At 72.9% G+C, this 45,891-nt stretch carries 39 protein-coding genes; 16 read left to right on the forward strand and 23 right to left on the reverse strand.

Features of this window, described 5'->3' with window-relative positions; genetic code table 11:
- The first annotated feature begins 162 nt into the window (after positions 1–162).
- A complete protein-coding gene (locus tag ABZ444_RS45890) occupies positions 163–1,032 on the forward strand; it encodes a GNAT family N-acetyltransferase (protein WP_358010568.1) in 870 nt (289 codons plus the stop codon).
- Positions 1,033–1,049: 17 nt separating this feature from the next.
- On the opposite strand, the gene ABZ444_RS45895 is transcribed toward ABZ444_RS45890, so the two are convergent.
- Entirely contained in the window at positions 1,050–2,162 is a 1,113-nt protein-coding gene (locus ABZ444_RS45895) for an ABC transporter substrate-binding protein (protein ID WP_358010569.1), read from the reverse strand.
- A 212-nt stretch (positions 2,163–2,374) separates the two neighbouring features.
- Between ABZ444_RS45895 and ABZ444_RS45900 the strand changes: the two genes are divergently transcribed.
- Positions 2,375–3,820, forward strand: a complete 1,446-nt coding sequence (locus tag ABZ444_RS45900; protein WP_358010570.1) for a multicopper oxidase family protein — start codon at positions 2,375–2,377, stop codon at positions 3,818–3,820.
- Here ABZ444_RS45900 and ABZ444_RS45905 read toward each other — a convergent pair.
- Positions 3,807–4,568, reverse strand: coding sequence for a hypothetical protein (locus ABZ444_RS45905; protein WP_358010572.1), 762 nt, complete (start codon positions 4,566–4,568; stop codon positions 3,807–3,809). The two genes, ABZ444_RS45900 and ABZ444_RS45905, sit on opposite strands and share 14 nt — an antisense overlap.
- A gap of 93 nt (positions 4,569–4,661) precedes the next feature.
- Positions 4,662–4,883, reverse strand: a complete 222-nt coding sequence (locus tag ABZ444_RS45910) for a DUF3072 domain-containing protein (protein WP_357977893.1) — start codon at positions 4,881–4,883, stop codon at positions 4,662–4,664.
- Positions 4,884–5,052: 169 nt separating this feature from the next.
- Between ABZ444_RS45910 and ABZ444_RS45915 the strand changes: the two genes are divergently transcribed.
- On the forward strand, positions 5,053–6,009 hold the full coding sequence (locus ABZ444_RS45915) for a helix-turn-helix domain-containing protein (protein WP_358010573.1): 957 nt from the start codon (positions 5,053–5,055) through the stop codon (positions 6,007–6,009).
- Positions 6,010–6,038: 29 nt separating this feature from the next.
- Here ABZ444_RS45915 and ABZ444_RS45920 read toward each other — a convergent pair whose 3' ends face one another.
- Positions 6,039–6,728 (reverse strand): NUDIX domain-containing protein, encoded by a 690-nt coding sequence (locus tag ABZ444_RS45920; protein ID WP_358010574.1) that lies wholly within the window; start codon positions 6,726–6,728, stop codon positions 6,039–6,041.
- A gap of 669 nt (positions 6,729–7,397) precedes the next feature.
- Here ABZ444_RS45920 and ABZ444_RS45925 point away from each other — a divergent pair.
- Both ABZ444_RS45925 and ABZ444_RS45930 read left to right on the forward strand, forming a co-directional pair.
- The gene (locus ABZ444_RS45925) at positions 7,398–7,529 is read left to right on the forward strand and encodes a hypothetical protein (protein ID WP_358010575.1); all 132 of its coding nucleotides are present in this window, start codon (positions 7,398–7,400) and stop codon (positions 7,527–7,529) included.
- A 76-nt stretch (positions 7,530–7,605) separates the two neighbouring features.
- Positions 7,606–8,577, forward strand: coding sequence for a helix-turn-helix domain-containing protein (locus ABZ444_RS45930; RefSeq protein WP_358010577.1), 972 nt, complete (start codon positions 7,606–7,608; stop codon positions 8,575–8,577).
- Between the two features lie 4 nt (positions 8,578–8,581).
- Here the strand turns inward: ABZ444_RS45930 and ABZ444_RS45935 are convergent, their stop codons facing one another.
- On the reverse strand, positions 8,582–12,067 hold the full coding sequence (locus ABZ444_RS45935; protein WP_358010578.1) for a S8 family serine peptidase: 3,486 nt from the start codon (positions 12,065–12,067) through the stop codon (positions 8,582–8,584).
- Between the two features lie 203 nt (positions 12,068–12,270).
- Positions 12,271–14,076, reverse strand: coding sequence for a hypothetical protein (locus ABZ444_RS45940; protein WP_358010579.1), 1,806 nt, complete (start codon positions 14,074–14,076; stop codon positions 12,271–12,273).
- Between the two features lie 108 nt (positions 14,077–14,184).
- Between ABZ444_RS45940 and ABZ444_RS45945 the strand changes: the two genes are divergently transcribed.
- Positions 14,185–15,195, forward strand: a complete 1,011-nt coding sequence (locus tag ABZ444_RS45945; RefSeq protein ID WP_358010581.1) for a hypothetical protein — start codon at positions 14,185–14,187, stop codon at positions 15,193–15,195.
- Positions 15,196–15,234: 39 nt separating this feature from the next.
- Here ABZ444_RS45945 and ABZ444_RS45950 read toward each other — a convergent pair whose 3' ends face one another.
- Complete coding sequence (locus tag ABZ444_RS45950; protein ID WP_358010582.1) at positions 15,235–15,837, reverse strand: TetR/AcrR family transcriptional regulator C-terminal ligand-binding domain-containing protein; 603 nt, start codon at positions 15,835–15,837, stop codon at positions 15,235–15,237.
- A 143-nt stretch (positions 15,838–15,980) separates the two neighbouring features.
- On the opposite strand from ABZ444_RS45950, the gene ABZ444_RS45955 reads away from it, so the two are divergent.
- From ABZ444_RS45955 to ABZ444_RS45965, 3 genes are read left to right on the forward strand one after another with little or no spacing between them, the layout of a single operon-like run.
- Positions 15,981–17,420 carry an MFS transporter gene (locus ABZ444_RS45955; RefSeq protein WP_358010584.1) on the forward strand — a complete coding sequence of 480 codons (1,440 nt, stop codon included), beginning with the start codon at positions 15,981–15,983 and terminating at the stop codon, positions 17,418–17,420.
- A gap of 33 nt (positions 17,421–17,453) precedes the next feature.
- Complete coding sequence (locus ABZ444_RS45960; RefSeq protein ID WP_358010586.1) at positions 17,454–18,299, forward strand: alpha/beta hydrolase; 846 nt, start codon at positions 17,454–17,456, stop codon at positions 18,297–18,299.
- Positions 18,296–18,784, forward strand: coding sequence for a hypothetical protein (locus tag ABZ444_RS45965; protein ID WP_358010587.1), 489 nt, complete (start codon positions 18,296–18,298; stop codon positions 18,782–18,784). The genes ABZ444_RS45960 and ABZ444_RS45965 overlap by 4 nt, the downstream gene beginning before the upstream one ends.
- Before the next feature lie 52 nt (positions 18,785–18,836).
- On the opposite strand, the gene ABZ444_RS45970 is transcribed toward ABZ444_RS45965, so the two are convergent.
- From ABZ444_RS45970 to ABZ444_RS46000, 7 genes are read right to left on the reverse strand one after another with little or no spacing between them, the layout of a single operon-like run.
- A complete protein-coding gene (locus ABZ444_RS45970) occupies positions 18,837–20,243 on the reverse strand; it encodes a glycoside hydrolase family 20 protein (RefSeq protein WP_358010589.1) in 1,407 nt (468 codons plus the stop codon).
- Positions 20,236–21,936, reverse strand: a complete 1,701-nt coding sequence (locus ABZ444_RS45975) for a beta-galactosidase family protein (RefSeq protein WP_358010591.1) — start codon at positions 21,934–21,936, stop codon at positions 20,236–20,238. Before ABZ444_RS45975 ends, ABZ444_RS45970 begins: the two co-directional genes overlap by 8 nt.
- Positions 21,937–21,957: 21 nt before the next feature.
- Complete coding sequence (locus tag ABZ444_RS45980; RefSeq protein WP_358010592.1) at positions 21,958–24,303, reverse strand: discoidin domain-containing protein; 2,346 nt, start codon at positions 24,301–24,303, stop codon at positions 21,958–21,960.
- A gap of 20 nt (positions 24,304–24,323) precedes the next feature.
- Positions 24,324–25,217, reverse strand: a complete 894-nt coding sequence (locus ABZ444_RS45985) for a carbohydrate ABC transporter permease (protein WP_358010593.1) — start codon at positions 25,215–25,217, stop codon at positions 24,324–24,326.
- Complete coding sequence (locus ABZ444_RS45990) at positions 25,214–26,164, reverse strand: sugar ABC transporter permease (protein ID WP_352360126.1); 951 nt, start codon at positions 26,162–26,164, stop codon at positions 25,214–25,216. The genes ABZ444_RS45985 and ABZ444_RS45990 overlap by 4 nt, the downstream gene beginning before the upstream one ends.
- Before the next feature lies 1 nt (position 26,165).
- The gene (locus ABZ444_RS45995; RefSeq protein ID WP_358010595.1) at positions 26,166–27,461 is read right to left on the reverse strand and encodes an extracellular solute-binding protein; all 1,296 of its coding nucleotides are present in this window, start codon (positions 27,459–27,461) and stop codon (positions 26,166–26,168) included.
- 5 nt (positions 27,462–27,466) lie between these two features.
- Positions 27,467–28,744: a Gfo/Idh/MocA family oxidoreductase gene (locus ABZ444_RS46000; protein WP_358010596.1), complete on the reverse strand. Its 1,278-nt coding sequence runs from the start codon at positions 28,742–28,744 to the stop codon at positions 27,467–27,469.
- 132 nt (positions 28,745–28,876) lie between these two features.
- Here ABZ444_RS46000 and ABZ444_RS46005 point away from each other — a divergent pair, with 132 nt between their 5' ends.
- The 3 genes from ABZ444_RS46005 (at position 28,877) to ABZ444_RS46015 (ending at position 32,817) form a co-directional block, all read left to right on the forward strand.
- A complete protein-coding gene (locus tag ABZ444_RS46005) occupies positions 28,877–30,007 on the forward strand; it encodes an ROK family transcriptional regulator (RefSeq protein WP_358010598.1) in 1,131 nt (376 codons plus the stop codon).
- A 47-nt stretch (positions 30,008–30,054) separates the two neighbouring features.
- The gene (locus ABZ444_RS46010; RefSeq protein ID WP_358010599.1) at positions 30,055–32,055 is read left to right on the forward strand and encodes a right-handed parallel beta-helix repeat-containing protein; all 2,001 of its coding nucleotides are present in this window, start codon (positions 30,055–30,057) and stop codon (positions 32,053–32,055) included.
- 138 nt (positions 32,056–32,193) lie between these two features.
- A complete protein-coding gene (locus tag ABZ444_RS46015) occupies positions 32,194–32,817 on the forward strand; it encodes a DsbA family oxidoreductase (protein WP_358010601.1) in 624 nt (207 codons plus the stop codon).
- Positions 32,818–32,831: 14 nt separating this feature from the next.
- Here ABZ444_RS46015 and lgt read toward each other — a convergent pair whose 3' ends face one another.
- Entirely contained in the window at positions 32,832–33,668 is an 837-nt protein-coding gene (gene lgt, locus ABZ444_RS46020) for a prolipoprotein diacylglyceryl transferase (RefSeq protein WP_358010603.1), read from the reverse strand.
- Between the two features lie 218 nt (positions 33,669–33,886).
- On the opposite strand from lgt, the gene ABZ444_RS46025 reads away from it, so the two are divergent.
- Positions 33,887–35,203, forward strand: a complete 1,317-nt coding sequence (locus tag ABZ444_RS46025; protein WP_358010605.1) for a hypothetical protein — start codon at positions 33,887–33,889, stop codon at positions 35,201–35,203.
- Between the two features lie 44 nt (positions 35,204–35,247).
- On the opposite strand, the gene ABZ444_RS46030 is transcribed toward ABZ444_RS46025, so the two are convergent.
- The 3 genes from ABZ444_RS46030 to ABZ444_RS46040 all read right to left on the reverse strand — a co-directional run bounded on the left by ABZ444_RS46030 (position 35,248) and on the right by ABZ444_RS46040 (position 37,700).
- Entirely contained in the window at positions 35,248–36,402 is a 1,155-nt protein-coding gene (locus ABZ444_RS46030) for a serine hydrolase domain-containing protein (RefSeq protein ID WP_358010606.1), read from the reverse strand.
- A gap of 129 nt (positions 36,403–36,531) precedes the next feature.
- A complete protein-coding gene (locus ABZ444_RS46035) occupies positions 36,532–37,131 on the reverse strand; it encodes a cytochrome P450 (protein ID WP_358010607.1) in 600 nt (199 codons plus the stop codon).
- The gene (locus ABZ444_RS46040; protein WP_358010608.1) at positions 37,095–37,700 is read right to left on the reverse strand and encodes a hypothetical protein; all 606 of its coding nucleotides are present in this window, start codon (positions 37,698–37,700) and stop codon (positions 37,095–37,097) included. The genes ABZ444_RS46035 and ABZ444_RS46040 overlap by 37 nt, the downstream gene beginning before the upstream one ends.
- Positions 37,701–37,796: 96 nt before the next feature.
- On the opposite strand from ABZ444_RS46040, the gene ABZ444_RS46045 reads away from it, so the two are divergent.
- Complete coding sequence (locus ABZ444_RS46045; protein WP_358010609.1) at positions 37,797–38,414, forward strand: TetR/AcrR family transcriptional regulator; 618 nt, start codon at positions 37,797–37,799, stop codon at positions 38,412–38,414.
- A 69-nt stretch (positions 38,415–38,483) separates the two neighbouring features.
- Here the strand turns inward: ABZ444_RS46045 and ABZ444_RS46050 are convergent, their stop codons facing one another.
- The 3 genes from ABZ444_RS46050 to ABZ444_RS46060 form a co-directional block, all read right to left on the reverse strand.
- Entirely contained in the window at positions 38,484–40,013 is a 1,530-nt protein-coding gene (locus ABZ444_RS46050; RefSeq protein ID WP_358010610.1) for an FAD-dependent monooxygenase, read from the reverse strand.
- A 36-nt stretch (positions 40,014–40,049) separates the two neighbouring features.
- Complete coding sequence (locus tag ABZ444_RS46055) at positions 40,050–41,312, reverse strand: erythromycin esterase family protein (RefSeq protein ID WP_358010611.1); 1,263 nt, start codon at positions 41,310–41,312, stop codon at positions 40,050–40,052.
- Between the two features lie 96 nt (positions 41,313–41,408).
- Positions 41,409–42,053 (reverse strand): CatB-related O-acetyltransferase, encoded by a 645-nt coding sequence (locus ABZ444_RS46060; protein WP_358010612.1) that lies wholly within the window; start codon positions 42,051–42,053, stop codon positions 41,409–41,411.
- 229 nt (positions 42,054–42,282) lie between these two features.
- On the opposite strand from ABZ444_RS46060, the gene ABZ444_RS46065 reads away from it, so the two are divergent.
- Positions 42,283–43,218: a GNAT family N-acetyltransferase gene (locus tag ABZ444_RS46065; RefSeq protein WP_358010613.1), complete on the forward strand. Its 936-nt coding sequence runs from the start codon at positions 42,283–42,285 to the stop codon at positions 43,216–43,218.
- Positions 43,219–43,332: 114 nt separating this feature from the next.
- On the forward strand, positions 43,333–43,920 hold the full coding sequence (locus tag ABZ444_RS46070; protein ID WP_358010614.1) for a TetR/AcrR family transcriptional regulator: 588 nt from the start codon (positions 43,333–43,335) through the stop codon (positions 43,918–43,920).
- Here the strand turns inward: ABZ444_RS46070 and ABZ444_RS46075 are convergent.
- A complete protein-coding gene (locus ABZ444_RS46075; protein WP_358010615.1) occupies positions 43,904–44,353 on the reverse strand; it encodes a sigma factor-like helix-turn-helix DNA-binding protein in 450 nt (149 codons plus the stop codon). The genes ABZ444_RS46070 and ABZ444_RS46075 overlap by 17 nt on opposite strands.
- A 549-nt stretch (positions 44,354–44,902) precedes the next feature.
- Positions 44,903–45,891 (reverse strand): amidase (locus ABZ444_RS46080; protein WP_358010616.1); only part of this gene is annotated, 989 nt, incomplete at its 5' end.

Raw genomic sequence — 45,891 nt, forward strand, 5'->3', positions numbered from 1 at the left:
GCGGGCGCTGCCCCCGGCCAACCCCCCCCCCCCACCCGCGCTGGGCGGCCCCCGCGCCGCCTGGCCGCCCCCCGCGTCGCACTCCTGCGGATCCCCTGGCCGCCCTCCTCGCCCGTGGAAATCCGGGTGCGGGCGGCGGGCAGGATGGTGTGTGATCGGGCGATGACGATCGAGATGGGCAGGCCGGGGATCGACGGGCTCGGCGACGTGGTGCGGCTGCTGGGGGAGTGGCAGCACGACGGAGAGCCCGTGCAACTGCATCCGGGTGACGTGGGATGGTTCTGGCGGTTCGGCCCGCGGCGCACGGCGGAGGCCACCCTGACCTGGAGCCGGGCCGGGCAGATCGTCGCGGCCGGGCTGCTGGACGGCGCCGACCTGCTGCGGCTGGCGTTCGCGCCGGGGGCGTCGCAGGACGAGGAACTGGCCCGCCGGGTGGCCGGCGACGTGTCGGTCCCCGGACGCGGCGTGCTGCCCGAGGGGCGGGTGTACGTCGAGTCGCCGCCGGGCGCGCTGGTCCGGGACGTGTTGCTGAAGGACGGCTGGGCGGCCGACGACCCGTGGACGGTGCTCGGGCGCGACCTCGGCGCACCCGTCCCGGACCCCGGCGTGCACGTCGAGCCGGTCGGGCCGGGGCAGGCGCACGAGTGGGCCGCGGTCCTGCGGGCGTCGTTCGACGGCTCGACCTTCACCGAGGAGCGCTGGCACGCGATGGCGGCGGGCGTCCCGTACACCGGCGCGCGGTGCCTGCTCGCCCGCGACGACCAGGGCGAGGCCGTGGCGGCCGTGGCGGTGTGGTCGGCCGGTGAGGGCAGGCCGGGGCTGATCGAGCCGATGGGGGTGCACCCGGCCCACCGGGGGCGCGGGCACGGCCGGGCGATCACGGTCGCCGCGGCGCGCGCGCTGCGCGAGGCGGGCTCGTCCAGTGTGCTCGTGTGCTGCCCGAGCTCCAACGCCGGTGCCGTCGCCACCTACCGGTCGGCCGGCCTCGAGCGGCTGGCGGAGCGACTCGACGTGTCCCGCCACCCTTCCTGAGGCGCGCCGGGTGGCGGTCAGGCGGTGTGCAGGGTGCGGAAGCGTTCCGGGTCCGCCGGGTCGCGGTCGGCGACCTGGATCGGGGGCCAGGCCCACTGCCAGACGCTGATGCCCGGCGTACGGGAGAACCGGATCGGCCCCCGGGTGCCCTCGACCGCGACGTGCGGCCAGGATCCGGCGACGGCCGCCCGGTCCGCCCCGTGCGAACGCAGCGCCTCGGCCAGTACGGTGATCGTGTCGTAGCCCTCGAAGGCGACGAACGACGGCGTTCCGGCCAGCCGCTCGCGAAGGGCCGTCCCGGCCCGTACGCCGAGGGGGCTCAGGCTTTCGGGCAGGTAGCGCAGGAACGGGATCGCGGCGCCGTCGTCGCCCAGCGACTCGGCCCACCCCGGGAACTCCGGCTGCCCGGCCGGCGCGCCGATCAGGGTCCCGGCCAGCCGCGGGTCGCGGCGCACGGCCCTGACGATCGGCACCGCCGGCTCCGGGTGGCCGACCAGGAGCAGGAGGGCCGTCGCGCCGTCGCGGGCGAGTTCGTCGCACACGGCCGCGGGGGTGCGGGCGGTCATGTCGAGTTCGGTGACCGTGCCGCCGCGGGCGGCGAGGTGGTCGCGCAGGATGCCGAGCCCCGACGCCCAGTAGACGCTCGGCTGCGTCGCCACCGCGACACGGTCGTGGCCCGCGCCGAGGAGGAAGTCCGCGTAGATCCGCCAGCCGCGCGACTGCGCCGGGGCCAGGCGCGCGACCCACTTCGCGGGCTCTTCGGTGAGCGCGTCGAGGACCGCCGAGGAGCAGAGGAACGGCAGGCCGACGGCGTCGGCGCGGGCGGCGGCGGCGCGGGCGACCACGCTGTGGTACTCGCCGGCCAGCGCGGCCACCCCGAGCCGGGCCAGCTCGTCCACGGCCGCCTCCGCCTTCCGCGGGTCGGCCGCGGTGTCCCGGACCACCAGCTCCAGCGGCCGTCCGCCGATGCCGCCGGCGTCGTTGACGTCCCGCACCGCCAGCTCCAGGCCGGCCAGCAGGTGGCGGCCCGCCTCGACCCAGCCGGGCGGGGTGAGCGGGACGAGCGCGCCGATCCGGACGGACGGCCCGCCGGCCCGCTCGGCGCCCGGCTGGGATGACGGCGTGCTCATGCGCATGATCTCCCTCAGGTGATGATCTGTCGGCCCAGTATGCCGGGATCGCGGCGTCGCGTCGGCGCCGGGTCCGGGCGCGGATCGTCCCCGGGCCGGAGTACGGCGATCTTGAACCGCCCGACGCGCGTGGCGTCGTCGTTCCGCGGTGACTCTCCGTTATTTTGCGAGTTGGATGAGGGGGATCCGTAGTGACTGATTCGCGTGGGACCGTGTCCCGCAGGTTGTTCGTCAGCGGTATGTTCGCCGCCCTGGGCACCGTTCCGGCGGCCGCCGCCGGAGCGTCCGCCGGGCCGTCCGCCCGGCCGCCGGAGGGAGGGGCCGTCCGGGCGTCGGGCAGGAGGGTGTTGCGGGCCGCGCCCGCCACCGTGTCCCTCGGCGGCCGGACCGTGTCCACCTGGGCCTACGACGGCCTGCTGCCCGGCCCGACCATCCGGGCCACGGCCGGCGGCACCGTACGGACCAGGCTCGTCAACGACCTGCCCGCGCCGACCACCGTGCACTGGCACGGCATCAGGATCGCCGCCGACATGGACGGCGCGCCCGGCCTCTCGCAGCGGCCGACCCAGCCCGGCGGGACGTTCGACTACGTGTTCACCGTCCCCGACCCCGGCACCTACTTCTACCACTCCCACGTGGGCATGCAGAGCGACCGCGGCCTGTACGGCCCGCTGATCGTGGAGGACCCGGCGGAGCCGCTCGGGTACGACCAGGAGTTCACGGTCGTCCTCGACGACTGGCAGGACGGCGTCAACGGCACGGCCGACGACACGCTGCGCGCGCTGAACACCACCCCGCACGACGACACCCTGAGCAGCCACGTCCTCGGCGGCACGTCCGGCCACGTGCGCTACCCGTACTACCTGGTCAACGGCCGCACCGCCGACGAGCCCGCCACCTTCACGAGCCGTCCCCGCGTGCGCGCCAGGTTCCGGGTGATCAACGCGGCCGCCGACACCGCCTTCCGGGTGGCGCTCGGCGGCCACCGCCTGACCATCACCCACACCGACGGTTTCCCGGTCAAGCCGGTCACCGTGGACACGGTCGTGGTCGGCATGGGGGAGCGCTACGACTTCGTCGTCACGCTCGACGCGGGGGCGTTCCCGCTGATGGCGATGGCGGAGGGCAAGGCCGGGCGGGCGTTCGCGGTGGTGCGCACCACGCCGGGTGCCCGCACGCCGTCACCGGACGGCGCCGTGCCGGAGCTCCAGCGGCGGCAGCTCGTCTACGACGACCTCCAGGCGCGCCGCCGCGACCAGCTGCGCCCGCCGTCCAGGACCGTCACCGTCACGCTGGGCTGGCGCCAGGGCACCGCCGGCAGCGAGTGGCCGCTCAACGGCCACCTCGCCGACGACCCGCTGCGCCTGCGGGTCGAGCGGGGCGAGACGATCCGGATCGTCATGCACAACGACACGCACATGTGGCACCCGATGCACCTGCACGGCCACACCTTCCAGGTCCGGACGACCGAGCGCGGCGGGCCGCGGAAGGACACCGTGAACGTCATGCCGTACAAGCGGATCAGCATCGACGTGCACGCCGACAACCCCGGCGAGTGGATGTTCCACTGCCACAACCTCTACCACCAGGAGCAGGGCATGATGGGGCTGCTCGGCTACGGCAAGCCCCCGAAGCGGCGGCACGTCATGAGCCACTGACCGGCGCCCGCGCGGTCGTGTGCAGGTAACCGGCGACGGCGGCGAGCAGCGACGTCCCCCAGAGCAGGAAGACGGGGTAGGTCCCGGCGAAGCCCCAGCTCCCGTCGAGGACCTCGGTACCGCCGCCGGGCGCGCACGTGCGGGTGACGCCGAACGCGAGGCAGCTCGTCATCATCGCGCCGTACTGGCCGACCAGCATGCCGACCACGGCCGCCGGGACCACCGCGAGCGCGCGCGGCACCCGCCGTCCCCCTGCCAGGGGCACCCAGCGCGGGACGACCTGTCCCCATCGGGCGGTCAGTCCCAGGGTGAGCAGGCCCCCGGCCACCGGGCCGGCGACGAGCAGCACCCAGAACACCGCCGAGCCGCCCAGCTCGGCCAGGCCCGCGCGGGAGCCCTCCGCCACGCCCAGCGGCAGGCCCAGCCCCCACAGCAAGTGCGGCACCGAGAAGCCCAGCACCGGCAGGACGGCCGCCGTCCAGGTCGCCGTCCTTGCCCAGAGGGCGGGCCGGACCGTCCCGTCGGCCCGCCGCCGGTGCGGCCGCGCGGCGGTACGCGTCCCGAAGCGGACGGCCGTCAGCGCCAGCAGCAGCCCCAGCGCGGCGAGCAGCGACTGCCGGGCCAGCGCGGGGTCGTCGAGCTTGCCGAACGCCAGCCGCATGACCAGGTTCCCGGGCGCCACCAGCACGAGGGCGGCCGCCGCCGCCCAGCCTGCGGCCAGCAGCGCGGGTCGTGTGAGTGATCTCATGGCCGCCCACGGTAGGCCGCGCGGCCCGCCCGTGATCTCCCTCCCGAGGGGGAGACGCCTCCCCTGCGCGGGGCAGCGCCGGGGTGCGCCGGATCAGCCGGTGCCCTCCGGCGGAGTGCCGGACGCGCGCAGGCGCTCGCTGTTCTCCTGCAGCTCGTCGATCAACCGGGACGCCTCGGCCTTGCTCAGCCCGCCGGGCACCTCCCTGCCCACCTCCCTGGCCAGGGTGTGCAGGTAGGACTCCTGCGGGCCGGTCATGGGCTCGTCGCCGGTCGTCCAGTCGTCGGGATCCTTCTCCACCGGTCCGTGACTCATGCTGACTCTCCTCGAACGCACGTTCTCCTGGGTCAGCACGCCATGCCCGCAGGAGCGCGCCGCAAACGCGAGGACACCGGTGGTCCGGCGGGCCAATCGCCGGTGCGGGCCATCGACTGGCCGCGGCGGAAACGCCCTGGTACGGGAAGTTCCTGCCATACTGGCGGGCGTGATACGCAGGGTCGCGGCCGTGGTCGGAGACATGGTCGCCGCGTTCGAGCTCGGGATCGTCTGCCAGGTGTTCGGGCTGGACCGCACCGACGACGGGCTGCCCGTCCACGACTTCGCGGTCTGCGCGGCGGAGCCCGGCGCCATCCCCACGACCTCGGGGTTCGCCGTCCACGTCGAGCACGGGCTCGACCGGCTCGCCGACGCGGACCTGGTGGCCGTACCGGCCTGGCCGCGGCTCGACGCGCCCGTCCCCGCCCCGCTGCTGGCGGCGCTGCGGGACGCGGTCGGCCGCGGCGCCAGGGTGCTGACCGTCTGCACGGGCGCGTTCCTGCCGGCCGCCGCCGGGCTGCTCGACGGCAGGCGCGCCACCACCCACTGGCAGTTCGCCGACCTGCTCGCCCGCCGTCATCCCGAGATCACCGTCGAGCCCGGCATCCTGTACGTCGAGGACGGCCCCGTGCTCAGCAGCGCCGGAGCCGCGGCCGGGATCGACGCCTGCCTGCACCTCATCCGGCTGGAGTACGGCGCCGCCACGGCCAACGCCCTGGCCCGGCGCCTGGTCGTACCGGCCCATCGAGCCGGCGGGCAGGCCCAGTACGTCGAGGCGCCCATGCCGCCGCAGCGCACCCCGTACGAGCTGGCGGAGCTGCTCGACTGGATCCTCGCGCACCTCGACCGGCCGCTGACGGTGGAGGCGCTCGCGGCGCGCGCGGCCATGTCGCCGCGCACGTTCGCCCGGCGCTTCAAGACCCTGACGGGCACCACCCCGCACCGCTGGCTGCTCGAACGAAGGCTTCAGCTCGCCGAGGAGCTGCTGGAGACCACCGATCTGAGCGTGGACGCCGTGGCCGTCCGGGCCGGGTTCGGCGGCGCCGACACCCTGCGCCACCACTTCGCCGCCCGCCGCGGCGTCGCCCCCGCCGCCTACCGCCGCGCCTTCCGCCGCCTTCCGTGACGTCGGGCCGCGCAGCTCGGCGACGGCCCCTACGGCCGCGTCACGGGCCGGTCCGGCGTACGGGCGGGGGAGAAGGGGCCGCTCAGCGCCGCCCACTGCAGCAGCATGATCGTTTTGGCGTCGGCGATCTCCCCGCGCCCGATCAGATCGAGGGCATGGTCGAAGCCGAGCTCCACGACCTCGATGTCCTCGCCTTCCGCCGCGACGCCGCCGCCCGCGGAGGTGCGGGTCGCGGCGCTGTACGGTGCGGCGAAGAAGTGCAGGCGTTCGGTCACCGACCCCGGGCTCATGTAGACGGAGAAGACCCGCTCGACCTCGCCGACGGTGTGGCCGGTCTCCTCGGTGGCCTCGCGCCGGATCGCCTCCTCCGGCGCCTCGTCGTCCAGCAGCCCGGCCGCGGTCTCCAGGAGCATCCCGTCGGGGTGCCCGTTGACGTAGGCCGGGTAGCGGAACTGCCGGGTCAGCAGGACGGTGCGGCGGTCGGGGTCGTACAGCAGCACGGTGGCGCCGTTGCCGCGGTCGTAGGTCTCCCGCTGCTGGGTGCTCCAGCGGCCGTCGGCGTGCCGGTAGTCGAAGGTGGTGGTGCGCAGCACGTACCAGTTGCAGGCCAGGAGCCGCACGTCGCGCACCCGCACCCGGGGGTTGCCGGTCAGGTCACGCCCCGCCTGGTCCAGGCCGGTACGGCCGCGCCCGTCGGGAACGTCGACGCCCGCGGTCACGACGACCGTCCACGCCCGGCGGACGGGCCCGCCTGGGGGATGTGGCAGCCGGGAGGGACTGGCCTCTCCGCCGCTCTGCCCGCGCGGACGGGAGCGGGCTGTCGTGCCGGTCGTGGCGTCATGTCGCCCTTTCGTGATGGATGCCGGATCCCGGTCACCGAGTATGGCAGGAATTTCCCGTATATGAGCAGTGCTGCCACTGCCGCACGATCCCGCTCCCGCGCAGACTCGGGACCATGACCGCAAGCACGTACCCCCGTCCTCCGCTCGTGCCGTCCTTCCCGCTGCCCGGCCCCGGGAAGGAGCGCCACGCCGTCGCCGTTCCGGCGCCCGGCCGCGGGCCGCAGCACTGGGCCGGCGCGCCGAGCGCCACGCTCGACGCCGACGGCACGTACGTCCTGGCCTACCGCGTACGCGACGGCGGCGAGGACCACAACGCGGTGGCCCGCTCCACGGACGGCGAGCTTTTCACCACGGTCGCGGTGCTGCCGCGCGGCCGGCCGTCCCGGCTCGTGGGACGCCCGCGGCGCCCGGCTGACCAGCGTCCTGCCCGACGGCCGGGCCTGCTACGACGGGCGGGCCTCGGCGGCGGAGAACTGGCGCGAACGCACCGGCCTGGCCGCACCGGCCGGCGCAACCGGGGCCGGCGGTGCGCCGCTGCTGGCGCCGGTGGACGGGCCGCCGGTGGCCGACGTCCGCTACCTCGACGTGCTCCCGCTGCCCGACGGCAGCCACCGGCTCTTCTACGAGGCCCGGCTCCCCGACGGCAGCCACGAACTGCGCACCGAACGGGTGACGTGACAGGCGCCGTCACCGGGCGGCCCGTCGGGCCGGCGGCCGCTCTCTACAATGGCGGGGTGAATCTGGATCGGGCCGTGTGCGGCACGTGCTGAGCGCGGCGGGGCTGGGCGCGGAGGAGGAGGCCGCCTACCGGCTGCTGGTCAGGACCACCGAGGTGGAGTCCGACGCCCTGGCCGAGGAGCTGGGCGTGGCGGCCGAGGTGGCGCGGCAGACGCTCGGCTCGCTGCTGGCCAAGGGCCTGGCGCGCGCCGTGCCGGGCGAGCCAGGCCGGTTCACGGCGGTCGCCCCCGACGTCGCGCTCGCGGCCCGGCTGCACCGGCGGCAGGCCGAGGTCGACCGCGCGCGGCATGTCATGGAGCAGCTCACGGGGGAGTACCTGGCGCACGCCCGGCGGCGCGAGGCCGCGCAGCTCATCGAGGTGATCACCAGCCGGGCGGCGCTGCGCGAGCAGCTCCGGCTGCTGCAGGACGGCGCCCGCCACGAGGTGCTCAGTCTCTGCCGGGCCGGGCACGTGGCGATGAGCTCGCAGGAGAACAGCGAGGAGCTCGCGGCGCTGCGGCGCGGCGTCGGCTACCGCGTCATCTACGAAGGGGCGTTGCTGGAGGAACCCGGCATGCTGGTCAACCTCGCCGACGGCATCACGCTGGGGGAGCAGGCCCGCGCGCTGCCCGTCCTGCCGGTACGGATGATCATCGCGGACGGCGAGCTCGGGGTGCTCCCGCTCATCCAGCACACCGACGGCCTGACCCAGCTCACCGCCGCGCTGATCCGGCCCAGCAGCCTGCTCGACGCCCTCAAGGCCCTGTTCGAGAGCCTGTGGGAACGGGCCACCCCGGTCAGCCTGACGAACCCGGGCAGCCCGCTCGACGCCGACCATCTCTACCTGCTGTCGCTGCTGGTCGCCGGCGTTCCGGACAAGTCGATCGCCACCCAGCTCAAGATCTCCCAGCGGACGGTGCAGCGCAGGATCGCCTACCTGATGGAGCGGGCGGGTGCGCAGACCCGGATGCAACTGGCCTGGCACGCCGCCCGCGAGAACTGGCTCTGACCGGTCAGTAGGCCCTGATCACCGTCTGCCGGACCGTGTTGCCGGCCGAGTCGGTGGCGGTGACCCGCAGCGACGGGTGCGGGCGCAGGACGATCGCGTCGTAGCGGCCGCCGCCGAGCGCGATCACCGGCTGCCGGCGCCACGTCGCGCCGTCGTCGTAGGACAGCTCCAGCTTCAGGTCCTTCGCGCGCGTCCCGGTCACGCCCTCCTGATGCCGTACGGCGAAGCCCACCAGACCGGGGCGCTCCGGGCGTACGTCGTAGTCGACCTGCAGCAGCGGCAGCACCCGGTCGCCCGGCTTGGAGCGGAACGTCCAGGCCGTCTCGGTCGCGGTGGCCGTGGTCCACTCCTCCGAGGTGCGCTTGGTGGACAGCTCCAGCCGGTAGGCGGCCTCCTGCGGCGCCGCGGGGAACGCGCCCCAGGCGGCGTCGCGCTCGGCCACCAGTGTGCCGTCGCGGAAGAACCGGGCCGAGGCGGTGTCGTTGTCGACGCCCGCGCGCGAGACGTGCCCGGAGGAGTCCACGAACTCGGGGACGCGGATCTCCATCGTGTCGCCCTCCCGGGTGGACGGCTTGAGCCAGCCGGGGATCGCCGGGCGGACCACCGGGGCGTGCCAGCTCTCGCTGATCCGCGTGCCGGGCCGGTAGGTGCGCGGCTGCTCGGTCATGCCGTCGAGCAGCCGGCCCATCTCGTCCCAGACGTACTGGTGGTTGACGAGGTGCTGCCAGTAGGAGCCGTTGGCGCTGACGTACTCGGTGCGGCGCAGCGGGGTCCTGACGATCCGCTGGGTCTCCATCTGCTGGCCCAGCGAGTACGACTGCCAGGGACGCCAGCCGAAGCGCTGCTCCTTGGCCCAGCCGAAGCCGCCGTTGTCGGCATAGGTCGTGGCGACCCGGGCGGTGTTGCCGTCGTTCACCTCATGCACGATCTTGTCCGGCACCCGGCCGTCGGAGACCTGCATGACGTCATAGAGGTAGGGCGAGTCCATCTGCCCCGTGACCTCCAGCTTGGCGTTGCCCTTCTTCATCCGCTCCAGCATCCGCTGCCCGTCGTCATTGGCGACCACCAGCGCCGGGATCGGCAGGTCCGCGCCGACCGGCTTCCAGCCGTGGCCGAACGCGTCGTCGGGGGACAGCACCAGGATCACGGCGACCGCGCCCGCCTTGATCGCGGCCCCGGACGGGTCGGACCAGTCGATGTCCTCGCTGCGGATGACCGCGGCCTTGCCCTTGGAGCCGGCCGCCCCGTCGGCGAGCCGCCACATGTGCCGCCCGTCCACGCCCGGCGACCGGCCCAGGAACCCCATCGGGTACGGCTCGCCCGAACCGGGCACGCGGGCGGTGAGCGTCGGCGCGACGAGCTGCCAGCGCGAGGCGAACTCGAACGAGCCGTCCCGCACGGGCTGGGTCGGTGAGACGTTGAGCCCCTCGATGACGTCGAAGTTCATGACGCCCTGGGAGATCTTGCGCGAGCCGAACGCACGATAGGTGAAGTAGGTGTAGATGCCCACCTGCTCGGCGGGTTCCCTGGTCCTGATGGTCACCGGGGTGGTCCTGCGGAAGTCGAGCACCACGTCCAGGTCGCGGTCGACCTTGAGCTCGGGGATGACGACCATGCCGTCACGCGGGTGCGTCCGGCCCCAGCCGCTGCCCAGGTTGAGCGACTGCGTCATGTAGGTGCCCTCGGACACCTCCACGGTCAGCCCTTCCTGGGGCAGCCAGGTGAACAGGTCGTCCTGCTGCGACGCGCCGAACATCGACAGCGTGTCGGCGCCGGTCTGCTCACCCGCGGCGTCGATGGCGGTGAAGCGGACCTTGTGCTGCGGCCCCTTCCAGGTCAGCGCCAGCGTGGTGTGCACCTGCTCCGCGCCCGCCGTGGCGGTGACCAGCCCGCCGTACCGGCCGAAGGTGAGCTCGGCCAGGTCCACCGTGACCTTGACGTCGGCGGTGCCGCCCGCCGGGACCGTCACGGTCCTGGCGCTGAGCTCGGCCTTGTCGAGGGTGGCGGCCAGCTCCAGCGTGACGGGGGCGGCCGTGCCGTTGGCGTAGGTGATGGTGCCCCCGGCCGTGGCCGGGCCCTGGTCCTGCTGGTGCTTGCCGAGGTCGACCACGCCGGTCGCGGTCACGCCCTGGCGCACCGCGCGGGCCACGTCCAGGCGGCCGGCGCCGGCGTCGTCGATCTGCTGGCCGGCGATGGGCTTGGCGGAGCCGACCAGCGCGTCCTTGATCTGCCCGGCCGTCCAGCCGGGGTGGCGCTGCTTGACGATCGCGGCGGCCCCCGCCACGTGCGGCGTGGCCATCGAGGTGCCGGACGCGGCCGTGTAACGCTCGTCCACCGGCTCGCCCATGCTGGTGCCCGCCGCGCGGGCCGCGACGATGGCCACGCCGGGGGCGGTGAGGTCGGGCTTGGGTGCGTCGTCCAGGCGCGGGCCGCGGCTGGAGAACTCGGCCAGCACGTCCTTGCCGTCGACCGCGCCGACGGTCAGCGCCGAGGTCGCCGCGCCGGGCGTGCCGATCGAGTAGGCCGCGCCGTCGTTGCCCGCCGCGACCACGAACAGGGCGCCGGTGCGCTCGGTGAGGGTGTTCACGGCCTCGCTGAGCGGGTCGGTGCCGTCGGTCGCGCTGCCGCCGAGGCTCATGTTGATCACCGACGCGCCTTCGGCGGCGGCCCACTCCATGCCCTCGATGACGCCGGACAGGGTGCCCGAGCCGTCGTCGCCGAGCACCTTGCCGACCATCAGCTCGGCGCCGGGGGCGACGCCCTTCCTGCCGTCGCCGCCGGCGATGGTGGCGGCGACGTGGGTGCCGTGCCCGTTGCCGTCCTGGACGCTCGGCTCGCCGGTGAACACCTTGCTCTGCTTGACGCGTCCGGCCAGGTCGGGGTGGGTGGCGTCGACACCGGTGTCCAGCACGGCGACCTTGACGCCCTTGCCGTCGAACCCGGCCTGCCACGCCTCCGGCGCGCCCACCTGCGGCACGCTGTGGTCGAGGGTGGCCTTGACCTTGGCGTCCAGCCAGATCTTCGACACGCCCTGCGACAGCGTGGCCCGCTGCCCGTCGAGCGACTTCCACAACCCGCCGATCGTGCGTTTGTCGGCGGCGACCACCCGGCCGTTGACGCTCTCCAGCTCGGGCGCGGACGCGCTCTTCGGCGCGGCGCCGTCGTAGAGGAACAGCAGCGGCAGCTTGTCCGTCTTCGCGTCGTCGTACCCCTGGGCGATCAGCCGGCTGACCGAGAACAGGGCCGGGTCCAGCCGCTTGGCCGCCAGGAAGGGCACGACGTCCTTGGGCAGGACCCGCAGCTCGCCGTTCTCCTCGGTGGTGGTGAACGCCATCCGCTCACGGCCCGGCCCCGGCTTCACCTCCACCGCGTGCCTGCCCGGCTCGGCCTGCCTGACGGTCACCACGTCCCCGGTGATCAGCGTGACGCGGTGGACGCTCCCGCCGGCCGGCTCGGCCGCGGCCGAGGCCGCCGATAACGGGGAGCTCAACAGGGCGGCGGTGGTGACTCCTGCCACCGTCACATGGGCGGACCAGTGCATGGGGGTGAAACCTCTCGTAGCAACAACCAGTGCACACGAGAGTGGGTGATCGGACGCGCGGCGCGCCAGGTGTCACCCGTGCCGTTTGTCTGCCATGTCGTGATTGCGACACGGCGCCGACGGCCACCCGGGACGCCCGCCCCCCCGCGAGGTCAGCCGCGCGGGCGGTGGACGACCTTCTCCGTCGAGCGGCCGGGATAGACCACGATCAGGTGCTCCTCCAGCGGCGCGTCGGGGTCGTCCTCGTCCCAGGGCACCGTGCGGGCGTGGACGCGCAGGCGGTAGCGGCCCGGACCGGCGACGGCCATGCCGGGCAGCGGCCCGGCCGCCCCGCTGTCGCCGCCCCTGGGGTAGGCCGGCACCACCAGGCGGCCGCTGCGGCTGATGATGCCCACCTCGACCACCCGGTCCCAGCCGGCGAGCCGGAGCGGCGGGGCGCGGTCGAACGCCTTGACCGTCAGGCACATCGGCGCGTTCTCCTCGGCGGTCACGATGGCGGCGCCGCTGCCCGCGGCGTCGATGAACCCGTCCTCGACGGCGTCGAAGATGTCGGCGGCCTCGTCACCGGCGTCAAAGATGTCGCCGGGGTCGCCCGCGCTGTCGTCGCGGTCGTCGAAGACGGCGTAGCCGCCCCCCTCGAACAACATGTACGCGGCCGTGCCCTGCCGTCTGGCCCGCACCCCCGGCCACGGATCGGCGCACCTGGCGTTCGCCTCGGCCTTCCACCTGGCCTCCTGAAGATCGCGCTCGGCCTGGCGGCGGTGGGCGTCGGCGGTCTGCCGGGCGACGATGCCGGGGCACAGGTACTCCAGGGCCGCGCCCAGCTCGATGGAGTCCCCCATGCCGCCGGCCCGCCTGTGCAGCGCGAGCCGTTCCTCGTCGCCGGGCAGCGCGCACAACTGCCCGCCGTAGGCCAGGACGCGCTGGTCGGCCAGCCGTCCCGGGAACATCGTGCCCGCGGCGAAGGTGTCGCTCCTGGCCAGGCAGAGGAACGACCGCCGCCGCTCCTGCGGGCCGAGGCCGGTCGCGGGCCGGAGCCGCTCGCTGCAGCCCTCGTCCGCGGCCGTGTAGGTGAGCCGGGCGTCCCGCTCCGCGCCGACGACCGCCATCGGCAGCACCAGCAGGATCGCGGCGGCGGCGAGCAGCCGCGGCGTCCGCCCGGTTCCGGCCGCCGCGCCGTCCGGGCGGGGCACGGCGAGCTCGTGCGCGGTGCGCGCCGCCCACACGACGAGCAGCCCGTCGAGCGCCTGCACGACGAGCGGCAGGCCGTCGAACGTCAGCCGTCCGATGTGGAGCAGCCAGGAGGCCTCCGGGACCAGCAGGGCGGTCAGGCCGACGGCGACCGTGACGGCGCCGAACCGGCTGTCGCGTCCCTGCCCTGCGATGATCATCACCTTGCCCATGACGGTGGCCGGCACCAGCGGGAACGACAGCGCCAGCAGGGGGATCTCGGCGAACGGCCGCGACGCCGCGCCCAGGATCCCGGCCAGGCCGAGCCCGAGTGTGATCATCCGGAACCGGGCCGTGACCCCGGTGAGCGTCCGTACCAGCAGCAGCATGGTGGCGGCCCACACCGCCCAGCGCACGACGTACTCCGCGAGGCTGGAGAGGTCGTCGAGGAGGTCCCAGAGCAGCAGGTCGCCGGCCACGTCCGCGTAGAGCAGGCGCCGCAGCCACACCACGTCCCGCGGCAACGCCCCGGTGCCCGCCCGGACGGGCCCGCGCAGGATCTGCCACAACGCCCACGCGTTGAGCACGCAGATCGCCGCGGGCAGCAGCCGCGCCTCGCCGGCCCCCGGCCGGACGTCGGCCGTCGCGACGGCGACGAACCACCGCCCGCCGTCGTACCAGGCGGCGACGGCGGCGGCGGTCAGGTAGAGCGCGACGGCGACGACGGCCGGACGCCCGAAGCGGTGGCGGGCGACGGCCCGGAGTAAGGCGGCGATGCGAATGATCATATTGGGCCGTCGTGCCGTCCTGGTGCCCCGCGCCGCGCCGCCGCTGCGGTTAGCATGGAACGGGATCGGGGATCGTGGCGACACTCGGCGACGAAGCGAGATCTCTGCATGCGTACGACCCCCCGCAAGCTTCGCAACACCCTGAGCTGGTACGCGTTCGGCCTCTCCTGCGCGGTGACGCTGCTCGCCGCGGTGCTCATGGTGTTCTTCGACCCGGCCCTCACCAGGGCGGCGGTGCTCTCCTCGATCGGCCTCAACCTGATCGCGTCCGTGGCCTTCGCCGTCGTGTTCTCCGTCCTGAGCTCCCAGGTGCAGCAGCGCAGCATGGAGGAGAACATCGCCCAGCACCTGGACGACCTGGCCACGGGGCTGCGCACCGAGGTGGCCTCGATGCACAAGGGCTTCATGCCGACGGCCGTCTACCCGTCCTTCGACCCGGTGGACGGCACGTACGGGGACGCCTTCAACAAGGACGTGACCGCGAGCCTGGAGGCCACCGGGTTCTACGCCTTCTGCGGCCCGAGCGCCCGCTACGTGTCGGCCCGGCTGGCCAGGTCCCGCCACTTCCCCCACCAGGTCCGGGTCGCGATGCTCAACCCCGGCGACAAGCTGGCCATCTCGCGCCGCGCCACCGACCGGACCAGCTGGGCCAGGCTGGCGGGCAAGGACAACTCCACCCTGTCGGAGGAGCTGCGCGAGGAGCTCATCATGAGCACGGTCGCGCTGTTCGACTACCGGCACATCTGCCCGGTGGACCTGGCCTACATCGAGGACACCGCGACCTACCGGTTCGAGATCTTCGACGACGCCATCTACCTCTCCTGGTACCACGGCCCGCAGTCGATCTCGAAGGAGATGCCGGAGTCGCTCAGGTTCGCCGCCGAGTCCTTCCTCTACCAGCTGCTCCGCCTCGACCTCATGCGCAGGTTCGAGATCGTCGAGAGCCGGGTGCGGTTCGAGGCGGGCCAGGACGACACCTTCCTCATCGCCCACCTGACGGCGGTCCTCGGCTCCTCTGTGTCGGCCGCCGACCTGGAGCGCTGGCGCACGCGGTACCGGGAGTACACCGCGGACTTCACCGGCTACCTCGACACCGTCTACGCCGAGCTCAAACTCTGACGGGCTCGCGGGACGGCGGCACCAGGCAGGGGCCCGGCCTCAGAGGGCCCCGGCGCGGGCCGCCGCCAGCGCCGCCGCGGCGGCCCGGTCGGCGGCCGCCTCGTCGAGGGCCTCCCCGGTGTTGAGCAGGGCGTAGTACAGGGGCGCGGACACGGCGGCGATCACCCGGCGCGGGTCGGTGCCGGGCGGCAGCTCGCCGCGCCCGATCGCGTCGGTGACGCAGCCGGCCCACTCCTCGATGCGCACGGCGTAGAAACGGTGCAGCGCCCGGGCGGCCTCCCCGTCGCAGAGCGAGGCGGCGATCAGCGCCTTGAACAGGCGTCCCTGGCGGGGGTCGGTGAGGGTCTTGACGACCAGGCGGGCGTTGTCGCGCAGGTCCGCCTGCACGTCGCCGTTGCGGGCGCGGGGCAGCGAGGTCTCCGCCATGTCCTTGAGCAGGTCGGCGGCGAGCGCGCCGGGCGTGCCCCAGCGGCGGTAGACGGTGGTCTTGCCGACCTCCGCGAGGCGGGCGATGTCAGCGAGGTCGAGCCCGGCGAAGCCCTTCTCGACCAGAGTGTCGCCGGCGGCCCGCAGGACGGCCTCGCGGACGCGGGCAGTGCGCCCACCAGGGCGGACGGCACCCGGCGGTGGGACGGCGGCCATACGGATTCCTCCTCGTTCGAACCCTTATCGGGACCATAGTTCCCTTAGGGGCAGTTCTGGTGCTACTGTTCTCGCATCTTAACGGAACTACAGCACCGTTTGCGGCGGCATGCCGACCGGCACGCCCGAGAGAAAGCCCTGCCATGACCACCACCACACCCCTGCCCACGTCCGCCGCCCAGGCTCCGCCACGGCACCTGACCGGCCGCCTGCGCCTCGTCCTCGCGGTGCTCCTGGTCGCCCAGTTCATGCTGGCCGTCGACTTCTCGATCCTGAACGTGGCCCTGCCCGCCATCGGCGACGACCTCGGCTTCTCCCTGTCCGGCCTCCAGTGGATCGCCACCGCCTTCGCCCTGTGCGCGGCCGGCTTCACCCTCTTCTTCGGCCGCATCGGAGACCTGGTCGGCCGCAAGCGCATCTTCCTCGGCAGCCTGGCGCTGCTCGGCGCGGCCTCGCTCGCCGGCGGGCTGGCCCCCACCCCCGAGATCCTCATCGTGGCCCGCATCGCCCAGGGCCTGGCCACCGCCGCCGCCACCCCGGCCGGCCTCGCCCTGCTCACCACGTCCTTCCCCGAAGGGCCGCTGCGGCAGAAGGCGCTGGGCCTCAACGGCGCGCTCATGTCGGCCGGGTTCACCGCCGGAGCCGTGCTCGGCGGCGTCCTGACCGACCTGCTCTCCTGGCGCTGGGCGTTCTTCGTCAACGTGCCCGTCGCCCTCGCCGTGCTCCTGGTCGCGCCCGCCGTCATCGCCGAGTCCCGGCCCGCCGACCGTCCCCGGCTCGACCTGCCCGGCGCGCTCAGCGTGACCCTCGGGCTGCTCGGCGTCGTCTACGGCCTGACGCAGGCCGGCGAGCACGGCTGGACCCACCCGCTCGCCCTGACCGGGCTGCTGGGCGGGGCCGTCCTGCTCGGCCTGTTCCACCTGGTCGAACGCCGTGCCGCCGCGCCGCTCGTGCCGCTGCACGTCCTGCGCAAGCCGACCGTGGCCTGGGGCAACCTGCTCGGCCTGCTCGCCTTCGTCACCGAGACGTCCCTGGTGTACCTGCTCACCCTCTACCTGCAGAAGACCCTCGGCTTCACCGCCCTGGCCGCCGGGCTGTCGTTCGGCGTGCTCGGTCTCGGCACCGTGGCCGGCGGCCTGCTCGCCCCGAAGGCGATCGCCCGCACCTCGACCGTGACCGTGCTGGTCGGCGGCGGGCTGCTGCAGGCCGTCAGCACCGGCGCCCTGCTGCTCCTCGGCGGCACCTCGGCCTCGATGGGGTTGCTGCTGCCCGCCACCTTCCTGGGCGGCGTGGGGAACATGCTGGTCATCGTCGGCTTCATGGTCACCGCCACCACCGGCCTGCCCGACCGGGAGCAGGGCCTGGCCACCGGCCTGGCCTCGATGTCCCAGCAGATCGGCATCACCATGGGCACCCCGATCATGTCCGCGATCGTCACCGCCGCGACGGCCGGCGCCGTGACCGGCGCGGCCGTCCTGCACGGCGTCACCGTCGCGATCGCGGCCAACACCGCCCTCGTCCTGCTCGGCGTCCTGGTCGCGGCGCTCTTCCTGCGCGGCCGGCGCGACCGCGCGCACGCCTGACCCGCCATCCCTCTCTCGTTCGCGGAGCACATCATGGATCCTCAGCCCAGCGGCGCGGTGATTGCCGACGCCGGCGTACGCCCGGAACCGTCGTGGTCGCGTCTCGTCCTTCCCGGCTCGCCTCCCGTGCCGGTCCGGGTCCATCGGCCGCGGGGCCTTTCGCCCGCCGGGCTGCTGGTCTGGGCGCACGGCGGCAGCTGGCAGCGCGGCTCGGCCGCCGAATGGCACGACGCCACCGCGGCCCTGGCCGCCTGGTCCGGCTGGACGGTGATCAGCGTCGACTACCGGCTCGCGCCGCGCCACCGCCACCCCGGCGCCGTGCGGGACGTCCTCGCCGCCCTCGCCTGGGCCCAGGGCCAGGCGGCCGGGATCCCGCTCGCCGTGGGCGGCGACAGCGCGGGCGGCACGCTCGCCGCCGGCGCCGCCCTGGCCGCCCGGGACCGCGGCCTGCCGCTGGCCGCGCAGGTGCTGGCCTATCCGCCGTTCGACCCCGCCTGCGCCGGGGCGTCCTACCGCCGCTCGCCGTCGGCGTTCCCGCAGGCGGAGCCGCTGCGCCGGGCCTGGCGCGCCTGGCGCGGCGACCGGCCGGGCGCCGTCCGCGACGCCGACGGCACCCGCCTGTACACGACGCACTGGGAGGCGCCCACCCTGGCCGGGGTGGCCCCCGCCGTCCTCGCCGTCGGCCGCGACGACCCCGTGCACGACGACGTCGAGTCCTACGCGCGACGGCTGCGCGCGGACGGCGTCCCGGTGCGGCTGCTGCGCCCGCCGGGCGCCGTCCACGGCGACGTGCTGCGCCCCGACCGTCCCCTTCTCCGCCTGCTGGCCCGCGCCCTGCGCGAGCAGGCCCCCTCCGACCATCGAGAGGACCACCGATGAACGTTCCCCCCGCCCCCCTTGAGGCGCTCGTCCGCCACTTCGCCGACCTGCGCGACGGCACCCACGCCGGGCACGTCACCCGCCAGGGCAAACAGGACGCCTTCCGGCGGGCCGTCGAACTGCTCGACGCGCCCGCACGGCAGGTGCTGGCCGAGTTCGACAGGCACCTCCTGCTGGGCACCGGCGCCGTCGAGGCCACCGGCACGCGGGCCGACGCCGCGGGCGGCAGCTTCGCCGTCTGGTCGCTGTCGTGGCCGGCGCAGCGGGCGGCGGGCCTCGCGCCGATCACCCTGACCGCCCACTACGGCGCCGGATTCCACCATCCGCACCTGCGGGGCGCCACCGTCGGGGAGTGGCCGCTCAACGTCGCGGACGCGGCGCAGGCGGCGGAGCTCGTTCCCGTCCTGCGCGCCATCGCCGCCGCCGACCTGCACAACCTCGTCTTCCAGCGCGACTGGCGCATCGTGCCCGCCCTCCATCCCTGAGGGAGCCCGTCCCCGCCGCTTCCGGGCCGGCCTGACGTGGTGAGCGCGGCCGCTACGGGCGCGCCGGCCCGCCGGCCTCCCGTACGGCGTCCATGAAGGCGTGGTACGGCATGCCCCCCGCGCCGCTCCACATCTTCTGGGCCAGGACGGCGAAGGTGGGCTCGACCAGGTCGCGCACGTCGTCCTCGGTGTAGGGCGCCGCGGTGATGTCGTTCCACACCGCCGACATGGCGCCCAGCAGCCGCGGATCGCCGGGGGCGACGCTCTGGCCGTCGGGGAAGACGTGCGGCGCCCAGTGGTCGTACAGGTACTCGCCGTCCAGGCCGTCGGGGTGGTAGTAGGTGGCGGCCGGGACGATGTAGAGCAGGGAGTCGCTGGTGTTGACGAAGGAGTAGCCGTCCCGCCCGGCCTCGTGCGGGCCGTACCAGACGGTCGCCCAGCAGTTGATCACCACGTCCCGGTCGTAGCCCTCGGGGACGCCGCCCGCCATCCTGGTCAGGCTGCCCCACGCGCGCGGACTCTTGCCCAGCGCCCGCAGGTGGGCCGCCATCGCGTTGAAGAACTCCTTGTAGCGCGGTTCGTCGGCCAGGTACTCGTCGGCGCCGAAGTGCGCGTGCGGGCCGCGGAACCAGGGGGCGAACTCGGTGAACAGGTCCTTGACGAACTGCGTGGACTCCGGCTTCGACAGGTCCAGGTGGTCGTCACCCAGCCCGAGCGAGGGACGGAACCGGACGAAGGCCAGCGCATGGGCGGGCGCGTCGATCTCGGGGACGAGGGTGACGCCTTCGGCCGCCGCCGCCTCCTCGAAGGAGTCCCAGTCCGCCCGGTCGTAGGCGCCGTCGGCCGAGGCCAGCCCGGCCAGCGCGGGGTCCTCGGGCACCAGGCGGAAGCCCGCCTGCACCTGCGACCAGGTGCCGTCGGGGGCCAGGAAGCCGTTGTCGTTGAGGTGGAGCTGCAGCTCGTTGAGCTTGAACCAGCCCATGACGGCCAGCTGCTCGCGGATGAAGCCCGGCGTGAAGAAGCGGCGGCCCACGTCCAGCATGAAGCCGCGCACCGGGTAGTCGGGCCAGTCGGCGGCGGCGCCCACCGGCAGCTCGGCGGTGGTGCGCAGGATCTGCAGCAGGCTGCGCGTGCCGTGGAACAGGCCGGTGGGCGTGGGCGCGGAGATCCGGACCTGCTCGCCGGTGACGGCGAGCAGATAACCCTCCTCGGCGAAGCGGGCGCCGCCCGCCTCGCACGTCAGCGCCGGGTCGAGGGTCAGCACGACGTCACCGGCGCCCGCCGGCCCGCCGGCCGCGGCCAGGGTCTGGCCGGTGACCTGCCCGATCTCCCGGACGAGCCGGTCACGCAGGCCGGCCTCGTCGCTCACGACCCTGGCCAGCACGGCCCGGGGGAGTACGCCGGCGCCGCCGTCCCACTGCTGCAGGCGCGGGACGACGACCGGGCACGCGTTACCCAAGGCCGGCCTCCTCCCGGATCTCCACGACCGGCTCCGCGCAGCCGTCCAGTTCGAGGACGACGAGCTCGTTGCCGCCCGCGCGCAGCAGCGGCCAGGGCAGGTAGAGGGTGCGCTGAGGGCCCCGGTCCCAGTAGCGGCCCAGGCAGAACCCGTTGACCCAGACGTACCCCTTGGTCCAGCCGGGCAGGGCGAGGTAGGCGTCACGCGGCTCGGCCACGGTGAGCGTGCCGCGGTGGAAGATCGGCCCGGTCGTCGCGCCCGTACGGCCCCACGGCAGCCCGGACACGTCGTCCAGCGGGATGGGCACGGCCTCCCAGTCGTGCACGTACTGCCGCTCGTGCCGCACGCCGCCGACGATGCCCTTGCGGTCGCCCAGCCGGGGGCCGTAGTTGACCCGGCCCATCGACTCGACCAGCAGCTCAACCACCGCCGACGGGCCGGGCACCGCGACCGGCACGCCGGTCAGCCGGTCCCGTTCGAGCACCGCCACCGGCTCGCCGTCCACGAACAGGTGGGCCCGGTCGGCCAGGCCGTCGACGTGCAGCTCGTACGGCCCCCGCGGCCCGTGCACGGTGGCCCGGTAGAGCACCAGCCCGTGGGCCAGCCCGAGCTCCTCGAACGTCGGCGGGCGCGCCCAGCGGCCCGCGACCGGCGGGAGCGCGTCGAACAGCCGCAACGACTGCGTCAGCTCGACCGCGCCGGGCGGGAGCGTCGGCGGCAGCGGCGCCGGCTCGGGCACCGGGCTCTCCTGGTGGGCGGCCAGCACCTTCCTGAAGGCCCAGAACTTCTCGGTCGGCGCGCCGCGTTCGTCGATCGGGGCGTCGTAGTCGTAGGAGGTGACGGTCGGCTGGTACTCCCCGTCCTGCAGGTCGCCGCCCAGGTTGGCGCCGGCCCAGGTGCCGAAGTTGGTGCCGCCGTGGGCCATGTAGAGGTTGACCGACGCGCCCGCGGCGAGCATGCGTTCCAGGATGCCGGCCACCTCGGCGGCGTCCCGGGTGGTGTGGGTGTCGCCCCAGTGGTCGAACCAGCCGTTCCAGAACTCCATGCACGCCGGCGGGTCCTCGGGGCGGAAGCGGGCCAGCTCGGCGAAGGAGCCTTCGGGGTCGGAGCCGAAGTTCACCGTCGCCCGCACGCCCGGCAGGGAGCCGCCGGACAGCATGTGGTCGATCGCGCCGTCGGAGGTGAACAGCGGGACGTCCAGGCCGCGCTCCCGCAGCCCGCCGGCCAGCCAGGCCAGGTAGCGCCGGTCGGAGCCGTAGGAGCCGTACTCGTTCTCGACCTGGACCATGCTCACGTTGCCGCCGCGGGTGACCTGCCGGGCGGCGATGATCGGGATCACCTCGTCGAAGAAGCGCCCGACGTGGCCGAGGAAGGTCTCGTCGTGGCAGCGCAGCGGGGCGTCCCGGTCGGCGAGCAGCCACCAGGGCAGGCCGCCGTTGTCCCATTCGGCGCAGATGTAGGGCCCCGGCCGCACGATCGCCCGCAGCCCCTCCTCGGCCGCCAGGTCCAGGAAGCGGCCCAGGTCGGCCCGGCCGGTGAAGTCGAAGTGGCCGGGCCGCGGCTCGTGCAGGTTCCAGGCCACGTACGTCTCGACGGTGTCCAGGCCCATGGCCCGCAGCATGGCCAGGCGCTGCCGCCACTGCTCCGGAAGGACCCGGAAGTAATGCATCGCTCCCGACAGCACCTGAGTCATGCTTTCATTCTCCTGATCTGGTCAGCGGGTGACGATCTCGTAGAGGGCGAGGTTGCCCCATTCGAGGTTCGCCTTGTGGACGATCAGCCGGATCTTCTGGGTGGACACCGGCGCGGGCAGCCGCATCGTGCTGGTCTCGACGGTGGCGCTGCTGGACGGCCAGTCGATGAGGTGGTGGTCGACCCGGGTGACCCAGGAGTCGCCGTCCCAGGACTGGAGGGAGACGTCCGTGATGCCCTGGCCCTTGGCCCAGGCGGTGTGCAGGGTCACCTCCGAGACGGTCCGCGGCGTGCGGTAGTCGACGGTGATGTCGCCGGGGAAGGTCACCCCGGTCGAGGCCGAGGCCCACGGCGTGCCGGGGTCGCCGTCGATCAGGTTCTCCAGCGCGGACGCCGACACGAACGACGAGGTGGCCACCGGCACGCCGCCGGGCGGCAGGTACGGCTCGGTGGCGGCGGGCACGCTCAGGCGCACCTCACCGATCCGGAAGCGGCCCTCGCCCGTGACGACCAGCCGCACCCGGCGCGTGGTGACCTCCGCGGCGAGCGTCACCGCCTGCTTCGCGCCGCTCGCCCTGGTCTGCCAGGTGCGGCCGTCGTCGGAGGTCTGGACGTCGAACACGATGTCCGGCGAACCGCTCACCTCGACGCGGCTGAAGGTGCGGGGCAGGGCGTAGGTCAGGTCGACGGTGCCGGGGAAGCGCGGCCTGGGCACGCTCTGCCAGAAGGTGGCCGGGTCGCGGTCGGCCAGCCGCTCCAGGTGGCCCTTGGGCGTGAACGTGCTGCTCACGGCAGGCAGCGGGACGGCCCGCTGGTAGGCCCCGAGGTCGGGCGCCGCGTCCGGGACGGGCGTGCCGGCCAGGTCGGAGACGGCGGGCAGGGTCACGCCCGCGTCGAACACCGGCGAGCCGTCGAGCGGGCGGTAACCGGCCAGGCCGCCGGAGCCGGGCGAGGCCAGCCGGGGGTCGGCCACGATCGCCTTGTGGTCGGGCCCCGTCGGCGGCTGCGGCGTGCCCCAGTAGAGGTTGTGGTCGTAGATCGCGCCGTTCTTTCCGTCGAAGCCGGCGCCGGCCGCGTTGAGGAACACGTTGTCGCGCACCGTGACGCCCGCGGCGTCGTTGTAGATGCGCACGACCTTGCCCAGGGGATACTTGCCGGCCCCGGCCAGCGGCGGCTTGACCTCGACCACCCGGCCGTCGGCGTAGACGGTGTTGTTGTGGATGACGGTGCCGTGGGTGGCGGTGGACAGCCCGAACACCTCGTAGCCGTCGCTCTCGCTGACGTTGTAGCGGACCACGGTGTCGCGGGTGGGCGCGCCGGCGAAGGACACCGCGATGAAGAACCCGCCGTCGTTGTGGTGGCTGTAGTTGTACTGCACGATGCTGCGGTTGTTGTCGGCGTCGGAGTCGAAGCCGTGCCCGTCGGAGCCCGGACCGTTGAAGCCGGTGCCGCTGACCTCGTTGCGCTGGACGACGAGGTCGTCGTTGCCCTGCCACCAGATGCCGACGTTGCCGCCGGTCGGCTTGGTGCGGCCGGTCACCGCCCGCTCGACCTTGTTGCCCTCGACGAGCGCGCCCTTGGTGTGCATCGGGGTGATGCCGCCGCCGGTCACGTCATGGACGCGGTTGCCGCGGATGACGACGCCCGTGCTCGGCGTCCAGGTGACCACCTCGCTGTCGGGGATGCCGGTCTCGACCGGGTACAGGCTGGTCATGCCGTTGCGGCGGGACCAGGTGGACCACATGATGATCCCGTAGGAGCCGATCTTCGAGATCTCGTTGTCCTCGATGACCAGCCGGTCGAACCAGGTCGGCGTCCGGTTGCCCCTGATCGAGATCAGCAGCCCGGCCGTGGCGACGCTGTGGCCGCCGGCGCCGTCCACGTCGTGGATGTCGAGGTTGCGCAGGGTGACGTTCGCCAGCTTGCCGGAGTCCTTGGCGTACAGGTTGACGCCGGTGCGGTAGACGGCCCGGCCGTCGCTGTTGGACACCTGGAGGCCGTCCACGACGAAGTCGTGCACGTCGGCGATCGTGACGGCGGCGGTGTCGAGCCCGCCGCCCTCGATCAGCGGCTTGGCGCCCTGGCCGTAGGAGCCGACCGTCGCCGGTTCGCCGGGCGCGCCGGCGCCCTTCAGGGTGAGCCGGCCGGTCCAGCGCTGCCCGGCCCGGAACAGCAGCCGGTCGCCGGGGCCGAGTGTCAGCTCGCTCGCCTTGTCCAGGCTCCGCCAGGCGGTGGCCGGGCTCGATCCGTCGGCGGCGTCGTCGCCGGCCGAGGCGTCGACGTAGTAGGTGGTGCCGGTCGCGGCCTGCGCGGGGGTGGCGGCCAGGAGTCCGGCGAACAGCGTTAATGCGGTGACGATGACGCGCAAGAGCGGGCGTCCTTTCCAGGTCATTTGCCGATACCGGCCGTCATGCCTTCGACGACCCGCCGGCCGAGCCAGATGTAGAGGATGACCATCGGATAGATGAGGATCACGATCCCGGCGAACAGGCCGCCCCAGTCGGAGCTGTACTGCATGGTCGAGTACAGGTTGAGCAGGGCCGCCGGGAGCGTGCGTTCCTCGGGCAGCGGGGTGATGAGCAGGACCAGCAGCGTGGAGTTCCACAGGCCGATCACGTTGAGCACGAGCACGGTGGTCAGGCCCGGCCGGGCCAGCGGCGCGATCACGCGGACGAACGCCGTCAGCGGCCCGGCGCCGTCCAGCTCGGCGGCCTCCTCGACCTCCCTGGGCAGCGACCGGAAGTAGCCGGACAGGACGAACACCGCGAACGGCAGCGACAGGACGACCTCGAACACCAGCAGCGTGATGCGGTTGTCCCACCAGCCGGTGACCCAGTCCTCCATGAACGTGTAGACCGACAGCTTGGCCACCACGATCGGGATCGCCATGGTCTGCAGCGGGATGCTCAGCCCGACGGCGAAGAACCCGGTGATCGGCCCGGCGATCCGCCGCGACGAACGCGACAGCGCGTAGGCGGCGGGCGCCGCGATCGCGACGATGAGGAACGAGCCGAGCGCGGTCAGGACGACGCTGTTGAGCGCGGCGATCGAGAACTGGCCGGCCTGCCAGGCCGAGTCGTAGTTCTCCCAGGCGGGGGAGTCGGGCAGCGCGAACGGGTGCAGCCACACCTCGCCGGAGGACTTCAGCGACTGCAGACCGACCCAGGCGACCAGGGCCAGGTTGAAGGCCACCCACGCCCACAGGGCGACGGCGGTCAGCCGGGGCAGCAGCAGGTCGCCCAGCAGCCGGGCCAGGGGACGCCTCACCGGGACGGTCGTCATGACAGCTCCACGCTCTCTCGGCGGGTGATGCGGCGCACCAGGACGATCAGCACGATGGTGATCAGGGTCACCACCACCCCCATCGCGGCGCCGGACCCCAGCTCGGGCACGCCGCCCCCGGTGATCACCGTGTACTGCTGCACGGCCACGGTCCTGGCCTGCAGCGGCGGGGCGCCCGGCGTGCCGCCGGTGGTGAAGGCGATCACGATCTCGAACACCTTGAGGCTGTTGACCACCCACAACACGGCGGCGACCGCGAACACGTCCCAGGTGAGCGGCAGCGTGATGTGGCGGAACTGCTCCCACTTGGTCGCGCCGCCGAGCACCGCGTCCTCGTACAGGTGGGGCGGGATGCCGTCCACGGCCGACATCATCAGGGCGATGTAGAAGCCGGTGGAGGACCAGACCAGCCCGCCGATGACGCACCGGAAGACCAGGTCGGGGCCGAGCCAGGGCAGCCCGTCGATGCCCGCCCAGCCCAGCACCTGGTTGACGACGCCGCCGGGGTTGAGCAGGAACCCGACCGCGGCGCCGACCGCGATCGCCGAGATGATCATCGGCAGGAAGACGACGGACCGGATGAAGGCCCGTCCCTTCAGGTGGCGCAGCGCCATCATCGACAGGAACGTGATCCCGAAGACCAGCGCGCCGCCCGCGACCGCCAGGAGGAACGTGTTGGCGAACGACTGCAGGAACGCGTCGTTGCGCAGCAGCGCCTGGTAGTTGCGCAGGCCGCGCCACTCCATCTCGGCGCCCGGACCGGCCCAGCGATACAGGCTGACCCACACGCCGTAGAAGGAGGGCAGCACGAACAGCAGCGTGTAGAGCGCGAGCGCGGGCAGCAGGAAGGGCCAGAAGGCCCGTTCCCGCGCCGGCCGCAGGATCTTGCCGCGGTACGGATCCCGCGACGGGAGCGCCGTCTCCGCAACGAGGGAGCCGTATGCCATGTCAGCCCTTGTTCGCGAGGTAGTCGGCGGTCTTCTTCTTGCCCTGCGCGACGAACTCGGCGGCGTCGATCTTGCCCGCCAGGAGCTGGTCGTCCAGGGGCAGCAGGAGGTCGACCCAGTAGGCCTTGTCGGCGGCCAGGGTGTCGTAGGTCTTGTGCACGGCGGGCGCCTCGGCGATCGCCTTCTGCACGTCGGCGAGGAAGTCGGGGGCGGCGATGTCGGGGCGCGAGGGGATGTTGAGCGCCTCGGTGGAGATGCGGCTCAGGTGCTTGCTCTGCAGCGCGAAGGCCAGGAACTCCTTGGCCGTCTCGACGTTCTTGCCCTTGACGTTGACGCCCCAGCCGAGCGCGCCGACCTCGACGGAGTCCTTGCCGCCGGCCGGGAGCTGGAAGGAACGGATCTTGGCGCCGGCCGGGGTCTTCGTCTTGACCTCGCTGGCCAGCCACGTGCCGTTGATGTTCAGGGCCGAGTTGCCCTGCGCCCAGTCGTCCTGCGCGGCCGGGTACTTCGTGGCCATGTGGTCCTTCTGGAAGTAGCCGCCCTTGGTCAGCTGCTCGACCTGCTTGGCGGCGGCGAGCACCTCGGGCTTGTCCCAGGCGGCGGCGTCCTTCGACAGCGCCAGCAGGCTGCCGGCGCCGTTGGCGCGGACCAGGGCCGAGTAGAACCAGTAGACGTTGTAGAACGGGATGGTGCCGTCCTGGCCGATGCCGGTCCGGCCGGCCGCCTTCTCCTTGTCGAGGAAGGCGATCAGGTCCGCCCAGCTGCGCGGCGGGTTGGCGGCCAGCTCGGGGCGCTTGGCGGCGTCGTACCAGACGGCGGTGGAGATCACGGTGTGCGGGAGGAAGCCCATCCCCTTGTCGTCGGAGGCGGCCTGCCTGACCGACTCGGGCAGCACGTCGCCGACGGTCTTGCCCTCGCCGGGCACCTGCTTGGTGAGCAGGTCGTCCAGCGGGGCGGCCAGGTTCTGGGCCCGCCAGCCCGGCAGGTTGTCGGTCGCGACGTCGAACAGGTCGGGGCCCTGGCCGGCGGCCATCTCGGTGGGCAGGTTCTCGGTGCCCTTGCGGCCGACGAACTTGGCGTCCACCTTGACGTTGTTCTGCTTGGCGAAGTCGTCCAGAATCGCCTTGAAGATCTTGGCCTGCGGCTCCTGCTCGCCCCAGGAGGAGCGGTAGACGAGGGACTTCTGCTCGGCCTGCCCGGCCGGGCCGCCGCTGTTCTTGTTGCCGCACGCGGTCACACCGAACGCGAGCGCGCCGACCGCCACCAGCGCGGCCGTCCGGGAGAGGACGTTGGTCATGGTTGTCACCTTTCAAGGGGGGAGGGCTCGGCGAGAGTGATCACCGTGCCGGACAGGCGGGCGCGCTCGGCCGCCCAGACCACGCGGTGCGTGGCCAAACTCTCGTGACCGCTGGAACGGATCATCGTCGGGTCGCCGCAGGCCACGGCGTCGAGGAAGGCGTCCATCAGTCCGTCGTCGCCGCCTCCGTGGCCGCCGGCCATCGAGGCCCCGGCGCCGGTCCGGGTGTCGATCTCGGTGATCCGGTCGGTGAGGAAGTCGTGCAGGCGCAGGCGCACGCCGTCGCCCTCGATGGAGCCGTGCGTGCCGAAGATCCGGGTCTTGCGGTGCTCCAGGGCGGCGAAGGCGGTGACGGTGAACGAGGCGGTGGCGCCGTCGGCGAACTCCAGGTTCACCACCTGGCTGTCGACCACGTCGTTGTCGCAGGCGAACACGCACCTGCCGTACGGGCCCTCGCGCAGCGCGGTCAGCACGCCCTGCGCCGTGTGGTCGGCGGTGACCGCCGACAGCGGCCACCACTCCTTGTCCGGGTCGCCCAGGCAGCCCAGGTAGAGCCGCTTGGCCGAGTACGGGCAGGTGGCCTCCACCGGGCAGTCGAGGCAGTTGGCCGTGGCGCCGGCCGGGGCCTGCTCCTCGCGGAAATAGACGAGATCGCCGAAGGAGGACACCCGGTGCGGCAGACTGCCCTTGATGTAGGCCATCCAGTCGAGGTCGTGGCAGGCCTTGGCCAGCAGCAGCGGAGCCGACTCCGCCTCGTTGCGCCAGTTCCCGCGGACGAAGGAGTGCGCCTGGTGCCACCAGCCGACCTGCTCCAGATGCTGGATGTTCATGATCTGGCCGACGGCGCCCTGGTCGACGAGCGACTTGAGGGCCCGCGTGTAGTCGGTGTACCGCATGACGTGGCAGACGGCTAGGATGACCCCGTTGCGCTCGGCGGCCTCGGTGATGCGCCCGGCCTCCTCCTCGGTCGGGGCCATCGGCTTCTCCAGCAGGATGTGGTAGCCGAGGTCGGCCGCGGCGACCGCGGGCTCGGCGTGCATCCGGTCCTGGGTGCCGATGATCATGGCGTCGGCCAGCCTGCCCGCCGCGACGAGGTCGGCCCAGTCGGCGAAGACGTTGCCGGGCGCGATGCCGTGCTCGGCGGCGAAGGCGGCGCGGCGTCGCGGATCAGGCTCGGCGACGGCCACGATCCTCGCGCGGCCGGTCGTCAGGGCCCGGCGGGCGTACAGCGTACTCCGCAGCCCCGCGCCCGCGACGGCGAGCGTGACGACGGGTTCCGACATCGATGTCCTTCCGGTTTGCCACTTAGTAATTAAAGCTGTTTTTATTAGTCCTTGTTTGTATTGGTCGCCAGGCAGCACTGTCAAGGGGGGTCCATGCGGAAGGTCGCGCTCCAAGGAAGCGACGCACATCGCTTGCGGCGGATCAACATGATCGCGACGCTGCGGGCGATCCGCGCCGCGGGCGTCGTCCCGCTCACCGACCTGGCCCGCCGCGCCGGGCTGTCCAGGCCGACCGTGGAGGGCCTGGTCGAGGAGCTGCACGGACACGGATGGCTGGAGGAGGTCGCCCCCGAGGCCGGCCAGATGGGCAGGCCGGCCCGCCTCTACCGGTTCCGGGCCGCGACCGGCTACGTCGTCGGCGTCGACATCGGCTCCTCCAGCGTCCGCGCCCAGGTGACCGACCTGGAGGGCGACCCCGTCGGCCTCGGCTTCACCCGCGTCCAGGCCGACTACGGCAGGGCCGAGCGGCTGGCGGCCGTCCGTGCGACGATGGCGGCCGCGCTGCGGGACGCCGGCGTCACCGCCGACCAGGTGTTGTCGGTGGCCGTGGGCACCACCGGCGTGGTGAGCCCGTCCGGGACGGTCCGCCTGTGCGTGGGGCTGCCCGAGTGGACGGGCCTGGACCTGGCGGCGGAGGTGGGCCGCGACTACCCCTGCCGGATCCTGGTGGAGAACGACTGCAACCTCGCCGCCCTGGCCGAACGCTGGGCCGGGGTGGCCCGCGAGGTGGACGACGTGGTGTTCGTGCTGTCGGGCGTGCGCACCGGCGCCGGCATCCTGGTGCGCGGCGAGCTGCACCGCGGCGGGCGCGGCATGGCGGGGGAGATCGGCGCGCTGCACCTGGTCGGCTGGCACCGCGCCCCCGACCACCTGGCGCGCTTCGCCCCCGGCGCCGCGCCGGAGGAGGTGGCCGGGCTGGTCTTCGCCGCGGCCAGGGACGGCGACCCCGCCGCCCGGTGGGCGGTCGAGCAGTACGCGCACGACCTGGCCGAGGGCATCGCCGCCATCGTGCTGACCGTGGACCCCGACCTCGTGGTGGTGGGCGGCGGCGTCTCGCGCTCGGGCGACGTGCTCATGGAGCCGCTGCGCCGGCACCTGGACCCGCTCTGCCTCGAACCGCCCGCCCTGGAGATCTCCACCCTCGCCGACCAGGCCGTCGTCCTCGGCGCCGTACGGCACGCGCTCAACCACGTGGACGAGCTTCTCTACGACGTGGATCTCCCTCTTGACCTGACCCTCTTCAGGCAAGATATTAAACCTTGATTAATTAGTAACTCGGGCGCCCGACCGTCACCTCCCAAGGAGTTGCCGTGTTCCGAGTTCTCTTACCGTGCGCCGCGCTGGTCCTGACCTTCGTGGCCGCGCCCACCCCCGCCCACGCCGCCACCTCCTACGCCGCGACCTCCTACTACGTCGACCCCGCCGGGAACGACTCGGCCGACGGGCACTCCCCGTCCACCGCCTGGCGGACCCTGGACAAGGTCAACGCCCAGACCTTCCAGCCCGGCGACACCGTTCGCTTCAAGGCCGGCGGGCAGTGGACCGGGCGGCTCGCGCCGCGCGGCTCGGGCTCGGCCGGCAGCCCGGTCACCTTCACCTCCTACGGCACCGGCGCCCGGCCGTCCATCGCCGGCGGCGGCGTCGTGGACGCGGCCGTCAAGCTCGCCGACCTGCACGACGTCGTCCTGGACGGGTTCGAGGTGACCAACACCGGTTCGGGGAGCACGCCGCGCATCGGCATCGCGGTCACCGCGACCGACCTCGGCGCCGTCCCCCGGATCACCGTACGCGGCAACTACGTGCACGCCATCCAGGGCGCCACCTCCGGATCGCAGTCCTCCAACCCGTCGGCGGGCGGGATCATCGTCAGCGCGCTGGGCAAGAACACCGCCACCTACTACCAGGACCTGCTCATCGAGGGCAACGAGGTCGCCGACTCCCGCTCGTACGGGATCGTCACCTGGTCGCAGTGGATGCAGCGCGAAGGCTGGACGTCCCTGTGGAGCGACCTCATGGGCATCCCCGCCGCCGACTACCGGCCCTGGACGCCGAGCACGGGCGTCGTCGTCCGCGGCAACGACGTGCACGACATCTCGGCGGGCGGCATCACCGTCATGCAGGCCCAGGGCGCGCTCATCGAACGCAACCGGGTCGCCAGGACCGCGCAGAACCACGGCAACGTCGGCATCTGGTGGGCCGGGGCCGACGACACCGTCGTCCAGTTCAACGAGGTGTCCGGCACGAAGTACTGGGGCCTGGCCAGCGACGGCAACGCCTTCGACGCCGACGCCTCCGTCCACCGCAGCCTGGTCCAGTACAACTTCAGCCACGACAACGAGGGCGGCTTCTTCATCGCCGTCTCGACCGGCACCGGACCGGCCGAGGCGACCATCCGCTACAACGTCAGCCAGAACGACGCCAACCAGGTCTTCGCCTTCTCCACCAACACCAGGAACATCGACGCCTACAACAACACCGTCTGGGTGCCGCTGACGCCGTTCATCCAGAACCATCCGGACCGGGCCTCGTTCAGCCTGGTGAAGGTGTGGAGCAGCTCGGTGAGCAACATCCGGCTGCGCAACAACGTCATCCACAACGGCGCCAACCTGCCCTACAACGACGGCGGCGCCGTGCAGTACGACCGCAACCTCTACTACTCCGGGCCGGTCCCCGGCGGCGACAGGGCGGCCCTGTCCGGCAACCCGCTGCTGACCGCGCCCGGCACCGCCACCACGCTCGCCGACCTGTCCGGCTACCTCCCGACGGCGTCGTCCCCGGTCCTGCGGCAGGGTCTGGAGATCGCCTCCGACGGCGGCCGCGACGTCTCCGGCACGGCCCTGCCCTCGGGCATGCCCGACCTCGGCGCCGTCCAGCGGACGGCGGGCGCCGGCCTGTCCGAGCCGGCCGCGACCGTGACCACCTCCTTCGGCAACGGCCAGGGCACCACCCCCGCCGCCCTCACCGACGGCTGGGACTACACGACCTGGGCCAGCCCGTCCTCCGGCGTCACCTATCCGGGCACCTTCACCCTCACCTTCCCCAACCCCAGGACGGTCGGCGAGGTCGTGCTGGCCACCCACTTCGGCCAGGGCCAGGGCATCACCTCCCTCGACGTCCAGACCTGGAACGGCTCGGCCTGGGTGACCCAGACGGCCGGCGCGGCGATCAGCTGGGCGAGCAACACCGCCACGGTCGAACGCCGGTCGGTGCCGCTGCCCGCGCCGATCACGACCACCCAGGTGCGCCTGGTCGTCAAGGCCGCCAACCACACCTGGGGCAACCTGTCCGTCAGCGAGATCACGACCCGCTGAGCCCGTCCCTCATCGAGGTCGCGCCGGGGCTCCCGGCGCGACCTCCGCACCACCGGGTTGACCTCAAGCGCGGTTGAGATTGCACGATGTCCCGGGACCCCCGCTTTCCCGGCCGCTTTCTCGACGGACAGGACGTTCATGAAGCTTGAGATCTACGCCGACGTGCTGTGCCCCTGGTGCTACATCGGCAAGAGACGCCTGTCCCGCGCGCTGGCCGGGCACCCGGCCCGCGACGGCGTCGAGATCGTCCGGCGCAGCCTCGAACTCGCGCCCGAGGAGGGCCGGACCCCCGGCCCGACCGCCGCCGAGGCCATGGCGGGCTGGTGGGGGGAGCAGGCTCCCGCCCGCGTCGCCCACATCCGGGAGCTGGGCGCGGCCGAGGGCCTGGAGCTGAACCTGCACCTGGCCCGGCCGGTCAACACCTTCGACGCCCACCGGCTGGTCAAGCTGGCCGCCGGCCGCGGCCGGGCCGAGGAGATGACGGAGGCACTGCTGTACGCCTACCACACCGAAGGGCTCAACGTGGCCGACGCGGAGGTCCTGCGGCGCCTGGCCGGCCAGGCCGGGCTGGACGGCGCGGAGGTGCGCGCCGTCCTGGCCGGCGACGAGTACGCCGAGCAGGTGCGCGCCGACCGGCGCCGCGCGGCCGAGCACGGCGTCACCGGCGTGCCCAGCCTGGTGATCGACGGCCGGCCGCCGGTCTCCGGGGTCCAGCCGGTCGCCGACCTGCGACGGCTGCTCGACCCGGCCCCGACCGGCTGACGCCGTCCGGTCCGTCAGCGGCTGTGTTCCAGGGCCGGTTCGTTCTCCTTGTGGCGAGTCGCCCAGAGGAAGATCAGCGCGCCGGCGAACAGCACGATCGAGGTCCACTGGTTGATCCGCAGGCCCAGCAGCGTCACCGCGTGGTCCACGCCGCCGACCGGGTCGATCCGCAGCCCCTCGATCCAGAACCGTCCGGCGGTGTATCCGGCGACGTAGAGGGCGAACAGCCGGCCGCGGTCCGGCCTCAGCCGCCGGCCGGCCAGGATCAGCACGAAGCCGAGGGCCACGTCCCACAAGGACTCGTACAGGAACGTCGGGTGGTAGAGCGTGCCCGGCAGGCCGCCGTGCGCCTGGTCGATCTCCAGGCCCCACGGCAGGGTGGTCGGGCTGCCGTACAGCTCCTGGTTGAACCAGTTGCCCCAGCGGGCGATGGCCTGCCCGAAGGCGATGCCGGGCGCGATCGTGTCGGCCACCGGCCCGAGGGGCACCCCCCGGCGGCGGCAGGCCAGCCACACGCCCACGCCGCCCAGGGCGACCGCGCCCCAGATGCCGAGCCCGCCCTCCCAGACGAACAGCGCCTGGTACGGCTCCTTGACCGCGCGCGGGCCGAAGTAGGTCTGCCAGTCGACGAGGACGTGGTACAGACGGCCGCCGACCAGCCCGAAGATCACCGCGGGCATCGCGATGTCGCCGATCGTGCCCCGCTCGCCGCCACGGGCACGCCAGCGGCGCTCGCTCAGCCAGATGCCGAACCCGATGGCGACGATGAAGCACAACGCGTAGGCCCGGATGGGGACGAATCCGAGATACCAGACCCCTTGGGAAGGGCTGGGAATCGAGGCGAGGGGCATGCCGGTGACGCTAGCCAACGAACGACCCCGGGGCCGTTCCCGTGACCTGATCGCGAGCCATCCGCGACCACCCCGCGAGCAATCCCGGTCCGCGATCTGCCCTGACGGAAGGAATCTACATTGTAAAGGCGTCCGGCCGTATCAGGACCGGCTCAGGGCTGCTCCGGGACATCGCAGGGCACCCGACGCCGGGTGCGGGGATCAGGAGGAGAAGCCCCATGCCGATCGACTACACGTTCGTGAGATTCGAGGATCTGCGGCTGCCGCAGCCGCTGAACGCCGACGTCGCCGCGTTGATGGTCAAGGAGAGCGGCCTCGCCACGGCGGACGTCGCCTTCCCGGACGGACGGCTGACCGACCCGGAACGCCACGCCCTGACGTGGCTGCTCGCCTCGTACGTCCCGCGGGCGTACCGCACCCAGACCAACCACCAGATCCTGCCCCTCACGGCCACCACCGTCGGCCAGGTGATCCTCGCCTACGGCGAGGGCGGTCACGCGACCGCGACCCTGGTCGGGCGCGGCCTGCCGGCCGGTGTCGAGCCTGCCGGCCGTGACCTGAACCAGCTGACGCAATCGCTCACGAACACCTACAACCTTGCCGGGATCACCGGCCCCTGGACGGTCGAGCAACTGGTCAAGCTGCACGAAGCGCTGCGGCTCGTCCCCGTCGCCGACCGTCCCGCGCTGCAGGGCGTCGAGATCCAGCGGGTGGGTGAACTCGCCGGCGCGGACGGTCACGACAAGGGCAAGTTCAGCTACGAAAGAGGCCCCTGGGCCGGATCGCTCGGCACGCTCAAACTGGCGGACGCGATCTTCCGGGACGACGACATCGGCTTTTACGGCGGCGCCACCTCGCGCGCCTGCCTGCCGAGCGTGCGCGACATCCTGCACGAGGTCGGGCATGCCGTGGAGAGCGCCGCGTGCCGGGCCGAGTCCCGGAGCAACGCGGCCCAGGTCGTCCAGGGCGCCGGTGGGCGGCGGTACCGCCCGTTCGAGCGCGTCCCGGAGGACGCGGTGACCGACGCCCTCCAGCTCAACACGGACAACACCGCGCTGAACGAGCTCGGTGCCAAGCTCTCGGGCGCCGACGCCAAGGCCGAGTACGACGCCCTGCTCGACGCGATCGAGAAGGTCCAGGAGTGGATCGAGGCGGGCGAGCAGGGCGTCTACCAGCCGGAGAACGCGTTCGCGCAGCTCAAGAGCAACGTGACGGGCAAAGTGACCCAGGCGACCTGGCAGACCTACCGGGACGAGGTCGTCCGGTGGTGCGACGCGCAGATCCTCGAGGCCCGCTGGCGGGCGAAGTACAGGACGCCGCAGGGTCGCGACATCACCCCGTGCCTGCGGAACTTCGTCACGTTCGTGAGCAAGGAGAACGTGGGCCAGGACCTCACCCCGTACGCGCGGACCTCGGCGGGGGAGCTGTTCGCGGAGACGTACGCGTTCTGGATCGTCGATCCCGGGGCCGTGGAGAGGCACAACCAGCGGCTTCGTGCCTACTTCGACGACTTCCAGTACCGGCGCGCGGGCTGAGCCCGCCTCCACGTCCGGCCACGGGGGTGACGGCGCGGGCACGTTCACGCACGGCTGCCACCTCGGGTGCGAGGACCCATGACCTGCCGGCTGAAGGCGGCCAGGGCGGCATCGATCGGATGGGGCTGGGGCCTGCCCGACGAGTCCGGCCTGTTCCATCTCGCGAGGTTCGTCGTGATGGACATCTGCCGCCTGCCGTCGTCGCGGGTCAGTGACATCGTCGTGGCTCCCCAGACCGTGCCGCCGTGGCCCCAGCAGGTGCCGCCTCCCGGGATCTCGACCCGCTGCAGGCCGAGGCCATAGTCGATCATCTCACCGGTGTGCGCGCGGACCGGGACCGTGCGGTGCATCTCCGCGAGGAGGGACAGGCCGACGATCTCGCCGCAGAGCAGCAGGCCGTAGAAGGTGTTGAGGTCCTCCATGGTGGACACCAGCGAGGCCGCCGTCCGCACCCAGGACATGTCGTACACGCTGTAGTCACGGGGCGGGTCGATCATGCCGAAGAACGACTCGTAGATCCGCGGGTGCGGTCCCTCGATCCGCGGCCCGCCGGGGAAGGCGGTGTTGCGCAGCCCGGCGCGTTCGATGACGTGCCGGGTGACGTACCCCTCGGCCGTGGCGCCGGTCACGTGCTCCAGAAGCCGGCCGAGGATCATGTAGTTGGTGTTGGAGTAGACGCCGGGAGAGCCGCCGGGCTCGCCGGTCGGGGGCGCCGCGAGCCCCATCCTGATCAGCTCGGCCGGGGGGAAGTACGTGAACCGGTTGCCGTCCAGGCTCGCCGGCGAGATGTCCGGCAGGGAGGGGAATCCGCCCAGTGACGGGAAGGCGGCGGGAAGATAGTCGGCGATGCCGCTGGTGTGGTTGAGCAGCATCCGGACGGTGATCCGCTGCCCCCGCCCGCCCGGCACCAGCCGGGGCAGGTAGCGGCCGATCGGGGCGTCGAGCTGGATGTCGCCCCGCTCGGCCCGCTGCAGGACGGCGGCCGCGACGAAGGTCTTGGTGATGCTGCCCACACGTTGCGCCATCCCGGGCTCGACGGGACGGCCGGTCTCCACGTCGGCGACCCCGGCGGCGCCCCGCCACACCCGGCCGGCGTCGCGCACTTCGGCGTACACGCCAGGCACTCCCGCGCGGTGCACGCCGTCCAGCGCGGAATCGAGAACCTCCGACCTCTCCCGGTCGTTCACTGCTGATCTCATGCCCGTCATGATGGCCGCGCCGCCGTCCGGTGGCGTCCTGCCGGCGGAGTGACCTGCCGCTACCGCCAGGGGATCAGTGGAGGGCCGGCTACGACGCCGGGAGTAGTCCGAGCCGGTCCACGGAGCCCGTCACCAGGTGACCGGCAGCCTCTCCAGGCCCGATCCGCGCGTGGTGGTCAGTTCGCCGACCGGTGCGGCCAGGGTGATCGTGGGGATGCGGGTGAACAGGGCGCGGAAGGCCGTCTCCAGCTCGGCGCGGGCCAGGTTCTGCCCGAGGCACTGGTGGGCGCCGTGGCCGAAGGTGAGGTGTCGTCCGGCGGGCCGCCGCACGTCCAGCTCCAGGGGGCGGTCGAGCAGCGTCTCGTCGCGGTTGGCGACGGAGGTGACGATCAGTACGCCGTCGCCCTCGCGGATGAGCTGCCCGCCGATCTCGACGTCCTCGATCGCGACCCGGGGGAGTGTGCCTTCGCTGGAGACGTACCGCAGGAGCTCCTCCACGACGCCGGGCCACGCGGGTGTGCCGTCGCGTAAGGCGGCGAGCTGCTCGGGGTGTTCGAGCAGCGCGAGTGTGCCCAGCGAGATCATGCTGGAGGTGGTGACGTGGCCGGCGATCAGCAGGACGAGCGCCAGCCCGGTGACCTCGTCCGGGTCGGTCGCGCCCTGCTCGGCCTGATGGGCGAGCAGGGCGTCGATCAGGCCGTCGCCGGGGGCCGACTGCCTGGCCCGCACCAGGTCCTCGAGGTAGCGGCCGAGTTCCGCCAGGGCCGCCGGGCCTGCTCGGCGTCGTGCCGGAGCCTGGCCTGTCGCTCGAAGAAGGCATGGTCCTCGTACGGGACGCCGAGGAGCTCGCAGATCGCCAGCGAGGGCACCGGCAGGGCGAAGCCGGCCACCAGGTCGGCGGGCGGACCGGCGGCCAGCAGGGCGTCGAGTCGCTCGTGCACGAGGTGTTCGAGCCGGGGACGCAGCGCCGTGACGCGCCTGACGGTGAACGCGGAGATCAGCGCTCTGCGCTGTCGCTGGTGCTCCTTCCCCTCCGCGCCGAGCAACATCGGCCGGGTGCGCGGGCCGGGTGGGAACGGAAGCGGCAGGGGCGAGCCGGGGTGCGCGCGGTCGGCGGTCAGCCGGGGGTCGGCCAGCAGGGCGCGGCCCTCGGCGTATCCGGTCACCGCCCATGCCTGGCGCCCGTCGGGCAGCCGGACCTTCGTGACAGCGCCGGGGCCGTGGCCGTCGGCCGGGAGGTACGGGCAGGACTTGACGGTCGGCAGGCGCGGCAGGCTGCCGGTGGCGGGTTCCGTCATGATCTGCCGATCCTCCATAAGATGCACAACGTATCTAATTCCATCCTCGCACGCTAGCACAGATAAGATTCGAAGCGCATCTTAAGGAGTGGTTCGATGACGCCCACGCGCCGACGGGGACAGCGACTGGACGCCGCCATCCTCGACGCGACCTGGCAGATCCTGCACGAGGCCGGATACGCCAGGCTGACGTTCGAAGCGGTCGCGGCGGCGGCCGGCACCAGCCGCCCGGTGCTCAGCCGGCGCTGGCCCACCCGGGCCGAGCTCGCGCTCGCGGCCATGGAACGCGCCGCGCCGCCCGTCGCCGCGGTGCCGGACACCGGCGGCCTGCGCCCGGACCTGATCGGCCTGCTGCGGGAGGCCGTCAACGGGTTCGGCGCCGTCCGCGGCGAGGTGCTGGCCGGGTTGCTCGCGGAAACGGCCCGTGACCCGGACGCCGCCGCCGCGGTGCGCGCGTGGATCGCACGCTCCACGACCGGGCACGCGATGGCGACCATCCTGGCGCGCGCCGCGGAGCGGGGTGAGATCCCCACCGCCGACCTTCCCGCGCGGGTGCTCCGGCTGCCCTTCGACCTGGCACGCAACGAGGTGGTCCTGGGCGGCCTGCCGCTCGCCGACGACGTGATCGCCTCCATCGTCGACGATGTCGTCCTTCCGCTCGTCGGCGCCGGGCGGGAGCGACCGGCGACCGCGAGCGGGCCACAGGATTCCTGATCCGCTGGTTCCAGCGCCCCTGACGTGGCCCTGCCCGACCGGTACGAACCTGCCCGCACCCGGTCGGTGTCAGGGGGTGCCGAACCAGATGGAGAGTGCTTCGCGCAGCGCCGGTACGGCCGTGTCGGCGGGTTCGTCGACGGATGCGGCCCAGGCGATGTGGGCGTCCGGCCGGATCAACAGGGCGTCGGACGGCCGCCGGTCGGTCCTGGCGGTGTGGACGTCGACACGCTGCCCCCAGGCGCGGGCGGCCTCGCGAAGCTCGGGGCGGTCGGCGAGGTCGAGGAGGATGGGCCGGGCCGGGTGCAGGAGTTCGGCGACGCGGGTGGTTCCCTGACCGGTGTGCAGGGTGAGGTCGGGCGCGAACGTTCCGGCCAGGGGGTGGGGGTTCGGGCCAGGCATCGGGTAGCGGATGTCGGCGCCGGCGACCACGGATCCCATACGCCGCAACGGCTGCTCGTCGGTGAGCAGCTCCTGGAACATCTCACGGAGCGCTTCGGCGGCTGCGTCGTGCCCGCGTCGCAGCGCGACCTGGGCGCGGGTGTGCAGCATGGTGCGGGCACCGGCGAGGTGGCGTTCGGCGTGGTAGGTGTCCAGCAGGCCGTCCGGCGCCCGGCCGTGCAGGTCGGCGGCCAGTTTCCAGGCCAGGTTGACCGCGTCCAGCAGGCCGGCGTTGAGCGCCACGCCGGTGGCGGGGAACAGGTGTGCCGCGTCCCCGGCCAGCAGGATGCGCCCGGCCCGGTAGCGCTCGGCCTGGCGGGCCTTGAAGGTGAAGCGCGACAGCCGGGTCGATCCCGCCAGGGGCAGGCGCACGCCGAGCACGCGGTGGATGCTGTCCTGCAGTTCGGTCAGGGTCATCGGGACGTCGTCGTCGTACTCGGTGGCCTCGTCCTCGATGGTGTAGAGGGAGACGCTCGGGGCGCCGGGTGAGGAGCCGAGGCCGAACAGACCGTGGTCGGTGCGGGTGAAACCGGCGCGGATCACGCCGAAGCCGGGGACGTCGAGATCGCCGTTGCCGAGCACGGTGACCTCGTCGGGCAGGGTGACCTGGGCCAGCCGGTTGACCTCGGGGTAGACGGTGCCGGGGAAGCCGATGCCGGTCCAGTCCCGGACGCGGCTGCGCGCGCCGTCGCAGCCGACCAGGTGGCGGGCGCTGACCTGGTACGGTCCGTCCGGGCCCCGCACGTCCACCCTCACCCCGGCGTCGTCCTGGTTCACGCCGGTCACCTCGTGCCCGCGGTGTACGTCCACGCCGAGTTCGCCGGCGCGTTCGTCGAGCAGCCGTTCCAGGTGCTGCTGCGGCAGCGGCAGCGCGTGCAGCGGCGGATCCGCCAGCCGGGTGAAGTCCAGGTGCACCCCGCCGAACGGGAACCGGGGTGCCGGGGCGGGGCCGGGGCAGGCAGCCTGGAAGCGTTCCAGCAGGCCCCGGTAGCGCAGCAGCTCCAGGATCTGGCCGCCGAGGCCGCCGGCCTTGGGGGTGTCGCGGCGGTTCGGGTGCCGCTCCAGCACCAGCGGCCGCACCCCGGCCAGGCTCAGTTCGATCGCCAGCATGAGGCCGGTCGGTCCGGCTCCCACAATGATCACGTCGGCGTTCTTCATCGGTCACTTTCCTTGCGATCTGTCGCGGGTCGGGTCTCAGAGGGCGGCGACGGTGGAGGTCGGGGTGTTGAGGATGCCGTCGAACGCCTCCAGGACGGGCGTGTGCACGTAGGCGCTCTGGATCCGGATGCGGTCGGGGCCGGCGATCCCGTGCGCCTGGCGCAGGTCGGCGATGCTGAGCCCGAGCCCGGCCTCGGCGAAGGCGGCCTCGACGCTGCCCGGCTCGGGCGGCTGCAGCACGGTGTCGTCGACGGCGAAGCCGAAGCGCGCGTTCTCGTCGGGGCGCATGTCGGCGGTGTGTCCGGCGGGGCTGGTCAGGGCGAGGGCGACGTAGTCATCGCCCAGGCGGTCGTGCAGGTGCTGCCCCATGGGCAGCCCCGTGAGCCGCCCGTCGAAGGAGACCGGCGTCTTCTGGATGTGGGCGTTGTGGGCGGCCAGCACGATGCGGGCCTCGGGGCCGGAACGTTCCAGGTGCCACTGGACCGACCCGGCCATGTAGACATCCCTGGCCGAGGTGTCGGCGGTCAGGCCGGTGCCGGCGTACAGACCGGCCATGGCGCGAAAACCGTAGTCGGCGCTGCAGGCGGCCTCAAGGCGGCGCAGGGCGAGGTCGTAGCTGGGCCGGTCGGCACGGGAGAGGTACAACAACTCCACGGCACGAAAGCGCATGAGCAGCCGCATCAGGATCGCGCTGAGAGCGTCCTGCTCGGCGGTCGCCAGGCGGGTCCAGGCCGGCGCGGCCGAGGCCGCGGAGGCGCCGGCGAACGACCCGGCGATCCGCATCGCCTCCTCGATCACCGGGAGGGTCCCGGGATCGACCTGGCGCAGGTAGTCGGCGACCGGGGCCAGTGCGGGAAGCAGGGACCCGCCGGCCGCCGGGATGTCGATCCCGGCGAAACGCACCGGCTCGGCCGCTGAGGCGTTGTGCCGGCGCATCCAGCGCAGCGGCTCGTCGACCCCCACGGGGATCGCCGTGGCGAGCCGGGCCGCCAGCTCGTCGTCCGTGCCTTCGCCCTGCGCCCAGGCGTCCAGGGGGACGCCCTCGCTGAAGCCGTACTCGAAGGCCAGGACGGTGAAGCCGCAGCGCTCGGCCAGGAACCTCAGGATGCGCCGGCGCATGACCGAGAACTCGGTGATGAAGTGGGAATTCTCGCCGACCGCGACGACGCGCGCGTCGCCGACGAGGTCGCGCATCGGCTCCAGGTCGTCGAGCGGAGCCTCGGGGTCGAGGTGGGTGAGCGGGACGGCGTGGCCGCGAAGCCAGTCGGCGAACGGGTCGCGGCGCGACGAAGCAGGCATGAGGACAGCTCGATTCTGATCGTGGAAAGGTGAAGGAACGACAGATGGAGGCGCGTGACGCCGTGGGCGGAGGCGTCCGGAGCCCGGCGGCGCGTCCTACGGCCTGCGGGCCGCCGCTTCCTCCAGCTCCGCGACGCTGCCGGACATGATCGTGGCGACGTGCCGGGTGAGGTGCTGCAGCGGCCAGTCCCACCAGGCCAGTGCGAGCAGGCGGGCGATGTCGGCGTCGCTGTGGCGACGTCGGATGAGCCTGGCCGGGTTGCCGCCGACGATGCCGTAGTCGGGCACGTCGTCCACGACCACGGCGCCGGAGGCGATGATCGCTCCGTGGCCGATGCGGACGCCGGGCATCACCGTCGAGCGGTAACCGAGCCAGACGTCGTTGCCGACCACGGTGTCACCCCGTCCGGGCAGGCCGGTGACGAGGCCGAAGTGCTCGGCCCAGGAACCACCCATGATCGGGAAGGGGAAGGTCGAGGGGCCGTCCATGCGGTGGTTGGCGCCGTTCATGATGAACCGCACGCCCTCCCCGAGCGCGCAGAACCTGCCGATGATCAGTTTCTCCGGGCCGTAGTGGTACAGCACGTTGCGGGTCTCGAAGGCGGTCGGATCGTCGGGGTCGTCGTAGTAGGAGAACTCGCCGACGTCGATCAGCGGTGCGGTGACCAGGGGCTTGAGCAGCACGACTCGGGGCTGATCGGGCATGGGACGCAGCACGGTCGGGTCAGGGGGGACGGGCATCACGCGATCGTCTTCTTCTCGTGAGGTGGTGATGGTGTGGTCGGGCCAGGCGGCCTTACTCCTCTTATGTGTACGGAACGTTCCGTACCGATAGGATGATGTCCAGGGCGGACGTCCGCTGTCAAGTACGGAACGTTCCGTACCGATAAGGTGCCCGGTGCGGGACGACCGAGATGTCCCGCACCGAACCGGGCGCCCACCGGGTCCGCTTCCACTTTCTGGAGGATCTGTGATTTTTCGTCCCACGGTCGCGGGTGATCTCGACCGTCTGCTCGGCTGCGTCGTCGATGAGGGCATCAGCTGGGCCCATCCTGAACGGCTGCGGTCCTTCCTCGAATCCGGCAACTACCGCCACGCGTGGATCTGGGTCGCCGAGGAGAACGGCGAGATCCTGGCCCGCGCCGTGTGGTGGGGCGCCCCCGAGGCCGGCAAGCCTCTCGCGCTGGACTGCCTCTACGTCCACCCCTCGGTCGATGACCCCATCGGCCTGGCCGCCGTCCTGCTCGGTCACGCCCACGCCGGCTACGAGGACAAACCCGCGTACCACGTGTTCGTCTCGAACGGCTGGCGCGACGACCCCACGTCCGCGGCCGCGATCGCCTGGCGCTGGACGGCCGCCGGCCGCGCGGGGCTGACCGAGGAACTGGAACGGCTGCGCTACGAGTGGACCGCCGAAGCCGAGGTGCCCAAGCCGTCGGGCCGGCTGGAGTTCCGCGGCGAGGACGACGACGAGATGTTCGTCGAGGCGTTCCGCCGGGTGGCCGTCGGCACGCTCGACCACCACACCCGCGAAGCCCTGGTCACCATGGATCCGGACGCGCAGGCACGCCAGGACGTCGCCGGCTACCGCTCCATGCCCGGTGAGCGCTCCTGGTGGCGTCTGGCCTACACCGGGGACGGCGAGCTGGCCGGGGTCGCGCTGCCGTCGGCGAACGGCGGCGGCCCGGTGGTCGGCTACCTCGGGGTGGTGCCCGAGCACCGCGGCCGGGGCTACGTGAACGACCTGCTCGGCGAGATCACCCGCAACCACGCCGAACGCGGCGTGCAGCGGATCGTCGCCGACACGGACGCGGGCAACGTCCCGATGGCCCGCGCCTTCGAGCGCGCCGGCTACCGCAATTTCGCCATCCGCCTGGTCCTGTCCCCGCCCCCGTCCCATACCTGATCGGCCGCTCGGTGCCGGACGGAGCGGGTGCGCGCCCAGCCGTACCCGCGCTGGAGCCTGTGCCCCTGCAGTCCGCCGCCCGTACGGAACGCGCCGTACCGATAAGGTGTCGGCATGACCGACACGCCCCACCGTCGCGGTGCCGACCGGACCGAGGCCATCATGCGGGCCACGCTGGAGCTCGGCCAGGAGATCGGCTACGCCAAACTGAGCATGGAGGCGGTCGCCGCCCGAGCGGGCGCCAGCAAGCAGACCATCTACCGCCGATGGCCGTCCAAGGCGGCCCTGCTGTTCGACTCGCTGCTGTCGGTGAACGGGCCTGCCCTGGACTACCCCGACAGCGGCGACATCATGGCCGACCTGCGAGCCCAGATCCACTCGGCCGTTGATCTGCTGGCCGGGCCACCCGTCGGCCCGTTGTTCAAGGCCCTGATCGGCGAGGCCCAGCACGATCCCCAGATCGCCGCCGCGCTCAACGAACGCTTCATCACCCCACAGGCGGACAAGACCGTCGCCCGCTTGAAGACGGCCCGCGACCAGGGGCAGCTGTCGCCCGCTTTCGACCTCACCCTGGCGATGGCGGTCCTGTCCGGCCCGCTGTACTTCCAGCTCCTGATCACGCAGGAACCACTGACTCATGAGTACGTCGACCGGATCCTCGACGCCCTCTTCACCGGCATCGGCCCTACCCGCGCATGTTGACGTCCCGCGTCATCCCGGCGACCTGCCATGTTCTCCCGCGGAGTGCGTCGGGGCCTCGGCCTCTGACGACGACCTGAGTGATCGACGGGCGCCGCAAGATCGTCTGCCCGTCGTCCGCCGGACGCGGGCTCAGGCGCAGGATCTCGGCGACAAGGACTTCGACCAGGCCGCGAGCGCGTCGGCGAGCCGCGACCAGGCCCGCTGCCGGCACCAGACGCCGCAGGCCGGTCGCCCGGATCCGCAGCCGGCGCTTCGCGCGAGCTGCGGCCAGGAGCGCGGTACGGGCGGGGGCGAGGCGGTCCGCCGTGGGGTCGATGCTGCCGAGGGCGTCGCGGACGATGGCCCGCGCGCGGCTGAGACGGGAACGAACGGTTCCGATCGGGACGGACAGCGCGTTGGCCACCTCCTCGTAGGTGAGGTCGGCCCAGGCCACGAGTAAGAGGACGTCACGGCACGGGCCTTCAGCGAGGCGAGCGCCTGGGCGAGAGGGCGGCGTACGGCCTGCGCGCTCGCCCGCTCAAGAGCTCGTTCCGCGGCGTCGTAGTCCCGGCGCTGCCTGAACGCCGCGAGGAACGTCTCGGAGACGTCGTCGTCGGCCGTGTCGTCGCCGAGCCGGCGGGCCACATGACGGTGGATGTGTCCTGCGTACCGGTCGAACAGCGAGGCGAAACCCTCGGGATCTCGCCACGACCGCTCGATCAGGGCGGCGTCAGACAGGGTCGTACTGAGCGGCATGTGGTTGAGCCTTTGCAGGAAGTAGTGTCGCCCGTCTTTCACGCGAGCCAGGAATCGAGTGCACGCGACACGGCCTTTCGCAGGACCCCGCAGTCCGCTCGCGGTGGGGCTCACCGTCGTCCGCCACGCCGGAGCAACTGCCCTGGCGCCGGACGCGAGGGCGGCTACGACCTCAACCGGGTATGACCATGCCCCCGCTCGACGCCGAGCCGCCCTCGCTCACGGCCTCAGAGAGTCCGCCTGCCCATCACCCGGGCAGGCCACCCGCGAAGATCGGCGGAACCCGGTCCCGCCACGGCATCGCCCGTTCCAGGTGCGCGGCGACCTGGAACAGCAGGTCCTCGCGCCCGTACGCGGCGGCGAGCTGCACGCCTATGGGCAGCCCGCCCGCGCTCTGCCCCAGCGGCAGGCTGATCGCCGGTTGCCCGGTGGTGTTGAACAACTGCGTGAACGGCCCGAACCCGGACAACGTCTCCAGCCATCCCCGCAGCGTCTGACCGGGATCGTCGTACCGCAAGGTGCCGTGCGGCACCGGCAGACGGCCCAGGGTGGGCGTGACGAGCAGGTCGTACCCGGTGAAGAAGGCCGCCGCCGACCGGGTGACCCGGTTCTGGGCGTCGAAGGCGGCCAGCATGTCCAGCGCGGTGGCCTGCCTGGCCGCCTTCAGGAACTCCCGCGAGACCGCCTCCATCCTGGCCTCGTCGGGCTGCCGTGGCGCCAGCAGGCACGGGGAGGCGACCCCGACGGCCTCGATGATCCACGCCCTCATGGCGTCCTCCCGGTCGACCGCCGGGCTCGCCACCTCCACGACGTGCCCCGCCTGCTCCAGCACGCGGGCCGTCGCGACCGCCGCCGCGGCGACCTCCGGGTCCACGTCCGTGCCCATCCAGGAGGTGGTGGTCAGCGCGACCCGCAACCGGCCCGGATCCGTCACGAGCTCCCGCGCATACGACCCGCGCGGCGGAGGCGCGGTGTACTTGTCGCCGATCCCCGGCCCGTGGACCGCGTCCAGCAGGCCGGCGGCGTCGCGGACCGTGCGTGTGAGCACGAACTCGTCCGCCATGCCGAGGACCAGCTCACCGGCCTCCGGGCCGCAGGGGCCGCGTCCACGGCTCAGCTTGAGCCCGACCAGCCCGCAGCAGGCGGCCGGGATCCGGGTCGAGCCGGCGCCGTCGCTGGCGTGCGCGACCGGCGCGGCCCCGGCCGCCACCAGCGCCGCGGCGCCGCCGCTCGACC

Origin of the sequence: Nonomuraea sp. NPDC005730, assembly GCF_040630865.1 — a bacterium.
GTDB lineage: Bacteria > Actinomycetota > Actinomycetes > Streptosporangiales > Streptosporangiaceae > Nonomuraea.

Excerpts from the sequence above, each read along its gene's own strand:
- ABZ444_RS45890 (WP_358010568.1), top strand. The coding sequence starts at position 163 with ATGACGATCGAGATGGGCAGGCCGGGGATCGACGGGCTCGGCGACGTG.
- ABZ444_RS45895 (WP_358010569.1), bottom strand. The coding sequence starts at position 2,162 with ATGAGCACGCCGTCATCCCAGCCGGGCGCCGAGCGGGCCGGCGGGCCG.
- ABZ444_RS45905 (WP_358010572.1), bottom strand. The coding sequence starts at position 4,568 with ATGAGATCACTCACACGACCCGCGCTGCTGGCCGCAGGCTGGGCGGCG.
- ABZ444_RS45910 (WP_357977893.1), bottom strand. The coding sequence starts at position 4,883 with ATGAGTCACGGACCGGTGGAGAAGGATCCCGACGACTGGACGACCGGC.
- ABZ444_RS45940 (WP_358010579.1), bottom strand. The coding sequence starts at position 14,076 with ATGATCATTCGCATCGCCGCCTTACTCCGGGCCGTCGCCCGCCACCGC.
- ABZ444_RS45945 (WP_358010581.1), top strand. The coding sequence starts at position 14,185 with ATGCGTACGACCCCCCGCAAGCTTCGCAACACCCTGAGCTGGTACGCG.
- ABZ444_RS45950 (WP_358010582.1), bottom strand. The coding sequence starts at position 15,837 with ATGGCCGCCGTCCCACCGCCGGGTGCCGTCCGCCCTGGTGGGCGCACT.
- ABZ444_RS45955 (WP_358010584.1), top strand. The coding sequence starts at position 15,981 with ATGACCACCACCACACCCCTGCCCACGTCCGCCGCCCAGGCTCCGCCA.
- ABZ444_RS45960 (WP_358010586.1), top strand. The coding sequence starts at position 17,454 with ATGGATCCTCAGCCCAGCGGCGCGGTGATTGCCGACGCCGGCGTACGC.
- ABZ444_RS45965 (WP_358010587.1), top strand. The coding sequence starts at position 18,296 with ATGAACGTTCCCCCCGCCCCCCTTGAGGCGCTCGTCCGCCACTTCGCC.
- ABZ444_RS45975 (WP_358010591.1), bottom strand. The coding sequence starts at position 21,936 with ATGACTCAGGTGCTGTCGGGAGCGATGCATTACTTCCGGGTCCTTCCG.
- ABZ444_RS45985 (WP_358010593.1), bottom strand. The coding sequence starts at position 25,217 with ATGACGACCGTCCCGGTGAGGCGTCCCCTGGCCCGGCTGCTGGGCGAC.
- ABZ444_RS45990 (WP_352360126.1), bottom strand. The coding sequence starts at position 26,164 with ATGGCATACGGCTCCCTCGTTGCGGAGACGGCGCTCCCGTCGCGGGAT.
- ABZ444_RS45995 (WP_358010595.1), bottom strand. The coding sequence starts at position 27,461 with ATGACCAACGTCCTCTCCCGGACGGCCGCGCTGGTGGCGGTCGGCGCG.
- ABZ444_RS46000 (WP_358010596.1), bottom strand. The coding sequence starts at position 28,744 with ATGTCGGAACCCGTCGTCACGCTCGCCGTCGCGGGCGCGGGGCTGCGG.
- ABZ444_RS46015 (WP_358010601.1), top strand. The coding sequence starts at position 32,194 with ATGAAGCTTGAGATCTACGCCGACGTGCTGTGCCCCTGGTGCTACATC.
- lgt (WP_358010603.1), bottom strand. The coding sequence starts at position 33,668 with ATGCCCCTCGCCTCGATTCCCAGCCCTTCCCAAGGGGTCTGGTATCTC.
- ABZ444_RS46025 (WP_358010605.1), top strand. The coding sequence starts at position 33,887 with ATGCCGATCGACTACACGTTCGTGAGATTCGAGGATCTGCGGCTGCCG.
- ABZ444_RS46030 (WP_358010606.1), bottom strand. The coding sequence starts at position 36,402 with ATGAGATCAGCAGTGAACGACCGGGAGAGGTCGGAGGTTCTCGATTCC.
- ABZ444_RS46040 (WP_358010608.1), bottom strand. The coding sequence starts at position 37,700 with ATGACGGAACCCGCCACCGGCAGCCTGCCGCGCCTGCCGACCGTCAAG.
- ABZ444_RS46045 (WP_358010609.1), top strand. The coding sequence starts at position 37,797 with ATGACGCCCACGCGCCGACGGGGACAGCGACTGGACGCCGCCATCCTC.
- ABZ444_RS46050 (WP_358010610.1), bottom strand. The coding sequence starts at position 40,013 with ATGAAGAACGCCGACGTGATCATTGTGGGAGCCGGACCGACCGGCCTC.
- ABZ444_RS46055 (WP_358010611.1), bottom strand. The coding sequence starts at position 41,312 with ATGCCTGCTTCGTCGCGCCGCGACCCGTTCGCCGACTGGCTTCGCGGC.
- ABZ444_RS46060 (WP_358010612.1), bottom strand. The coding sequence starts at position 42,053 with ATGCCCGTCCCCCCTGACCCGACCGTGCTGCGTCCCATGCCCGATCAG.
- ABZ444_RS46070 (WP_358010614.1), top strand. The coding sequence starts at position 43,333 with ATGACCGACACGCCCCACCGTCGCGGTGCCGACCGGACCGAGGCCATC.